General features: G+C 55.2%; 58 protein-coding genes and 1 pseudogene (2 of these 59 only partly in view). 37 read left to right on the top strand and 22 right to left on the bottom strand.

Annotated elements, in window-relative coordinates; genetic code table 11:
• From HALTITAN_RS02175 to HALTITAN_RS02150, 6 genes are all read left to right on the top strand, one after another.
• Nucleotides 1-817: the 3' portion of a 5-oxoprolinase subunit C family protein gene (locus HALTITAN_RS02175; RefSeq protein WP_039857528.1), read on the top strand. Its footprint begins 155 nt before the window's first position; 817 of the gene's 972 nt are visible here — the last part of the coding sequence; its start codon lies off the left edge, out of view; it ends in the stop codon at nt 815-817.
• Between the two features lie 237 nt (nt 818-1,054).
• Entirely contained in the window at nt 1,055-2,404 is a 1,350-nt protein-coding gene (locus HALTITAN_RS02170; protein WP_009286110.1) for a purine-cytosine permease family protein, read from the top strand.
• Between the two features lie 267 nt (nt 2,405-2,671).
• The gene (locus HALTITAN_RS02165; protein ID WP_039857526.1) at nt 2,672-4,717 is read left to right on the top strand and encodes a hydantoinase/oxoprolinase family protein; all 2,046 of its coding nucleotides are present in this window, start codon (nt 2,672-2,674) and stop codon (nt 4,715-4,717) included.
• Nucleotides 4,714-6,687, top strand: coding sequence for a hydantoinase B/oxoprolinase family protein (locus HALTITAN_RS02160; RefSeq protein ID WP_039857524.1), 1,974 nt, complete (start codon nt 4,714-4,716; stop codon nt 6,685-6,687). The genes HALTITAN_RS02165 and HALTITAN_RS02160 overlap by 4 nt, the downstream gene beginning before the upstream one ends.
• Before the next feature lie 113 nt (nt 6,688-6,800).
• On the top strand, nt 6,801-7,790 hold the full coding sequence (locus HALTITAN_RS02155; protein ID WP_050712945.1) for a helix-turn-helix domain-containing protein: 990 nt from the start codon (nt 6,801-6,803) through the stop codon (nt 7,788-7,790).
• Between the two features lie 28 nt (nt 7,791-7,818).
• Nucleotides 7,819-8,106 carry a cupin domain-containing protein gene (locus HALTITAN_RS02150; RefSeq protein ID WP_039857523.1) on the top strand — a complete coding sequence of 96 codons (288 nt, stop codon included), beginning with the start codon at nt 7,819-7,821 and terminating at the stop codon, nt 8,104-8,106.
• A gap of 142 nt (nt 8,107-8,248) precedes the next feature.
• Here the strand turns inward: HALTITAN_RS02150 and HALTITAN_RS25895 are convergent.
• The 4 genes and pseudogenes from HALTITAN_RS25895 to HALTITAN_RS02135 all read right to left on the bottom strand — a co-directional run.
• Nucleotides 8,249-8,464, bottom strand: a pseudogene (locus HALTITAN_RS25895) (transposase); the annotation flags it as partial.
• 509 nt (nt 8,465-8,973) lie between these two features.
• The gene (locus HALTITAN_RS02145) at nt 8,974-11,397 is read right to left on the bottom strand and encodes an AAA family ATPase (RefSeq protein WP_009286108.1); all 2,424 of its coding nucleotides are present in this window, start codon (nt 11,395-11,397) and stop codon (nt 8,974-8,976) included.
• Nucleotides 11,398-11,830: 433 nt separating this feature from the next.
• Nucleotides 11,831-12,082 carry a hypothetical protein gene (locus HALTITAN_RS02140; protein ID WP_039857522.1) on the bottom strand — a complete coding sequence of 84 codons (252 nt, stop codon included), beginning with the start codon at nt 12,080-12,082 and terminating at the stop codon, nt 11,831-11,833.
• A 162-nt stretch (nt 12,083-12,244) separates the two neighbouring features.
• Complete coding sequence (locus HALTITAN_RS02135; protein ID WP_009286107.1) at nt 12,245-13,021, bottom strand: UTRA domain-containing protein; 777 nt, start codon at nt 13,019-13,021, stop codon at nt 12,245-12,247.
• A 269-nt stretch (nt 13,022-13,290) separates the two neighbouring features.
• On the opposite strand from HALTITAN_RS02135, the gene HALTITAN_RS02130 reads away from it, so the two are divergent.
• The 5 genes from HALTITAN_RS02130 to HALTITAN_RS02110 are packed head-to-tail and all read left to right on the top strand — an operon-like array spanning nt 13,291 to nt 18,007.
• Complete coding sequence (locus HALTITAN_RS02130) at nt 13,291-14,370, top strand: ABC transporter substrate-binding protein (protein WP_236614917.1); 1,080 nt, start codon at nt 13,291-13,293, stop codon at nt 14,368-14,370.
• A 56-nt stretch (nt 14,371-14,426) separates the two neighbouring features.
• Entirely contained in the window at nt 14,427-15,251 is an 825-nt protein-coding gene (locus HALTITAN_RS02125) for an alkaline phosphatase family protein (protein WP_039857520.1), read from the top strand.
• Nucleotides 15,248-16,081 (top strand): ABC transporter permease, encoded by an 834-nt coding sequence (locus HALTITAN_RS02120; RefSeq protein WP_009286106.1) that lies wholly within the window; start codon nt 15,248-15,250, stop codon nt 16,079-16,081. Before HALTITAN_RS02125 ends, HALTITAN_RS02120 begins: the two co-directional genes overlap by 4 nt.
• Nucleotides 16,065-16,925 (top strand): ABC transporter permease, encoded by an 861-nt coding sequence (locus HALTITAN_RS02115; protein WP_009286105.1) that lies wholly within the window; start codon nt 16,065-16,067, stop codon nt 16,923-16,925. Before HALTITAN_RS02120 ends, HALTITAN_RS02115 begins: the two co-directional genes overlap by 17 nt.
• Nucleotides 16,922-18,007, top strand: coding sequence for an ABC transporter ATP-binding protein (locus HALTITAN_RS02110; RefSeq protein ID WP_051051804.1), 1,086 nt, complete (start codon nt 16,922-16,924; stop codon nt 18,005-18,007). The genes HALTITAN_RS02115 and HALTITAN_RS02110 overlap by 4 nt, the downstream gene beginning before the upstream one ends.
• 86 nt (nt 18,008-18,093) lie before the next feature.
• Here the strand turns inward: HALTITAN_RS02110 and HALTITAN_RS02105 are convergent, their stop codons facing one another.
• The gene (locus HALTITAN_RS02105; protein WP_009286104.1) at nt 18,094-19,599 is read right to left on the bottom strand and encodes a tripartite tricarboxylate transporter permease; all 1,506 of its coding nucleotides are present in this window, start codon (nt 19,597-19,599) and stop codon (nt 18,094-18,096) included.
• A gap of 14 nt (nt 19,600-19,613) precedes the next feature.
• The gene (locus tag HALTITAN_RS02100) at nt 19,614-20,081 is read right to left on the bottom strand and encodes a tripartite tricarboxylate transporter TctB family protein (RefSeq protein WP_039857519.1); all 468 of its coding nucleotides are present in this window, start codon (nt 20,079-20,081) and stop codon (nt 19,614-19,616) included.
• On the opposite strand from HALTITAN_RS02100, the gene HALTITAN_RS26165 reads away from it, so the two are divergent.
• The gene (locus HALTITAN_RS26165; protein ID WP_255200324.1) at nt 20,080-20,214 is read left to right on the top strand and encodes a hypothetical protein; all 135 of its coding nucleotides are present in this window, start codon (nt 20,080-20,082) and stop codon (nt 20,212-20,214) included. The genes HALTITAN_RS02100 and HALTITAN_RS26165 overlap by 2 nt on opposite strands.
• A gap of 18 nt (nt 20,215-20,232) precedes the next feature.
• Here the strand turns inward: HALTITAN_RS26165 and HALTITAN_RS02095 are convergent, their stop codons facing one another.
• From HALTITAN_RS02095 to HALTITAN_RS02050, 10 genes are all read right to left on the bottom strand, one after another.
• Entirely contained in the window at nt 20,233-21,189 is a 957-nt protein-coding gene (locus HALTITAN_RS02095; protein WP_009286103.1) for a Bug family tripartite tricarboxylate transporter substrate binding protein, read from the bottom strand.
• Nucleotides 21,190-21,524: 335 nt separating this feature from the next.
• Nucleotides 21,525-22,490, bottom strand: coding sequence for a Bug family tripartite tricarboxylate transporter substrate binding protein (locus HALTITAN_RS02090; protein WP_039857518.1), 966 nt, complete (start codon nt 22,488-22,490; stop codon nt 21,525-21,527).
• Nucleotides 22,491-22,556: 66 nt separating this feature from the next.
• Nucleotides 22,557-23,720: an amidohydrolase family protein gene (locus HALTITAN_RS02085; protein WP_141440437.1), complete on the bottom strand. Its 1,164-nt coding sequence runs from the start codon at nt 23,718-23,720 to the stop codon at nt 22,557-22,559.
• On the bottom strand, nt 23,720-24,655 hold the full coding sequence (locus tag HALTITAN_RS02080; RefSeq protein ID WP_039857517.1) for an SMP-30/gluconolactonase/LRE family protein: 936 nt from the start codon (nt 24,653-24,655) through the stop codon (nt 23,720-23,722). Before HALTITAN_RS02080 ends, HALTITAN_RS02085 begins: the two co-directional genes overlap by 1 nt.
• 2 nt (nt 24,656-24,657) lie before the next feature.
• The gene (locus HALTITAN_RS02075; protein WP_039857515.1) at nt 24,658-25,953 is read right to left on the bottom strand and encodes a TRAP transporter large permease; all 1,296 of its coding nucleotides are present in this window, start codon (nt 25,951-25,953) and stop codon (nt 24,658-24,660) included.
• A complete protein-coding gene (locus HALTITAN_RS02070; protein WP_039857514.1) occupies nt 25,953-26,477 on the bottom strand; it encodes a TRAP transporter small permease in 525 nt (174 codons plus the stop codon). Before HALTITAN_RS02070 ends, HALTITAN_RS02075 begins: the two co-directional genes overlap by 1 nt.
• Before the next feature lie 23 nt (nt 26,478-26,500).
• Entirely contained in the window at nt 26,501-27,484 is a 984-nt protein-coding gene (dctP, locus tag HALTITAN_RS02065; protein ID WP_009286099.1) for a TRAP transporter substrate-binding protein DctP, read from the bottom strand.
• 481 nt (nt 27,485-27,965) lie between these two features.
• Complete coding sequence (locus HALTITAN_RS02060) at nt 27,966-29,222, bottom strand: MFS transporter (RefSeq protein ID WP_039857512.1); 1,257 nt, start codon at nt 29,220-29,222, stop codon at nt 27,966-27,968.
• Nucleotides 29,223-29,224: 2 nt separating this feature from the next.
• Complete coding sequence (locus tag HALTITAN_RS02055) at nt 29,225-29,905, bottom strand: RraA family protein (protein WP_027957847.1); 681 nt, start codon at nt 29,903-29,905, stop codon at nt 29,225-29,227.
• Between the two features lie 42 nt (nt 29,906-29,947).
• Nucleotides 29,948-30,925, bottom strand: a complete 978-nt coding sequence (locus tag HALTITAN_RS02050) for a hydroxyacid dehydrogenase (protein WP_236614916.1) — start codon at nt 30,923-30,925, stop codon at nt 29,948-29,950.
• A 161-nt stretch (nt 30,926-31,086) separates the two neighbouring features.
• Between HALTITAN_RS02050 and HALTITAN_RS02045 the strand changes: the two genes are divergently transcribed.
• Nucleotides 31,087-31,971: a LysR family transcriptional regulator gene (locus tag HALTITAN_RS02045; RefSeq protein WP_009286098.1), complete on the top strand. Its 885-nt coding sequence runs from the start codon at nt 31,087-31,089 to the stop codon at nt 31,969-31,971.
• Nucleotides 31,972-32,050: 79 nt separating this feature from the next.
• On the opposite strand, the gene HALTITAN_RS02040 is transcribed toward HALTITAN_RS02045, so the two are convergent.
• Nucleotides 32,051-32,239, bottom strand: a complete 189-nt coding sequence (locus HALTITAN_RS02040; RefSeq protein ID WP_039857510.1) for a hypothetical protein — start codon at nt 32,237-32,239, stop codon at nt 32,051-32,053.
• Nucleotides 32,240-32,444: 205 nt separating this feature from the next.
• On the opposite strand from HALTITAN_RS02040, the gene HALTITAN_RS02035 reads away from it, so the two are divergent.
• Entirely contained in the window at nt 32,445-32,669 is a 225-nt protein-coding gene (locus HALTITAN_RS02035; RefSeq protein WP_161609165.1) for an MFS transporter, read from the top strand.
• Between the two features lie 427 nt (nt 32,670-33,096).
• Nucleotides 33,097-33,489, top strand: coding sequence for a histone-like nucleoid-structuring protein, MvaT/MvaU family (locus tag HALTITAN_RS02030; protein ID WP_027958395.1), 393 nt, complete (start codon nt 33,097-33,099; stop codon nt 33,487-33,489).
• A gap of 141 nt (nt 33,490-33,630) precedes the next feature.
• Here HALTITAN_RS02030 and HALTITAN_RS02025 read toward each other — a convergent pair whose 3' ends face one another.
• The 3 genes from HALTITAN_RS02025 to HALTITAN_RS02015 all read right to left on the bottom strand — a co-directional run bounded on the left by HALTITAN_RS02025 (nt 33,631) and on the right by HALTITAN_RS02015 (nt 37,913).
• On the bottom strand, nt 33,631-34,116 hold the full coding sequence (locus tag HALTITAN_RS02025) for a hypothetical protein (protein ID WP_039857507.1): 486 nt from the start codon (nt 34,114-34,116) through the stop codon (nt 33,631-33,633).
• A 495-nt stretch (nt 34,117-34,611) separates the two neighbouring features.
• Entirely contained in the window at nt 34,612-35,760 is a 1,149-nt protein-coding gene (locus HALTITAN_RS02020; RefSeq protein ID WP_236614915.1) for an ABC transporter substrate-binding protein, read from the bottom strand.
• Between the two features lie 110 nt (nt 35,761-35,870).
• Nucleotides 35,871-37,913: a TonB-dependent receptor family protein gene (locus HALTITAN_RS02015; protein WP_009286096.1), complete on the bottom strand. Its 2,043-nt coding sequence runs from the start codon at nt 37,911-37,913 to the stop codon at nt 35,871-35,873.
• A 105-nt stretch (nt 37,914-38,018) separates the two neighbouring features.
• Here HALTITAN_RS02015 and HALTITAN_RS02010 point away from each other — a divergent pair, with 105 nt between their 5' ends.
• Nucleotides 38,019-38,678 carry a GntR family transcriptional regulator gene (locus tag HALTITAN_RS02010; RefSeq protein WP_039857506.1) on the top strand — a complete coding sequence of 220 codons (660 nt, stop codon included), beginning with the start codon at nt 38,019-38,021 and terminating at the stop codon, nt 38,676-38,678.
• Here the strand turns inward: HALTITAN_RS02010 and HALTITAN_RS02005 are convergent.
• The gene (locus HALTITAN_RS02005; protein ID WP_039857504.1) at nt 38,675-39,529 is read right to left on the bottom strand and encodes a sensor domain-containing diguanylate cyclase; all 855 of its coding nucleotides are present in this window, start codon (nt 39,527-39,529) and stop codon (nt 38,675-38,677) included. The genes HALTITAN_RS02010 and HALTITAN_RS02005 overlap by 4 nt on opposite strands.
• Before the next feature lie 240 nt (nt 39,530-39,769).
• Here HALTITAN_RS02005 and HALTITAN_RS02000 point away from each other — a divergent pair, with 240 nt between their 5' ends.
• The 9 genes from HALTITAN_RS02000 to HALTITAN_RS24415 all read left to right on the top strand — a co-directional run bounded on the left by HALTITAN_RS02000 (nt 39,770) and on the right by HALTITAN_RS24415 (nt 47,852).
• The gene (locus HALTITAN_RS02000) at nt 39,770-40,684 is read left to right on the top strand and encodes a cation diffusion facilitator family transporter (protein WP_009286094.1); all 915 of its coding nucleotides are present in this window, start codon (nt 39,770-39,772) and stop codon (nt 40,682-40,684) included.
• A 101-nt stretch (nt 40,685-40,785) separates the two neighbouring features.
• Entirely contained in the window at nt 40,786-41,463 is a 678-nt protein-coding gene (locus tag HALTITAN_RS01995; protein WP_039857502.1) for a DsbA family protein, read from the top strand.
• Between the two features lie 319 nt (nt 41,464-41,782).
• A complete protein-coding gene (locus tag HALTITAN_RS25705; protein ID WP_162836275.1) occupies nt 41,783-41,950 on the top strand; it encodes a hypothetical protein in 168 nt (55 codons plus the stop codon).
• 170 nt (nt 41,951-42,120) lie between these two features.
• Nucleotides 42,121-43,077 (top strand): SctD/MshK family protein, encoded by a 957-nt coding sequence (locus HALTITAN_RS01990; RefSeq protein ID WP_039857501.1) that lies wholly within the window; start codon nt 42,121-42,123, stop codon nt 43,075-43,077.
• Nucleotides 43,078-43,093: 16 nt separating this feature from the next.
• On the top strand, nt 43,094-43,507 hold the full coding sequence (locus tag HALTITAN_RS01985; protein WP_039857500.1) for a hypothetical protein: 414 nt from the start codon (nt 43,094-43,096) through the stop codon (nt 43,505-43,507).
• Entirely contained in the window at nt 43,504-43,866 is a 363-nt protein-coding gene (sctY, locus tag HALTITAN_RS01980; protein WP_051051801.1) for a type III secretion apparatus assembly chaperone SctY, read from the top strand. Before HALTITAN_RS01985 ends, sctY begins: the two co-directional genes overlap by 4 nt.
• Nucleotides 43,863-46,019: a type III secretion system export apparatus subunit SctV gene (gene sctV / locus HALTITAN_RS01975; RefSeq protein ID WP_039857498.1), complete on the top strand. Its 2,157-nt coding sequence runs from the start codon at nt 43,863-43,865 to the stop codon at nt 46,017-46,019. Before sctY ends, sctV begins: the two co-directional genes overlap by 4 nt.
• A 79-nt stretch (nt 46,020-46,098) precedes the next feature.
• A complete protein-coding gene (locus HALTITAN_RS01970) occupies nt 46,099-47,394 on the top strand; it encodes a type II and III secretion system protein family protein (protein WP_009286092.1) in 1,296 nt (431 codons plus the stop codon).
• A gap of 17 nt (nt 47,395-47,411) precedes the next feature.
• The gene (locus HALTITAN_RS24415; protein ID WP_051051799.1) at nt 47,412-47,852 is read left to right on the top strand and encodes a hypothetical protein; all 441 of its coding nucleotides are present in this window, start codon (nt 47,412-47,414) and stop codon (nt 47,850-47,852) included.
• Between the two features lie 5 nt (nt 47,853-47,857).
• On the opposite strand, the gene HALTITAN_RS01960 is transcribed toward HALTITAN_RS24415, so the two are convergent.
• A complete protein-coding gene (locus HALTITAN_RS01960; RefSeq protein ID WP_083868664.1) occupies nt 47,858-48,673 on the bottom strand; it encodes a tetratricopeptide repeat protein in 816 nt (271 codons plus the stop codon).
• Nucleotides 48,674-48,839: 166 nt separating this feature from the next.
• Between HALTITAN_RS01960 and HALTITAN_RS01955 the strand changes: the two genes are divergently transcribed.
• The 12 genes from HALTITAN_RS01955 to sctT all read left to right on the top strand — a co-directional run.
• Nucleotides 48,840-49,430 carry a hypothetical protein gene (locus HALTITAN_RS01955; protein ID WP_051051797.1) on the top strand — a complete coding sequence of 197 codons (591 nt, stop codon included), beginning with the start codon at nt 48,840-48,842 and terminating at the stop codon, nt 49,428-49,430.
• Between the two features lie 34 nt (nt 49,431-49,464).
• Nucleotides 49,465-49,656 (top strand): hypothetical protein, encoded by a 192-nt coding sequence (locus HALTITAN_RS01950; protein ID WP_035537911.1) that lies wholly within the window; start codon nt 49,465-49,467, stop codon nt 49,654-49,656.
• 74 nt (nt 49,657-49,730) lie between these two features.
• Nucleotides 49,731-50,168 (top strand): hypothetical protein, encoded by a 438-nt coding sequence (locus HALTITAN_RS01945; RefSeq protein ID WP_200890270.1) that lies wholly within the window; start codon nt 49,731-49,733, stop codon nt 50,166-50,168.
• 39 nt (nt 50,169-50,207) lie between these two features.
• On the top strand, nt 50,208-50,996 hold the full coding sequence (gene sctJ / locus HALTITAN_RS01940; protein WP_201764669.1) for a type III secretion system inner membrane ring lipoprotein SctJ: 789 nt from the start codon (nt 50,208-50,210) through the stop codon (nt 50,994-50,996).
• Between the two features lie 9 nt (nt 50,997-51,005).
• On the top strand, nt 51,006-51,665 hold the full coding sequence (locus HALTITAN_RS01935) for a hypothetical protein (RefSeq protein WP_009286090.1): 660 nt from the start codon (nt 51,006-51,008) through the stop codon (nt 51,663-51,665).
• On the top strand, nt 51,662-52,249 hold the full coding sequence (locus HALTITAN_RS01930; protein ID WP_009286089.1) for a FliH/SctL family protein: 588 nt from the start codon (nt 51,662-51,664) through the stop codon (nt 52,247-52,249). Before HALTITAN_RS01935 ends, HALTITAN_RS01930 begins: the two co-directional genes overlap by 4 nt.
• Nucleotides 52,246-53,583 (top strand): FliI/YscN family ATPase, encoded by a 1,338-nt coding sequence (locus HALTITAN_RS01925; protein WP_039857495.1) that lies wholly within the window; start codon nt 52,246-52,248, stop codon nt 53,581-53,583. The genes HALTITAN_RS01930 and HALTITAN_RS01925 overlap by 4 nt, the downstream gene beginning before the upstream one ends.
• Nucleotides 53,580-54,062: a hypothetical protein gene (locus tag HALTITAN_RS01920; RefSeq protein ID WP_039857494.1), complete on the top strand. Its 483-nt coding sequence runs from the start codon at nt 53,580-53,582 to the stop codon at nt 54,060-54,062. Before HALTITAN_RS01925 ends, HALTITAN_RS01920 begins: the two co-directional genes overlap by 4 nt.
• Nucleotides 54,059-55,138 carry a type III secretion system cytoplasmic ring protein SctQ gene (sctQ, locus tag HALTITAN_RS01915; protein ID WP_039857493.1) on the top strand — a complete coding sequence of 360 codons (1,080 nt, stop codon included), beginning with the start codon at nt 54,059-54,061 and terminating at the stop codon, nt 55,136-55,138. Before HALTITAN_RS01920 ends, sctQ begins: the two co-directional genes overlap by 4 nt.
• Nucleotides 55,131-55,790, top strand: a complete 660-nt coding sequence (gene sctR, locus HALTITAN_RS01910) for a type III secretion system export apparatus subunit SctR (RefSeq protein ID WP_039857492.1) — start codon at nt 55,131-55,133, stop codon at nt 55,788-55,790. Before sctQ ends, sctR begins: the two co-directional genes overlap by 8 nt.
• Before the next feature lies 1 nt (nt 55,791).
• On the top strand, nt 55,792-56,061 hold the full coding sequence (locus HALTITAN_RS01905) for an EscS/YscS/HrcS family type III secretion system export apparatus protein (protein ID WP_027958373.1): 270 nt from the start codon (nt 55,792-55,794) through the stop codon (nt 56,059-56,061).
• Nucleotides 56,062-56,079: 18 nt separating this feature from the next.
• On the top strand, nt 56,080-56,271 hold the beginning of the coding sequence (gene sctT / locus HALTITAN_RS01900; protein WP_009286087.1) for a type III secretion system export apparatus subunit SctT. The gene runs 636 nt beyond the window's last position; only the first 192 of its 828 coding nucleotides appear in the window; its start codon is at nt 56,080-56,082; its stop codon lies off the right edge, out of view.

Below are 56,271 nucleotides of genomic sequence, written 5' to 3'. Positions count from 1 at the left end.
CGTGATCGAATGTGCGCTGATGGGCCCAGAATTGCGCTTTAACGAGGCGCGTAAGGTTGTCGCCTGTGGCGCTGAGATGACGCCCCGCGTTAACGGCGAGGCCAGGCCCTTGAATGAGGTCTTCGAGGTACCAGCGGACGCAACGCTGAGCTTTGATTTCGTCAAGGCCGGAGCGCGCCTGTATCTGGCGATTGAAGGTGGCATTGATGTGCCAGAGCGGTTAGGGAGCCGGAGCACTTACACCCTGGGCTCGCTTGGAGGATTGAACGGCCGTAATCTGCAAGCAGGCGATGTATTGCACATTCTGCCTGCCCATGGTTATGCAACGCTAGGGCGTTGTCTTCCCGGTACATTACTTCCTGAGTTTTCCAAGCACTATCAATTACGGGTGATACCAGGCCTATATGCTCATCGCTTGATGCCGGAAAGCCATGCGCTTTTTTATGAGGAGGACTGGTCAGTAGCTTCGGAAGCCGATCGTATTGGCTATCGAATGAAAGGCGGCAGCCCGCTTAACTTTGTCGAGCGGGAGCCTCCTTTTGGAGCGGGTGATGACCCATCTAATATTGTTGATGCATGCTATCCAATTGGTTCTATTCAGGTTCCTAGTGGAAGCGAACCGATCATTTTGCACCGCGATGCGGTATCAGGTGGTGGTTACGCGATGATTGGTACGGTGATCAGCGCCGATATGGATACCGTGGGACAGATTCAACCTCACCAAAAGGTTAGGTTTGTCGAAGTGAGCCTCGAAGAAGCGTTAGCAGCACGTGTTAGCTATCAGCAAGAACTAGAGCGCTTAAGACAAATGCCATGATTCGCTAAAAAAGGGGTTCGGTGCACTTGACGTAAAGTGACAGTGCACCATACGCCAAACATTTACCCGATACACAGTCTATTGTGGATATGTATCTTTTTAGCTTTCAACAGAATAAAAAATAAGAAAATTACTATAAATATAATATTTAAGTTCGTCAGTTCACGTTTCAAAAAATGCGCCAAGCGCAAGCTTTTCGGCTGCCGGGCCTAAAACTAACTATTAAAGGAAAGTGATATGACACACCAAAACCAAAAAGAGGCAAAAGACCTCGATTATTCCGAACAGCCGGTCCCTCCTGAAGGACGTATGCCACGTATTAACTTAATGATGGCATGGTGGGCTGTTTGTAGCGCCATTTTTTACATGGTGGTAGCGGCCGCGATGGCACGTGCTTACGGTACAACCAATGCACTTATTGGTATTGTGCTAACCGTGATTGCTTATGGAATAATTAACGGCGTAATTAGTCGCTATTCAATGAAAACGGGTTTAACCGTTGCGCTTTTTTCGAAGATTTTATTTGGCCACTTTGGTGCAGTGGTTGCCACCCTAATATTTTTTGCAACAGCCCTCTATTATGCTGTTTTTGAAGGATATGTTATGGCATTAGTGCTCTCTGAATGGAGTGGCAATATGTCGATGGCGGTAGCAACAGGCATTGTGGTTATCTTTGGCATAGCACTTATTTTTGGCAGTGTTCAACATTGGCTCGACAAGTTTAATGGTGTGCTACTACCTGTATATGTGATTGGTATGTTAATTGCTGTTGGTATGGCGATTAACGAGTTTGGTTACCCTTCCGGTTGGATCACACGTGTCCCTGAGGGCGGAGCTTCGCCTTGGGGGTGGTTGCATACCTTTGCCTACTATATGGGTGTTTGGGTATTGATGATGTTTACCTTTGATTACGCTCGATTTGGACATGAAAAGGATACATCCTTCCACGCTCGTATTACTTTCGGTATACCATTCTATGCCATGACCTTTCTTTTTAGTGGCATCGTAGGGATATTGCTAGATTCAATGATACCTACTGATGGCCTATCGGAAGCCTCTATAGTGCTAGGTCTGCTTGAATTAATGGGGGTCGGTGGGCTGCTGTTGGTATGGGTAACCCAGAGCCGCATAAATACTGCTAACTTCTATCTGGCTACTGTTAATTTTGAGTCATTCATTCGTAAGGTTACGGGCATAAAAATGTCCAAGGTCGTTGCCGGTTGTTTAATTGGTGTGATCGCATATGTACTCATGATGGCGGATGTATTTTCCTACATTCTTCAAGCGTTAGCTTATCAAGGTGTCTTCGTGGTTGCTTGGGTCGGTGTTGCGTTAGCTCATATTTTATCTAAAACCTATCAAGATCGTTTTAAAGGTCACGTTGAACTTGATAACTCCAATATTCCCGCTTTTAATCCTTGCGGTTTACTGGCGTGGTTCAGTGCAGCAATGACCGGAATTATTATAATGAACATTCCTGGTATTGCTGGATTTTCAGCGCCTGCAACATTTTTATGCGCGTATATTGTTTATGAACTAGGGCTTAGGTTTGCTAAAGATGAGTGGTATGTTGCCGGCCTTAGGTAAATTTAATTAGTTTTTTGGGTGCGAATTTATATCATGACTTTCTTTAAATAATATTAATAGCTGATAGTTGCGTTTTATTATTTGATAAATAATTATTTATGACCACAGCTTAATATTTTTTTGAATTAAGTCATGTTGATTATCATCCGAGGATTGTTATAAGTGCCTGCAAAATATTTATAAAGCTATTATTAAAAAGTTAGCTAAATAGTTGATGCGCTACTTCCGCGAGCTAGGTGCTATCTAAGTAAACAATGAGGAATACATATGCCTGATCTTCGAGTCGCCGTCGACGCTGGCGGAACATTTACAGACGTTTGTATTTACAATTCGTCTACTCAAGAGTTTCGCGTCACAAAAGTTCCTTCTACACCAAATAACCCCATGCAGGCTGTACTTGATGGTGTCAAGCGAGGCGAGATTGAACTTGCGGATGTCGACCTGTTTTTCCATGGAACAACAGTTGCCACAAATGCGCTGATCACGCGACGTTTTCCAAAAGCATCTCTTGTGACCACCAAAGGTTTTCGTGATGTGATAGAGATCCGTGATGGCACAAAAGACAATCTTTGGGACGCATACGCGGATGTTAGTGGCCCTTACATTCGCCGTCGCGACCGTTTTGAGGTCACGGAGCGGGTGGATTATGCAGGTCAAGTAGTAACTCCGCTTAACGAAGAGGAAGCTCGTGAACTCGCCCGTAAGCTAAAGCGACGGGGTACTACCACCATCGCTGTATGCTTCATTAACTCGTATGCCAATATGCAGAATGAGCAGCGCATGCGTGAAATTCTTGAAGAAGAAATTCCAGAGGCTAATGTTTCAACTTCTTCAGAAATTCTTCCAGAAATTTTTGAACATGATCGATTCAATACGGCAGTCGCTAATACGGTGCTCGGGCCATTAGTTTATGAATATGTCAAACAGCTAGATGACGAGTTGAGCGCTGGTGGCTATACCAACGACCTTTTACTTCTGCATTCAGGGGGCGGCTCAATGACCCCTGCGATGGCGAAACACTATCCTGTTCGTCTTGCGGCGTCGGGTATTGCCGCGGGCGCAATTGCAGCTAAACACATCGCAGAACAGTGTGGCTATCAAAATGCCGTGGGGCTGGATATGGGTGGCACCTCTACCGATATTTCTCTTATCCATGACGGTGAGCTACGGGTCACGAAACAGTGGGGCGTGGAGTACGGACATCCAATTGTCTTTCCAAGCATAGAGGTACTGACTATTGGAGCTGGTGGCGGTTCGCTTGCCCATATTGATATTGCAGGAGCGTTACGTAATGGTCCGCAATCAGCTGGCGCTGATCCTGGGCCGGCGTGCTATGAACGAGGAGGCGTCGAGCCAACCAATACTGATGCAAACCTGGCTCTCAATAGGCTTGGTAGAAGCCTAGCAGGCGGCGCGCTTGAGCTGAGCAGAGAAAAGGCAGAACATGCGATTAATGAAAAAATTGGACATTCGTTGGCATTGAATACTGCTGAGGCGGCGGAAGCTATTCTCAAAGTGGCCAACGCCAATATGGCGGATGCTGTGCGGTTGGTATCTATCCGGCGTGGCCTCGATCCACGCGATTTTGCATTAATTGCTTTCGGGGGCGCAGGGGCTTTACATGGCGCGGAAGTTGCTAAAGAGCTAGGTATACCTGCAGTTATCGTACCCCCTAATCCCGGCGTTACATCTGCATTGGGGTGTCTGCTTGTCGATATTCAGCATGATTTATCGATGATGTACACCGCCGAGGCTGGCAGTGCGGATATTGAAGACCTCAACCAACGATTTCGCTCTCTTGAAGATGAGGCGGCAGATCGACTTCGCCATGAAGGTGTTGCCGATAAAGATGTAGTGCTTCAGCGTGGCATCTCGATGCGCTACCAAGGCCAGTGGCGCTCATTGCAGGTGCCGATGGGCAGTGGGGTGAACTCTCTGCAAGATGCAATAGGTACTTTCCACCAAGAGCATGAACGCCAGTTTTCCTTCAGTCAGCATGATCAGCCTGTTGAAATCTATCAGCTACACCTACGTGCAGTAGGTAAAACACCTAAACCATCGTTTACTCCCTTTGATTTGGTGTCTGACGCGAAGGTAGAACCCCATGCTCGACGTGAAGTCTTCTTTGACGGTGATTGGTACGATACTCCGATTTTCGAAAGAGCTGCTTTGCCGCCCGGTTTTGAGCTAACGGGGCCTGCGATTATTGACCAACTAGATTCCACTACTGTTGTACCACCAAAGACAGTTGCATCCATTGATGAATGGAAAAATATCAAGATTCGGATCGTGCAGACAGGAGAGCAAGCATGAAAAGGGCACACGATATGAAGGATGGCGTTCTCGATCCCGTAACTTTCGAAGTGTTGAAAAATGCGTTTGCCACCAGTGTTGACTTGATGAGTGAGCAAATATTGCGCACGTGTTATTCATTCGTAATTTATTCGCGTGACTTCTCTTCTGCGCTGTGTGATGCAAAAGGCAATACAGTTATGCAGGGTAGCGGTGATATTGCAGTACATGTCGGCACGCTGCACTTTCAATGTAAAGCTGTACTGGAAGAGTTCGAAGGGGATATTCAAGCAGGCGATGTGTTTGCCATTAACGACCCTTACAGAGGCGGGACACACTTAAATGATGTAAGTTTTATTCGCCCTATCTTCGTCGATGATGAAATTATCGGCTTCGCTCAGAATAAAGGCCATTGGGCGGATATAGGCGGTAACGTTCCTGGGTCGTTTGATGTTAATGCTAGCACTCATTTTAGCGAAGGTCTGCGTATTACGCCGATACGGGTCTGGCGGTCGGGCACCTTCCTACATGATGTAGCTCAACTTTTGGTCTCCAATACCCGTGCGCCTAGTCAAGCTATGGGGGACCTGCATGCGCAAGCCGAAGCTACTGCTGTCTGTGAACGTGAAATATTACGTTTAGTCGATAAATACTCGAAAGAGACTGTTGTTGCCGCTATGCAAGAAACTCAAGATTACGTTGAGCGTATTGTATTAAAGAGTTTGGCCGGTATGCCAACAGGTGAGTGGCAAACAGTTGATTATCTTGATGCCGACCCTGCGCTGGGAGAAGGGATGGTGCCTATTAAGATCAAGTTGAAGCTTGATGGCAACGGTATTCACTATGATTTAACCGGCTCGGCACCTGCTGTATCTACTTTTTTAAACTCTGGATATGGAACGACCCACTCAGCTATTTACGCTGGCACCAAAACTTTCTTCCCCGATGTGCCGCTTAACTCAGGTTTCTATCGAGCCGTAACGGCGAATATTGGTGAGGAGGGGACCGTTGTAAACGCAGGCTGGCCGCATGCAGTAACAGGATTCTGCTCGGGCCCTTACGAAAAAATCATGAATGGAATTTTTGAACTTTGGAGCGGCATAATGCCAGAACGTGCTATGGCATGTGCGTTTAATCTGGAGTACCTGCTCATCGGAGGCAACGATGTGCGTACCGAAAAGACTTCTTATTTCATGTGGTACGACTGGATGGCAGGTGGCTGGGGTGGGCGTCAAACAAAAGATGGCTCGTCAGCAACCTCTCCTGTCTTTGGCACGGGTTTAGCCGTTCAGCCTGTAGAAGGTCAAGAACGTTTAAATCCCGTGTTGACGATGTGTCATGAAATAAGCACTGATTCCGGCGGCCCGGGCCGCTTCCGGGGCGGCTGTGGCGTTGAGAAAGGGGGAGTCCTCACAGATGTTGACAAGACAGTGATGAGCTATTGCTGCGACCGCGGACGTTCAGTGACCTGGGGAATCGAAGGTGGTCTACCATCTGTGCCGCATGGCGTTTGGATTAACAAAGGAACAACTGAAGAGAAATACTTAGGCGCTACGTTCTCAAATGTTTCTGTGCATGCAGGAGATACTTTTACCCGTCCTTCAGCTGGCGGCGGCGGTTTTGGTGATCCACTTGAGCGTCCCGCTGAAGAAGTGCTGGAAGATGTGATAGATGGGTATGTCTCTGTGAAGAGAGCAGAGAGTGACTATGGTGTTGTCATCAATATAAATGATCCCGACGTGGATGATTATGACATTGATGTTGAGCATACCAAAAATGCTCGAGAGTGGATTCGCGCCCATCGTAAAGAGTGGCTTGAAGTGGCACCGCAAGAAGTAGCTGAGCAATACCGTGATGGCACGCTGGATGTACTAGATATTATTCGTCGCTACGCAGTGATACTTGATTGGGGAACAGGCGAGTTGTTAGAGAAATCGACTCAGCAATTCCGTGAATCCGTACGTCGACGGTCTTCGCATTATTGGACATGATCTCGATAACACTCTTATAACGATGATAACCCTCTGAAATTTCTGTTTCAGAGGGACTCTGCCATTTGGCATTACGCCATCCCAAACGTTGCGAATATCGTGGGGCAGATAACATGAATAAAGCTAATTTAATGTTAACGTCTAATTCACAGGGTCGCTGGACACAGCTCATTTCTCAAACGTATTTTCCGTTAACTCTCAATTACGGGAATCAGGAGGCTAAGTTTCAAGGATCCCTAAAAGTGTGGAAAGCGGAGGGAAGCGACTTTTCCTTATCGCGCCTTTGCTCCTATCAGGCTGAGTATTCAAGGTGTCAATCGCAGATTGCCCATGATGATCACGCGTCGTTCCTGGTTACCATTCCACTACGAACAAATGTATTTTTCTCTCAGCATGGCCGTAGCTTGGATTGCCCACCAGGGCACTTCATTGTCGAGCAGGGAGATGCCCCCTATCGTTTTGGTTATGAATCTCCGAATGATATGTGGGTTTTTAAAATCCCAAGTCAATCAATGAAGTACCGCATCCGACGGCCTGAACGATATTCCCAACACTGCTTTTCTGCTAAAAAAGGGATTGGCTGTGCCTTTGTTGAGTTCCTAATGATTTGCTCACAGCGTGTCAATGAGTGCAGCATTGATGATCAGAATTGTTTGTTTGAGCAGGCGCTAAATATGTTATCTCTTGTTCTAGAGCAGGATGAGAGAGTGCTGAGTAGCGACCAATCACATTTGAAAACCGCTCATTTGATGCGTATCGAGCGGTACATATCTGCCAATCTTGGTAATCCTGAATTAACCCCAGCTCGCATTGCAGGCTTTTGCGGAATTTCATTGCGCTATCTTCATAAGCTATTTTCCGGGTCTGGATATACTGTACGCGAGTGGGTGCGGGTACAGCGACTTGAGGCAGCTCATCGTGATCTGGAGGCATCGCCCAGTGGTATTAATATTGGTGAAATTGCCTACCGCTGGGGATTCACCGATCAAGCCCAGTTCTGTCGAGCGTTTCGGCAGCACTTTGGATACTCTGCGAGCGAACTACGCAGTAACTCTGCTAATACTAAATCCCCTGGAGAAAAAGCAATTGGCGTTTGGCATTAAAGCCAAACCAACATGAAAAGGTATTACCATGAAAAGAATGCAAGCCAGTAGCCATTTACAAATCGAAAACAGCCAAGTGATTGTGACACGCTGGGATTTTCCTCCCGGTTCTGAAACAGGCTGGCATCGCCATGAGCATAACTATGTCATTGTGCCGATCATAGGTGGCAAAATGCTGCTAGAAACCGAAGAGGGAAATCGTGAAGTTATACTAGAAGCAGGGGTTTGCTATAACCGCGAAGAAGGTACTGAACATAACGTGATCAATAATGGAAAATCGCCTTTTTCTTTTGTGGAAGTTGAGATTAAAAAATAGAGACGTATTGAAAGCTGATTTTTTTAAAGTCTTGGCGGATGCAGGCTCTGAGTGCAGCATACTCATTGGATGGTTGATGGGCTTTCATGGTATTTGCCCATCAGATTGCTCATCACTTTTATCGGACATTTAAAACCTGAATTTAACTAATAAGTGCAGCACCTGCGGTTTCTAGTACTCCTGAGTATTCACCTAAGAACCCCTGTGCTGGGGTTCGGTATCCCAGTCGCTTTCTTGGTCTATCGTTTAGCTTAGTGATGACACTCCGTAGCTCGGTATTGATCACTTTTCGGAAGTCAGTACCTTTAGGAAAATACTGTCTAATCATGCCATTGGTGTTTTCATTGGTGCCACGCTGGGATTAGCGATACCCATTCAGCCATTGTGGCAGTTTATTACGCTGATAGGCGGGGGGATTAGGTGCTTATGCCAAGGTGGTCATCATGGTGAGTTAAGCAGTAAAGGTAAGGCGCTACCGCCAAAGGTCAAAACCGTCCGAAAATCGGACATCTTAAAATCACGCTATGTGTCCGCTTTGATGGTGACGATGGGCAGCGGTCGGTGTCAATCGGGATAAAGCGGAAAGAGTTATAATCCTTTATTTTGTAATAACTTATTGTTTTTAATAAAATAAATTGATATTTTTCGATAGGTGATTTTGGTGGGTAAACTCATCTATGATGCTTGGGATTAGCCTCCGAAGCCGAGGGTCGCAGGTTCAAATCCTGCCGGGCGCGCCAAATTGTAAAAAAGGGGGCCTGCGAAATCGCAGGCCCCCTTTTTTGGTCGTCAGTTAGGACCTTTTACCTGCTATTAATTTATAGATGCAGCTTAATATGATTCTGCATCTAAGACTAAGGGCCTTCTTCAGGATGTTCGTTCTGGTTCTCCAATACTTTTAAGAAGGGCGTTATATTGGTCTTGATCAGCGGCATAGATTTTATCCAAAACATAATTGGCCACCTTGGATATTTCAGGAATTTCCACTGGTTTGAAACCTCTATCGGGTACGGCCTCAAGGTGAGAGAACTCATTATTAAGGCGGTTTACTAGCGCAATCGCTGTATCTTCCTCTTCTCCAAAGAACTTCTTGATTCTTTCAAAGGCATCATTTCTGTTGTCGTGATAGGGGTACTTAAAAAATAAAAATGCTTCAAGAAATTTCCTTAAATTATTGCCAAATCCAAAGAATGGCTCATAGTTAATATGTGCATTTTCTGGATCCTTACATTTGTAGATTTGATGGAAGAGATAATGAAACTCAGTGATGTAATCTTTGAGGTAGGATGGCATAAGCAAGATGTTGCTTGATGCACCATTACGCTCAATCATAAAATGTTCGTTATCATCAACACTTTTTTGTTTCCCTTCTCCTGCAGTGATCTTTTTCTTAGGGATAGAGAGACGCTTCAAGTATTTGAGGAAGTCAAGGTTGTGTGTCGAGATAAAAAGCTGTTTGTAGCGGTAGGCGTTTGAGCCGTCGGGATTCTTAATTGGTTTGGCAATTAAGCTTTCAATCAGACTAAATATAAAGAAAATGTGATTTCCATCCAAGCTGGAAATAGGGTCATCTATATAAATAATAAGTTCTTTTCCCATACTGTCGGGATCTTCAAGTTTGGCAATAAAATAGCAGAAAGCAATTAGGCTACACTCACCTTCGCTGAGGTTGTATGCGGACTTTCCATCTCTGATAATTTCAAACTTGACTGTTGTTTGGTCTAAATTGTCTTTAGCTTCAAGTTTGATTCCATCATGGCCAAAGAAATGACTGAGCAAGGAGTTGACTCTATCGGCTCCTTTACTTTCATCCTTCTGTTTCGCTCGCAAGGCAGAAACTGCTGATTCTGACTCACGAATTTCCTTCTCAGCTTCGTCGTACGTAGTTCTCGCTCCATCCATGTCAGTCTTTAAATTGTTAATCTTAACAATTTCGTCATCATGATTGATTGCTTGGGAAAAAGTATAGACGTTAGCCAGACGAAGTGCATTTCTGGCTGCAGTCTTGTCTTTTTCAAGTGTTTTCGTCTTGCTGTTGCTTGTGGAAATCAACGCATTTATAGCATCCACATGCTTCTGAATTGTTTTGTCATCATGAATAGAATCTTTCAAGGAAATGACCTGAAAGAGGTTGCTTTTGCGATCTTCCAAGGCTTTTTTCAGTGCTTCCAGATCTTTTTTATAGACTCCCAATGCATGAGAAAGAGCTGCACTACTTGTGTCAAAAGCAGATCGCTCTTCTGTATAAAACTGGTCTCTTTTAAAGCTGTTGAAGTCAGCAATTGCATTTATCTCATTGTTGACGGTCAAGATCGCAGCATCTAAAGCGGCTTCAAGGTCTCCAGACTCTTTACTAAAATGAGAGTCCAGTACTTGCCAAATATTGTCTGGTAAGGCCTGGCGACAAAATGCGCAAGTATCACGTTTTTTACGGTGGTGACCGATTCCCTGCTTGACCCAGAGTTGTAGAACACTATCATTAAGCAGTTCTTGAATCGGTTTTGTGGGCGTAATTTCTTTTGATAGAAGTGGCTCTGCAGCACTACGCAATGAATCAAAATTTAGTTGTATTTCCAATGTGCCAGTTATATCTGGTAGGGCTTCTTGCTTTAATAGAGCAAGCTTTGCAGCTTGTTCGTCAATAGTCAGAGTTACGAAGTCAGGCTTCTTAGTGGCAGCAATGTCACTTTTAATGCTTCCAATGTTGTATACGGGAGAGCCATACTCCCGATTCTTCTTGATCTCGTTATTTGCGTGGGAGCGCAATTTTTCTTCCAAAGAGTTAGAGGCAGTGCTATGGCTGGTCTCTGTACGATCACGTTCCTTCTTCTTCGTTTCTAGCTCATACCGAAGACCGCATTTACCTTCCACACTACCAAGCCTGGTTTCTATGGCTGAAATTGCATCATCAATCTCTTTGTTTTGCTCACCGACGATGGCGAATGTCTTGATTTCCCCATCAACCTGGTTGACCAGGAAACCCAGGTTGTCTGTTACGAAGTCACGGTTATAGACCCGGACGTCATAGTTGTGAGCCGGTATTGTTGCATGCGTAACATTGCCCTTCTCCCCGTAGATAGTGAAGGAGGGGTTATGGTAGCTGAGTGGGGTCTTGCGTATCTCTAGGGCACGAAAAACTCGGGAAAGGGTCGTCTTCCCAGAGTAATTACGTCCATAGATGATGTTGAGGCGTTTGAAATTCTGAACGTTTTTGCCTCTATCACGAACGGTCTTCTTCCACTCCAAACCGCTGAAACTTCCAAAGCTTGCTATGTCTATTTGGTTTATCACCGGCCTATAATCCCCAATTTTTCTTTTTAGCTAGTTGAAATAGAACGCTTTGAGTCATTAACTGCCTTTATGCTCTATCTCGATTTGTATGCTCTGCCTTTTACCTGCTCAACCCTCTACTAAATTTACCCTAGCATAGGCTGCTTAAGCGGGCTGAGCTTCGTAAGCTTTCTTTTCAACGCTTCACCTATTCGTGAATGGAGCTAACGCGCGAAAAGGTCTCGCCGAATGTAGTAGCCATTATTGAAGAGCACACAGCATTGTTCCCAGTGCTTTGTAGGAGTGAATTGTAGCTGTCTTTGATAGATTCGCAGGAATGCGCGCTCACAACTGAGCATTAATTAGGAAGCAGACGGTTGCAGATACAACCTACCTAGCTTCACCACTTGAAACAGGGGCCTGCAATTGCTCGCAGGCCCCTGTCTTGTATCTCCTAATCTTCCGGCTTCAACTCTTCCTGCCTAGGTGGGCTGCCTACCCGTACTTCGCTGAGTTCTTCTTGGGAGAGGCCTCGGTAAAGCGCGAACATCATGATAAACACCAAAATAAACATCGGCAGGCCGACCACGGTGATTACTTCCTGCAATACGGCCAGCCCGGCATCGCCCGCCAGCACGATAAACAGGCGGCCAGCACGCCTTCGGAGACGCCCCAGAAGACCCGCTGGTGTGCGCTGTCGGTACACAGCATATCGACGACCAGGGGGGCTGCGTTTCTCCTCCGGATGCTTCAGTTGTAGCCCTCTAACATGGCGTGATTGCCGTTTTCAGAAAGCAGCTCTCGCTCAAGGGTGCTTGATGCACGAAACGGTTAACGTTCCTCTATAACGCGTCGGGGCGGCGCTACGCTACGCACTACTCTGCGGCGCCGCCGACACAGTGAGTTCAATCGCATCATGTCGCCAAAGCTCATCGTCATAATCGATGGCTCGGCCATTCTGGTCGTAGTTGATGCGAGTGACGCGCTGAGCAGGCCCTCCTGAGGCCGCGCGCAGTGCCTCAGCCGCACGACAATGCAGCACCGTGGAGCAGAGCTCGAAGCTGACACGGCTGATGCGTATGCCGTAGTGGCTGCGATAGAGCTCGGTGAGTGAGCAGGTCACGAGGTCGTGCGCGAGGATCCCGGGGAAGCAGTCCGCGCGCAGGTAGTGTTCGACATATAGCACGGGGCGCCCATCGATACGGCGTGCCCGGATGATGTGGAAAACCGGTGCTCCTTCCAGGATGCCCAGGCGGGCCGCGACCTTGGGTTGGGCAGGGCACTGGGTGGCTTTGAGTACCTCGGTTTCCGGGCAGCGCTGCTGGGACGCTACCATTTCCTTGAACGGCAGAGAGGCGAGTAAGTCGTAGCGAAGACGAGGAGGAGAGACGAACCAGCCGCGGCGGCTCTCCCGATAGATGCGACCTTCGGCCTCCAGTTGCATCAACGCCTCACGTAGTGTGATGCGTGTGGTTGAGAAGCGCTCCATCATCTGTCGTTCGGAGGGTAGGCGCCCAGTGGCAGAGGGGGCCTCCTCGGCCAGCATGCCCAGTAGCGCCTGCTGAAGGCGGCTGGTCGGTGGCGTCAGGCGGGGTAAAGCGTTATCCGCGCTAAATGGCGTGGCGTGTGGCAGCGTAGTGGTCAAAGGAAGCTCGCTTCTGGTCTAGTTCAGACTGCTTAAGCTCGCACGCAGTCGTCTGCAGGTTATTTTAGCGAAGATATCATGTCAGGGCGATGACATGTCTGATCTATAACCGCCAATTTTAGCAGCAATTTCCGCTATTGTAAGGACATGTGAATGTCATTCAAGCGACATGCCTTTGTCATTTCCACCCCCTAGTATGCCTTTTGTTAGCCGTTACTGAACTAGACCAGATGGCGGCATCACCCTGACTAACCGAATGAGGCCATACTGTGAATCCGACACGCTCGTCGCTGCTGCAACTGACGCTAACCGCTGCGCTCGGAACGGCGCTTCTCGCCAGCCAAGCCCAAGCGGATACCGACCTGTCCGAACTGATCGCCGCTGCCCAGGAGGAGGGGCGAGTCGACAGCGTCGGCATGCCGGACTCCTGGGCCAACTGGAAAGACACCTGGGCCGATTTGCACGAACAGTATGGTTTGGAGCATATGGATACCGACATGAGCTCCGCCGAGGAGATAGCCAAGTTCAAGGCCGAGGGTGAAAATGCCACCGTTGACATCGGTGACGTGGGCATCAGCTTTGGCCCCATCGCCGTGTCAGAAGGCGTGACTCAGCCCTACAAGCCGACGACCTGGGAAGAGATTCCCGATTGGGCCAAGGATGAGGACGGCCACTGGGTATTGGGCTATACCGGCACTATCGCCTTTATGATCAACAAGCAGCTAGTGACGGAGGCGGAGCGGCCGCGCACCTTTGCTGACTTGGTCGAGGGCGACTACAGCGTAGCGCTGGGCGCCGTAGGGCAAGCGGCGCAGGCTAACAGCTCTGTGCTCGCCGCCGCCTATGCCAACGGTGGTGATGAAAATAACCTGCTGCCAGGGCTGGAGCTGTTTGCCGAACTGGCCCGCCAGGGGCGGTTGTCACTGGCGGATCCCAGCATCGCCAACCTCGAGAAAGGGGAAGTCGAGGTTGCGCTGATGTGGGACTTCAACGCTCTGAACTACCGTGATCAGATCAACCGTGATGCCTTCGATGTGGTCATTCCTGGCGATGCCTCGGTGACTTCTGGCTACGCCACCATCATCAACAAGCACGCTCCGCATCCAAACGCGGCCAAGCTGGCTCGCGAGTTCATCCTCTCTGACGAGGGGCAGTTCAACTTGGCGGAGGGGTATGCCCGCCCGATTCGCGCCGAGCACCTGACCCTGCCCGAAAAGATCGCCGCCAAACTGCTGCCCAATGAGCAGTACGCCAATGCCCGCGCGGTAGAGGATTTCGACGCCTGGGAAATGAGCGCTCGGCAGCTGCCGAGCCAGTGGCAGTCCCAGGTGCTGATCCATCAACAGTAACCACCTCCTCTTCCCGACTGACGGCCGCCTCCCCAGGAGGCGGCAAGGAGCCTGTGATGTCTCACCGCGTCATTCTCGTGGTGCTCGATGGCCTTAACCATGCCGTGGGGCGGCACGCTATGGGCCACCTACACGCTCTCTGTGAAGCGGGCCGTGGCAGCTTCCACGCGCTTAATTGCGAGCTGCCAGCCATGTCCCGCCCCCTCTATGAGTGTTTGCTGACCGGCGACCGTCCTGTGGACTCTGGGGTGGTACATAACCAGGTGGTGCGCCGATCAACGGGCACCAGCCTATTCGATCTGGCGGTTCGCCAAGGGCGGCGTACCGCCGCGGCGGCCTATCACTGGGTCAGCGAGCTCTATCTTGAGGCTCCCTTCGTGCCTGCCCGCCACCGTTTCCACCAGAATGCGGAGAGCGCGATCCAGGTGGGCCTCTTCTACTGGCAGGATCACTACCCTGACGATCACCTGTTCAGCGACGCCGAAGCGCTGCGCCGGCTCAACGCCCCTGACTTTCTGCTGGTGCACAGCATGAATGTCGATGATGCCGGCCATCGCCATGGCGGCGAGTCGCCCCAGTACCGCAACGCCGCACGTCGGGCCGATAGCGCCCTGGCAGACTATTTGCCGCAGTGGCTGGCTGAGGGCTACCAGGTGATGGTGACCGCCGACCATGGTATGAACGCCGATGGTTCTCACTCGGGCCTGCTGGAGGAAGAGCGCCGGGTGCCACTGTGGCTATTTGGCGAGGCATTTGCTCATGCGCCGGTGGCATCGCTGCAGCAGCCAAGGCTGTGCGGTACCTTGGCCACCTTGCTGGGCCTGGAGCATGACAAACCCTATCACGCCGAGCTGCTGGTCGAGGGGAGGGCGGCGTCGTGAAGCGTCTACTGCCCGCCTGGCTATGGCTGGTACCCTTTGCGCTGGTATTCGTGGCCTTCCAACTGGCGCCGCTCGGCTGGATCGCCATCAGTGCCTTCCACGTCGAGGGCGCCTGGGGGCTCGGCCACTTCAGGGAAATCGCGGGTTCGACCTTCTTTCGTCAGGCCATTGGGCGCAGCCTGGAGATTTCACTGATTTCGAGCCTTCTGGGGCTGATCATCGCCACCCTGGCATGCCACAGCCTGACCCGCACCAGCGGTCCGCTGCGGCGCTGGATGATCGCCTTCACCAATATGACCAGCAACTTTGCCGGTGTACCGCTGGCCTTCGCGTTCATCATCCTGATGGGCGCCAACGGGGTGTTGACCATAGCCCTTCAGCGTGTGGGGCTGATCGACAGCTTCTCGCTCTATTCGCGCAACGGCCTGATCGTGATCTACACCTGGTTCCAGATTCCTTTGGGCATACTGCTGCTGTTTCCTGCCTTCGAAGGATTGCGGGCAGAGTGGCGGGACGCTGCCAGCCTGCTGGGCGCCGGGCGCATCGCCTACTGGCGCCATATCGGTCTGCCGATCCTCCGGCCGGCACTGGCGGGGACGCTGACGATTCTGATCGCCAACGCCATGGGCGCCTATGCCACCGTCTATGCGCTGGTCAATACCAGCTACAACCTCATGACTATCCGTATCGCCAATCTGGTCTCGGGGGATCTCTTCCTGCAGCCCAATCTGGCCAGTGCCCTGGCGCTGGTTCTGGTCGGGTTACTGGCAATGGTCACCCTGATTCAGCAGTGGATAGTGCGCAGGAGCCATTATGTCGTTGAACGCTGATCTCACCTTATCCCGGCCAGAGGAATCTCCACTGCCAATACGTCGCCTTGTCTGGCCGTCGCCCTATGCACTGGTGGTGTGGAGTGTGTTCACGCTACTGGCGCTGCCGCTGCTCGCCACCCTGGGTTATGCGTTGGCGTCCAGTTGGGGGGCCACCCTCCTGCCTGATGGGGTGACCCTGAAGTGGTTTGGGGAGCTATGGAGTACACCGCGCTTTCAGTGGGCCTTCACCCGCTCAATGCTGGTCACGGTAGGAGCGCTGGCGCTGAGTTTAGTGCTGGTGGTGCCGGTAGCGTTCCTGGCGCATACCCGCTACCCACGGCTGGATGCCTGGATGAGTGGCCTTATCCTGGTGCCCTTTGCAGTGCCTCCTGTGGTCTCCTCGGTAGGGCTGCTGCAACTCTACGCTGGCGGCCCGCTGCCACTGGTGGGCACCCCCTGGATACTGATGTTTACTTACGTGACGATCGCGCTGCCCTTCGTCTACCGGGCCATTGCCAACAGCCTGCGCACCATCGATGTAAGGTCACTGATGGAAGCCGCGCAACTGCTGGGGGCAACGCCCTTCAAGGCCTTCTTCCTGGTCATTCTTCCCAACATCCGCGTGGGGGTGCAGGTCGCCGTGTTCCTGTCCTTCTCCTTCCTGATTGGCGAGTTCGTCTTCGCCAACATGCTGGTAGGGACGCGCTTCGAGACCCTTCAGGTGTATCTCAACAATATGCGAGGCTCCAGCGGCCACTTCACCAGCGCATTGGTGATCACGCTCTTCCTGTTCACCCTGCTGCTAACCTGGTTGGGGAACCGTCAGGCCGGTCACGCCATTACCAAGGGGGCGAACCCATGACGACCCTAAGCGGTGCTCCAGTAGTCAATGACAGCCCCCTGGCCGCTGGCTATCTCCATCTCGAGGGGTTGGCCAAGCGTTTTGGCACTACCCAGGTGTTTTCTCACATCGATGCGGTGATCGCCAAGGGTGAGTTCGTCACGCTGCTGGGGCCCTCCGGTTGCGGAAAATCGACCCTGTTGCGATCTATTGCCGGGTTGAATCGGCTGGATGAGGGGCGAATCGTGGTGGATGGCGAAGAGATCACCGCACTTCCACCGCAGCAGCGTGGTGTTGGCATGGTCTTCCAGCATTATGCTCTGTTTCCCAACATGCGGGTGACCGACAACGTCGCCTTCGGCCTGCGTATGCAGAAGGTGCCGCATGAGGAACGCCGCCGCCGGGTGGATGAAGTACTGCGTCTGGTAGAGCTCAATGTGCATGCTGACAAGTTTCCCCACCAGCTCTCCGGCGGGCAGTGTCAACGCGTGGCTTTAGCAAGAGCGTTGGTGGTTGAGCCGCGTATCCTATTGATGGATGAGCCGCTCTCAGCGCTCGATGCCCGTATCCGCGGCCATCTACGTCAGCAGCTGCGCGATATCCAGCAGACATTAGGTTTGACGACCCTGTTTGTGACCCACGATCAGGAAGAGGCATTGGTGATGTCTGATCGTATCTTCCTGATGCATGACGGGCACATCCTGCAGCAGGGAAGCGCCGAAGAGCTCTATACGCGGCCCAGGGACTACCACGCGGCGGGCTTTATGGGGCACTACAACTTACTTTTCGGCGATCAGGCCCGTCCACTGTTAGGAGAGGGTTTCGACTCAGCACGCGTGGCGCTGCGGCCAGAGGCCCTTTACCTCCAGCCACTGGCAGACGGAGCGATGGGCGTGGAGCGACCGGCTCGCCCTGGCCCAGAGTGCCCCGGGGTCATACGCCGCTGCCAACTGCTCGGCAACATCGTGCGTTATTCGGTGGAGTGCGCCGGGGTGGCGCTCTGTGTCGATACGCTCAACCGCGGTAGCCGGCATCTGCTGACGGAAGGCAGCCAAGTAGGGGTAGTGGTGGATCTCGATGAGGTTCAGGCGTTCGTAGAGTGAGTAGGTGCCGTTCATCGATGTCCTTTATCCGTGGCGCTCTAAAGCATAGCTGCAGCAGGCGCACATCCTAAATTATTAACGAGGTACTATGCCGTCGACTCACTCTTCTTGCGGCGGGACAGTCGGGAAAAGAGTGGCGTAAGAATGACAAGAAGAATCATGGCAATAAGCACCTTCGACGTTGTATTCGCTGCCAAGGCTGTCCAATCGCCGCCACCAATACGCAGAGCCAGACGCAAGTTCTGCTCGGCGAAGCCACCGAGAATTAGGCCCAGCACGACTGGGGGCAATGGGAACTTCAGTTTGTCCATAAAGTAGCCGATAAAACCGAAGCCCAGCATCAAGTAAACGTCGAACATCCGGCCATTGATTGAGTAGACCCCCACTAGAACCAGGGTGATGATGAAAGCGCCAAGCAGTGGACGCGGCAGACGCAGAACCTGTGCAAAGCTGTTGGTGGCCAGGGCGCCGCCAAGTACGATCAGCAAGATGGCGGCGAACAGGAACTGCCACATGAAGCCGAACACAATGCCGGGGTTGTCACGGAAGAGCATCGGGCCAGGTTGCAGACCGTGGATCATCAGGCCACCGAGCATCACTGCAGCCACCGCGGTACCGGGGATGCCGAGCGTCAAGGCGGGAATCAGTGCTGAGGCGGTATCGGCGTTGTTGGCGGTCTCGGAGGCCGCTACGCCCTCGGGTTCGCCCTTGCCCCAGTCTTCGGGATTACTGGATGCGCGACGTGCTTCGTTGTAGCTGAGAAAAGCCGCCATTGATCCGCCAGCGCCTGGCAGGATGCCGACGAACACGCCGATCACCGAAGAGCGCAGCCAAGTCTTCCAGAATCTCAGCATGCTCGGAAAGGCTTTCCAGAGGCTCGTCGTATTGAGCTTTTTGGCCGTGGAGGTGTCGACATCCACGACTTCCTCCAGGAGGGCGATTGCCGGCGGTATGGCGTAGAGCCCGACGAGCAGCACCACGATGTTGATGCCGTCGAGTAACTCCAGGTGGCCGAAGGTGTAGCGGTCATATCCGGAGATAGAGTCTAGCCCGACCAGCGAGACAAAAACGCCGAAACAGGCGCTCAACAAGCCCTTGAGGACGTCTCCGCCGAGCAGGAAGACGATGGCCGAGAGGCCGAAGACGGCGACCCAGAAAACCTCGGAGGGGCCAAACAGCAGTGTTACCTTGGCCAGCGGCGGGGCCAATAGCATGAGCACGATAGCCGAGACGATGCCACCGATGGCGGATGACACCACTGAGACCTGAAGCGCATAGCCGCCCCTGCCTTGCTGGGCCATTGGGTAGCCGTCGAAGCTGGTGGCTACGGCGGCGGGGGTGCCGGGAATGCGCAGCAGCACCGCGGGAATAGCGCCACCGTACATGGCGCCGTTATAGATACCGGCCATCATGCCAAGTGCTACCAGTGGATCCATGCCGAAGGTGAAGGGAATCAGTACCGAGATTGCCATGGTGGCGCTGAGCCCGGGCAAGGCACCAATACAGATGCCTGTTATAACGCCGAGCACGACAGCGGCGAAATTGCCGAGAGACAGCACCGCTGGGAGTGCATCAATCAAACTTCCATACATGTGTCAGCCCTCTTTCAGCGTATAAAGAATTCAGTGGGGAGATCCTGACCCATCAGCAAGGCGAAAATTATTGCCAAGCCTCCGGTGAATATCAGGTCCGCCAACAGCAACCGTTTGATATCCCGATAGCCGAAGCTCCACGCCACCAAAGGCACCATAACCGCGGTGGTTGTGTAAAAGCCGATCAAGCTCACGCTGACCACGTAGAGCCCAATGGCCACGACAATGCCGAGAAAGCGCGGCAAATTCTCGAATATTTGGTGCCGTGGGGCTTTAAAGCGCTCGCTTCGCGTGGCGGCAAAAACCCGTAAGATCATTAATACAGAGAGCCCGATTAGCGTGCTCAGCATTGTTATAGGCAGCAGGGAGCTCATGGTCGGCATGTCGGGTGTGCGTAGCAGAAGAAACCCTGCGACAACAATGATGGCGATACCGGTGATGAGGTCGGGATGAGGCCCTTGCCCTGAAGTGGTCTGTTTCATGTTCTATTCTCTGGCTGGCTTGCTCGTAGAGCGTCTACCACCAAGCGAGTCGAGCGACATGGTGGAGGTGACGTTTTATCCTGTTACGGGGCGTGACGAAGGGGGGCTTGCCATGGTCGGCCGGGTTGATTGAACACCCCGGCCAATCAATTTATTTCCAGGGTGAGGATTCCCAAACACGCTCGGCCAGTTCAAGCTGCTCTGCGTTAAGTGCTTGAAAATCATCTCCTGTCGTCAGACTGATAGGATTCCCAGATTTGAGCATAGCCTCTTGGAATTTTGGATCCTCGTACGTCTTCTCGAAGGCACTAATCAGGCTGGCCTCGACCTCTTCCGGCAGGCCGGAGGGGGCAATAAACCCACGCAGCGAACCGTTGACAAGATCGTAGCCTTGCTCGGTAAAGGTCGGCACACCTTCCAGTAGTTCAGAACGTTCGTTGGTGGCAATGCCCAGCACATTTAGCTCGTCACGGAAGTTGACCACCTCCGATAAGTTGATGATCCCCATTGCGACATGACCGCCCATGAGAGCACTACGCGCCGGCGCGGAGCCTGAGAAGGGAACGATGGTATATTCAGCGTCGGTCTCCTCGGAGAGCCGAATAAGGAAGAAGTGATCATCGCCGCCGAGGCTTGACATGCTGACGGTGATAGCACCATCACGTTCCTGGGCTGCAGCGACCAGTTTTTCCATGCTGTCGATGTCGCTGCTCTTAGGTGTGACGATCACGTTGGGATCGTCTACCACGTTGGCCAGGTAGGTGAAGCTATCGGCGTCGTAGTCGGCGTCGCGGTCAAGGGTGCGGGCCATCATGCCGGGCAGGTTGTAGGTGCCGATAGTGTAACCATCGGGATCGGCCTGGGCCGTGGCGGTGACGCCGATCTGGCCGCTGGCACCGGGCATATTCTTCACTACGACGGTAGCGTCGTCGCCAAGATACTGCTCAAGGAAAGGCGCAACGGTGCGGGCCATGACGTCGGTTCCACCACCTGCAGCATAGCCGACGATCAGGTCTATCTTTTTCTCTGGATAATCGGCGAGGGCCTGAGTCGAGGTAATGCTAGCGAGGCAGAGAGTGGCGGCGATGGTTGAAAACTTTGTGATCATGTTGTTGTACTCCCGTTTACATTCACGGATGGTCTAAAAGGCAAAGCCTGTCTAGTGCAGTGAACAGTACAGAATTACTTGATAAAAGCGAATAATGTTTAACTGTGTGGTAAGTTTTTCTGTATCTATGGAGAGGAAAGGCGATAAAGCCCATGTCATCGGGGTTGGCCGCTAATACCATGACGAACGGCCAGTAAAGGCTTACGACTATGGTCGGGGGGAGTGGGAGTAATTCAGTGTGACTATGTATTGAGTGAGGCTGGTGCGCCGGGGGAATGAAATAGAGATAAACCGGCGCGGGACAGCAGTGCCTCGCGTCGGTCTGTTAAATAAGATTACTTCCAGGGCGTCTCTTCCCAGGTGCGCCGCGCCAACTCATCCTGGGCCTCGGCCAGGGCTCGATAGTCTTCCCCATAGATGACGCTCAGCGGGTTGCCCTGCTGTGCCATGTCGGAGCTAAAGTTGATGTCCTCGGCCACATCCTCAAGGGCGCCCAGCAGAGCAGAGCGGATGTCAACCGGTAGGTTGGCCGGTGCCGCCAAGCCGCGGAACGAGCCCATTTCGATATCGAAGCCGAGCTCCTTCGCCGTCGGCACGTTGGTGGCTTGTTCCAGGCGCTCGTCAGCTAGCACGGCCAGTACGCGTAGCTCATCTTCAAAGCCCACCGTCTGGCTATATGCCATGGTGCCCATGGCCACGTGCCCGCCCATCAGTGCGCTGCGCGCCTGGGCTGCGCCATTAAACGGTACGTAGTTTAGTTCAATGTCGGCCGCCTCGGCGAACTGGATAGCGGAGAAATGGTCGTTGCCGCCTAGCGAGGATAGGCCCACCGGCATCTTGCCTTGGACGTCCCTGGCGTACGCGATCAGGTCTTCCACCGAGGCAATGTCAGAGTCTTTCGGCACCACTAGGGTATTAGGGTCGGAGACGAAGTTGGCCAGCCAGGTGAAGCTGTCCACGTCGTAGTCAGCCTCGCGGTCATAGGTCAGCGCCAGGGCAGCTGGCAGATTCATGGTGCCAATCGTGTAGCCGTCTGGACTGGCCGAGGCTAGCGCCGAAAATCCGATCTGGCCGCCCGCGCCAGGCATGTTCTTAACCACCACCGTGGCGCCGTCGCCCAACTGCTCCTCCAGATACTTAGCGACTGTGCGGGCCATGACGTCCGTGCCGCCCCCGGCGGAGTAGCCGACCACCAAGTTGATCGGTTTGTCGGGATAGTCGGCTTGAGCGAGGCTGGTGCCGACCAGGAGGGAAGTCGACGCGACAGCGGCGAGGGACAAGCTTAAAAAACGTTGTTTCATGTTGGCGTACTCCGATCTTGTTGTTGAACTTGCGGGCATGGCTCATTAACGGCGCGGTTAGTTAGGTCATGAACCGGCGGGTAGCCGGTAGACCCGTGTAGCCGTGTCGTGAAACACGGCGTTGCGTTCCTCCTGGCTCCAGGAGGCGGTGAGTCGATGATAGGCATTCCACAGCACGCCGTAGGAGATACTGCCCTTATCGACAGGAAAGTTGCTCTCCAACATGCAGCGCGATGGTGTAAAGCGCTCAATGCAGGCGTCCACGTCGGGGGCGATGGCATCGGCAAGGTGCTGTGAGTTCGGTGGCGTCTTTCCTGTGTTGAAGCTGAAGCCCATGATTGGCATGCCAAAGCCGCCGATCTTGAGCATCACATTGGGGAGTTCGGCCAGTCGCGCCAAACCGTCGCGCCAGGCCTGGCGATGGATCGAGTTATGGTCACTATGAGGACTGGGATAGGATCCGACGCCCAGAGGCCCTCCAGCATGGTCGAGAACGATGGTCAGCTCGGGCAGGCGGCGGGCCAAGGTTGCTACCTCGTCGAGCTGGGTTTGGTAGGCCCATATATCCAACGACAGGCCGAGGCGGGACAGCTGCCGTGCTGCCTCGACGAAGGGCTTGCTGACCATCAGCCCCTCCGGTGCTGGCACGGGGTTGGAACGAACGGTGGGGTCGGGATGCGCCGCGACGGGCATGCGCACACCGCGAAAGCGCCCGCCGCCAGCCTCCATCAGCGCCTCGAGCACCGGCGCGACGCTGGCCCCCATCAGTAGGTCGGCATAGCCAACGATGGCCGTTGCCACGTCGGTGGGCCCGTAGTGGCCGCTACGCGACTGAGCGGAGAGGCCGCGAACGAACTCGATCTCACCGACGGATCGATAGGCCTCGGGGCCGCTCGCGCGATACATCGTCCGGCACTGGATGTAGATCGAGGCAGTCACCCAATGGCCACTGTCGCCGATGTCGTCGGTGAACTCCTCAAGCAGATAGCGAAAGCCTCGGCGATCCCAAAGGTGGTGATGGGCATCGACGATCTTCTGATCCGGAGCCAGCGAGGGCTCCCGAACCTGGGTGAGCCAGTCCGGCCGCGGCGGCGGGTTCGGTGAGTCTACGACGGGGCGTCGGCGCCAGGGTCGCTCGTTGGCGGCATCGTCACTGTCTTGGTGATTCCGCTGGGTCGTGGAACAGGAGGCAAGGAAGCTGTCGTAGGGCTGCGGCTTCGTCGTCAGCATCACATACCCCAGCCGGAAGCCATGGGAAAGCCGCCGACGGGCAGCTCAGCGCGCAGAATAGTGCCGGTGTCAGACTCGGTGATGAAGAGTGTACGGCCTTCCGGCCCGCCGAAGGCGCAGTTGGTGGTACCGAGCCCACGAGGGGATCTCACCACGGCGATTGGCACACCGAGCGCATCGTGTACCCAAACCAGTCCCATGCCGGTCTGACAGACCACCACGCCACCATCCTTGGTAAGCGCCAGACCGTCCGGGCCCGCACGGCCGCCGGAAAACTGCAGGAATAGCCCCGCTTTTACCACGCGTCCGCTGTCCGAGATCGGCAGACGCCAGACAGCATTGGCACGGGTTACCGCCACATAGAGTGCATGGCCAGCCTTATCGAGCACCAGCCCGTTGGGGCTCGGCACTTTGTCGATAAGGCAGTCCAGCCGACCGCTGTCCGGGTGCCAGCGGTAGACACGGCCAGAGGGGTCCTGCAAGCCGGTTTGGCCCTGATCGGTGAAGTACAGCGAGCCGTCGGGGCCGAAGTGCAGGTCGTTGCAGCCCTTGAAGCCCTCGGTGTCAGCATCGCCCAGCGCGGTGGTCACTTCGCCGGTGTTCGGATTCAACTGCATGATGCCGTTACGAAAATCGGCAATGTAGATGTGCCCGCCCGTATTGATCTTCAGGCCGTTGGGTTGGCCTTCGTACTCGGTGATCTGCTCGACGGCGCCGTTAGGTGAGGCGCGAAAGACACGACCGAAGGGAATATCAACGAACCACAGGTTGCCCTCAAGATCGAAGGATGGGCCCTCAATGAAGCTGTCGACCACCGCCCCGCGCCGGTTGCGATCCGCCCAGTAAGAGCGTTGGCCGGATCTTCTCAGTGACGTCGGCAGTGTGGTGAAAACCTCGGCCTCAATCAGTATCGGGTCGGGATGGGGGAATGCCATGTTCAACCTCCAAAGGTCGTGGTTGGGAGCCACAGGGCGATATCGGGGAACCAGATCAGCAGAACCAGGAAGGCCAGGATGATCAGGAAGAAGGGCAGCACACCCATGACGACGTCTTCGACTTTAACGGTGGGGTCCGAACTGGCGACCACGAACAGGATAATGCCCAGTGGCGGCGTCAGTTGGCCGAGCTCGACCAGGATGACCACGAACACGCCAAACCACACTGGGTCGATATTCATCGCCATCAGCACGGGAAAGATGACCGGCACAATGATCGCGATCATGCCTAGACCTTCCATAAAGCAGCCGAGGATGGCGAAGGTGACCAGCAAGATCATTAGAAAAGCGAACGGCGACATGTCTGCCTCGGACACCCAGCTAACCAGATCCTCGCCGACGCCGGATAGCGCGGTGGCGTAGGCGAAAATCATCGAAATGAAGACGATAAACAGAACATTGCCGCTCATCACCAGGGTACGTGAGATGGCTTTGCGCAATATGCTCAAGCTGAGCCTGCGGTAGGCGGCAGCGATCACTACTGCCCCAACTACGCCAACAGCACCGGCCTCGGTAGGCGTAGCGATGCCCGAATAGATACTGCCCAGTACGAAGCTGATCAATATCATGAATGGCACGACATCCAGCGCCGCCTTCAGGTAATCGGAAAGCCGCAACTGGGTGGTGTCGCGTGGCACCAGCGAGGGGTTGAGTAGCGAGCGCGCGGCAATAAACAGGCTATAGCATCCAGCCAGCAGGATACCGGGCACCAGCCCGGCCGCGAACAGTTTGGCGATGGAGGTTTCGGTGAAGGTGGCGTAGATGATCATGGTGATCGAGGGCGGAATCAGTATGCCCAGGGTGCCACCGGCGGCCAGCGAGCCTGCGATGATACGCTTTTGATAGCCCCGTGCGGATAGGGCTGGCAGAGCCACGGTCGACATGGCCGCGGCTGTGGGGGCGCTGCCGCCAGCGACGGCGGCGAAGATGCCGCTGCCTATGATGTTGGTATGTAGCAGTCCGCCCGGCAGGCGGCGCATGAAGGGTGCGATGCCGTTATAGAGACGGCCACTCAGGCCGCTGCCGAGTAGGATTTCCGCCATCAAGATGAACAGCGGAATGGCGGCTAGGGTGAAGCTGTTGGATGCCCCCCAGCTAACCATTCCAAGGGCATTCCAGCCAGCAAATCCCTTCATCAGCCACAGATACCCAAGGGCCGCGGCTCCTACGGCGAAATGCACCCAAAGACCGCCGAGGATCAGTAGCAGCAAGACGGAAAAGGCAATGATTGCATCCATCAGCGCTGTCCTCCGATGCCTAGTTGCAGCAAGGCACGTTCTAACAGGAATAGGGTCATCACGGACAGGCCCACAGGCAGCAGCATCTGCGGGATCCAAAGCGGTGTCATCAGGGCGGTGGGCGCCACGTTGCCGCGTGCGAACGAACTCATGACGAGCAGGAAGGAGTGCCAGGCGAGCACACCGCAGATGCCCATGGCTAGCGCGACGTACACCAGACCAAGCACCTGTCTGACCCGAGGCGGCAAGGTTTCGTATATAAAACCGACCTGAAACAATGCATTGTTCCTGATTGCTAGGCTAGCGCCGAACAGAGTGGTGGCGATAACCAAGTAGCCGGAGAGCTCCTCCACTACATGTAGGGAACTGTTGAAAAGCAACCGTGATCCGATCTCGGCGACGACCAATACCGTTAGCGTTATTAGCCCAGCGCTAGCGAGAATGCGCACAATAGCGGAGAGTACGTCAAAGATGGGGCCGGCGGAGGCCGGCCCTTTTCTTGTTTCATGTTGGGAGGCAGACATGTTGAGATCCTCTGAAAGATCAATTACTTGCCGAGCGCTGTGAGCACATCCTGCAGTGCCTGTTCATGCTCAGGACCGGCTTCGCTGGCCCATTCCTGCCAGAAGGGGGCGAGGGCTTCCTGGGCCTTGACGATCTCTGCGTCACTAGCTTCAACAATGGTCATGCCAGCGTCCCCCTGAGATTCCTTTTGGGCCTGCTCGTCTAGAAGGAAGGCCTCGGTGATGTTAGAAGCCTCCTCTTTGATGATGGTGGCGAAGGTCTCGCGGTCGGCTTCGTTCAGCGACTCGTAGGCGTTGGTATTGGCGATAATGGCGCTATAGGCGTAGTTCACCGGTAATCGGTAGTTGTAGTCGAGGAACTCGTGCCAGTTTTTTGCACCGCCCGCACTGGCTGTTAGCACACCATCAATTACGCCGCGCTCCAGGGCAGTTGGAACCTCGGAGCCGGATAGGGTGATCGGTGAGCCCCCGAAGGCCTCGACGAAGGCACCCTGCTCGGGCGAGGTTACGCGGATCTTATGACTTTCGAGATCGTCGAGGGAGTCGATCTCGAACGAGGTGAAAATGACTTGTTGAGGGTAGCGATAAGCGCCCAGAAAGGTAACATCCTGCTCGGCGAAGCCTTGCGTGAGATAGGGAGACATGGCCGCGTAGGCTTTATCCCACTCCTCATCGTTCTGGATCAGCATTGGCAGATTGAGGATACGCGCGATGGGCACATTGCCGGAAAAAAAGAGATCAGCCGAGAAATCGATAAAGCCATTACCGACCGCCTGGGTAATATCGCTGGAGGCAATCTGCAGTGTCTTTCCCAAATGCAGCGTGATCGACAGGTCTTCGGTTTCAGCTTCAGTACGGTCTATGATGCGCTGCATTCCCTTTACTGCCGCGGTAGTGGAAACCGACGAATAGGTGTAGCCGGTCCAATCAGCGGCTTGAGCAGCACCTGTCGTGGCTATACCCATGATGAGTAGGCTAGTTACCAAAGAGGGCTTGAAGGCTTTCATATCGATACCTCATTAATCGTTGTTATGTCTCTACCGTTCGAGGAACTGGCGGTACAGCGCATGTTGTTAGATGTTGATCTATGATCGAAAAGACGCGAACCACGGGCATCTAAGCCATTGGTAAGCGTGTTTCTAGCAGAAGTGGAACATGAAAAGACTTTCTGTATAAAGCGCGTTTTTCTTGAAGAAGTATGAAGAATTTCTTTATTAAAAATTCGTGTTTTTACAGACTTGTATATGCCGCTTTAGTGGTAGTTTATTGGCATGGCGTAGCAAAAAGATGCAAACGTACCTGAGGCGATATCAACCTATACGACTGCATCGGGGGGAGACAATCTTGGAACGGGGAGCGCGCCGAATCGAACTCCGCTAATCTGTATCAAAAGAGGAAAATGATGAGGTTTTACAGATTATCTAGTAACCCATAATAGTAACGTATCTATAAACGTTATTGATTTGAAGTCTTCTGCATATTCAAGGGCTATGAGTCACTCAGCTTTTTTCGATCCTTGTTTAGAGCCACTAACAGCACAAGCAACATTGCTACTATTGGTAGGCTGCTCAAGCCGAAGATGACGCGGTTGGATGTATTCTCGGCGATTAGTCCGGCTGCCATAGCCCCCATCGCTGGTAGGCCTCGAAAGATCATTGTATAGAGTGACAACACTTTTCCTCTCACCGACTCTGACACCTGTGTCTGCAGAACAACTTGTGTACACACACCATTGGCAAGGATGGCTCCTGACAAACAGGCGAGGGTTAATAATCCTGCCCATAACACATGGCTAATCAGAAATAATCCGCATGCCAATATTGCCGATAGTCCGAAGCCTATGGCCAGTGAGAGAGGAGAGCCTTTTGTTAGTAAGAAGGAGGTCATCAACCCACCGCCTATCGCACCGAGCCCTTGAGCTGATGTCATCAAAGAGAAGGCCTTTGCTCTTGCTGCTTCTCCAATAACGACCTGACCGGCAAAAGCCGGTAATAATTCGAAAATAGGCCTATAACATAGCGCTAGAAGGGCGAAGAACAGCAGCAAGAGCTTGTGATGTCCAGTCAGTGCATGTATTACCGCTGACCATGTTGAGTGGCTGAGTTTGCCTTCCGTCGACCCTTCCAGTCCCTCAGACCCTAGCCTTTGGTTAGTATTTTCTGATTGGGAAAGCCGCGCTAGTATCAGTGCAAAGAGCAAATAGCTAATTGTGTTAAATAAGAAGACCGACCAAAGTGCTTCCAGCGTTAGCGCCATGCCGGCGGCGGCTGGACCTAACATCCGCGCAAGGTTAAACACCATGGAGTTGATCGTTATCGCTCCAGGCACATCTTCTTTAGGGACGATGCTACCGACAACGACCATACGCGTTGGATGATCGAATCCGTTCAGGATGCCAGTTAATCCAGCCACGATTAGCAACATTGTCGGGCTGACAAGCTCGGCCATTATGGCAATCAGCATAATGCAAGGCGGCGCTATTGAGAGAAGCTGCAGCCACAGGGCTAGGCGAATTTTGTCTTGTCTATCGACCAATGTGCCTGCAAAGGGAGCCACGACCATTGATGGCAGCAGGTCCGCCATTGCCATTAGCCCTAGCATGAAGCTCGACTGTGTCATCTCCCAGGCGAGCCATAGCAGCACCACACGTTGCGCCCAGGTGCCAACAGCCGAAGCCGCGTTACCCGCCAAGTACGCGCGAAGCCGAGCGTTTGCCAGCGGGGCGGCGGCTTTGGGCAGGTGCAAACTCAGCCTCGCAGGAGGCTGCAGCCCGTCGTTTCCAAAGCCTTATCAACCCAGGTGCGGTCGTTCTCGCCAGTATGTATGGCGACCATTTGCTTCTCTTCGGAGGCCTGTTTCGCTTGGGCGGCTTTTAGCACTGTCTCGGCATCAGCGTAGGGAACGGCCAGCACGCCATCGGCGTCACCCAGAATTAGGTCGCCCGGCTCAATAACCATCCCGCCAAGGTTGATCGGAGTATTGATCTCACCTGGCCCGTTTTTGTATGGGCCGCGATGCGTGACGCCCACGGCGAAGGTCGGCAGGTTGGTATCGCGAAAGCCGTCCAGGTCGCGCAGCGCACCGTTGAGCACGAAACCCGCAACGCCTTTCTTGACCGCGTAAGCCAGCATTAACTCACCCATCAGGGCATTGGTGGTGTCCCCTCCGGCATCGCAGACGATGACGTCACCGGGCTGGGCCATGTCGATGGCCTTGTGCAGCATCAGGTTATCACCGGGGCGCGTACGAACAGTAAGGGCGACCCCGGCTAAATTGCCAGCGCGATGCATCGGGCGAAGGTCTGGGCCACCGGCGAAGACGCGGGACATGCTATCGCTGACCACCGCTACGGGCAGTACTGCGAACGCCTTAACGAGGTCGTCGTCGACACGGCGCTGGCGCTGAAGAACTCTATTTCCGACTGTCATGGCATTACTCCGTCATGTGACTCAACATTAAAGATGGTGCGTTCAGGCTAGGGTGTTGACCAAGCGGGCTTTCGGTAGGGTTTCTCCAGCGAGGAAGTCCACGATACCGCTTACCGCCAGTTCGCCGACGCGCTTGCCAGCTTCTTTGGTGACGCCTGCGATATGGGGCGTGAGAATGACTCGCTCAGACGCGGCCAGAGCGTTCACGTCCAATGGCGGCTCCTGTTCGAAAGTGTCTAGTCCTGCGCCTGCGATATGCCCACTCTCTAGGGCGGCAAGCAGGGCCGCCTCGTCGATCAGACCACCCCGAGAAGTATTGATGACGTAGCTGTCGGTCGGCATCAGGGCGAGCATCGCGGCGTTAAGCATGTGCGTATTGCTTTCGGTAAGGGGGCAGTGCAGGCTGACGATGTCCGATTGGCGGAGCAGGTCCTCGATGCGTTCGGCGCGGCGTGCGCCCATAGCTTCGATGGCGTCCACCGAGGCATAGGGGTCGTAGACGAGCACGTCGAGACCCATGCCTTTCACCAGCTTCGCTACGGCGGCAGCGATGGCGCCGCCACCCACTAGACCTAAACGCATGCCGGATAATTCCCGACCGAGGAATCCCGCCTTTTCCCAGCGTCCTGCCCGCATGCCTGCATCCAGTGGCAGCAAACGTTTGATCGTCGAGAACATTAGAGCAACCGTGTGTTCCGCAACAGAGACTGCATTGCCACCTGCCGCCCGGATGACTTGGATACCATGTTGGGTTGCTGCATCGATGTCGATATTGTCGACGCCTGCGCCATGCTTGGAGATAACGCGCAGCGATTTCCCTGCTGCGACAGCACCGGCACCAAATTGCCCCATTCGAGACACGACCCCAACCGGGTCGTACTGTTTGAGGAAGTCAGCGAGTACCTCCTCAGATGGATAGGGGGGTGTGTGAACAAGGGTATAGCCAGCGTCTTCGGCCATTTGCTTTGCAGTGGGGGCAAGGTCGGGGCCTGTTATTAGAATCAAAGGTTGTAGTGCCAAATCAGATCCTCCCTGTTGTAACGAGGGCAGCCGGACACTGATCGGCGTAGCATCACAGGCGACTGCTTTCGAATTGATTTTTAGAATACAGGAAGATTTTTTATACAAAAGCGAATAAAATTTGCCTTTATGTTAAGAATTTCTTCATTTAAGGAGGGTTTATGGACACTCGCCAACTACGAACATTCGTAGCGATTGCTGAGCATGGCACATTCGCGCGGGCGGCCTTGATCGTAAATTTGACCCCTTCCGCTGTTAGCCAACAGGTCCATTCGCTTGAGCAGGAACTGGATACCAAGCTGTTCAATCGTGACTCCCGCCCTCCTAGCCTCAACCTCCAGGGGCTGAAAATGCTTGAAACGGCTAAACAGATTCTGGCCTTGGTGGATGAAACGCATGGCGTTCTGTCCGGGAAGCAGATAACGGGTACGCTCAATATTGGCTCGGTGCGCACCAGTACTATCGGCCTACTGCCACGTGCCATCTTGGCACTGCGACAGGAGTTCCCCGAGCTGAACGTAAACCTACGAGTGGGCATGTCTTCGACGCTGATCAGCGACGTCAACGCCGACCGGCTGGATGTGGCGGTGGTCGCCGAGCACTCCGGCGTGTCGCGCGATCTCTTGTGGTCGCCGTTCATACGCGAGCCGTTAGTGGTGATAGCGCCGCCCGGCACACCGCCGATGCCGGTTCAGCAGTTGCTGGAAACGTTGCCCTTCGTGCGTTTCGGCAGTAATGTGCCGTTGGGCGCAATGATCAACAACGAGCTCGCCCGGCTAGGCATAGCGGTGCAGGACATCGCTGAGATCGACACCGTGCCAGCCATCGTGGAGTGCGTGGCCGCGGGCCTTGGTGCCAGCATCGTGCCAAATATCGCGGTGCGCGAGAACGGTCACGACATGCTGACATTGCCGTTCGGTGAGCCCCAAGTCTTCAGACAAATTGGCATGATTCATCGCGCCAGTTCGGCCAAGGCCGAGCTACTGACAGCGTTACACAATAAGCTGGCGGAAGTTGCGGGAGAGTTTGGCGTTTATCGAGAATAGCCGTCATTACGGAAGTCGTAGATACAATATCGCACTTGCCCGAGCCGTCCCCGCTACGCTGATGAAACGTCAACAGGCCCTAGTAATGCGCGATCACCTGGGCCGCATTCGCCTTTAGGGTTACTGGCCACTTACCTGGCGCAAGCACTTTGATATTAACGCTTATGCCCATCAACCAGCTCCAGCTCTCTTTGTTGATATCCAGCCCTTTGGGGAGCATGTCTGTGCGATAACCAAAGCTGTCCACATTGTGGCTAACAGGGAGCATGGATTGGCGGTCTGCTGCTTGCCTATGGAGCCGCGGGACTGATCAGTAATTTCGGCATTGCTCCAATCATGTCACTCGGTTACCGACCCACACTTTTCGCGACAATGGTGCTGCTGATCGGCAGTCTCGCCGCGCTGAGTTTCGCAGGTACGAACCATGCGCTTGCTATCGCTCTGCTTCTGGTCTGGGGGCGGCCTACACGGCCTTGCCGGTGCTGATGCAGACGTGGGTGTTTAAGGCTGCCGCACACCTTAACGGTCCCGAAGCGCCATCTTCGCTCTACGTTTCCGCCTATAACGGCGCGATTGCAGCAGGCGCATTGGTCGGAGGAGTTATCGTTGACCATTTTGATCCCTGGTCGGTCATGTCTATTTCGGCGCTCATCGGTGTTCCCGCGCTGCTGATCGCTTTGAAGCATGCTCCGAAATGAGCCCTGTCCCGAGAGCAGGACGCTTAAACGGGTATGGCTCGAATATAGGGATTCAACGGTTTTACCGATACTTTGAGTAGGAGAGTGATACACCCCACAACTTTGTGGAATGCATTGGCAACTTCCTAGTAGTATTCCCAGCATTTGGCACTGGGGAGTTGCAACTAGCGTGGATAGAGTCTTAGTGGGACACTCTCACTACCGGATAACGATTAGGAGGCTGGTTACCTTTGGCTCCAGCGTCCCCACTTTTAAGAGGGGCCTGCGATTTCTCGCAGGCCCTTTTTGGGGTGGGGTCAACTGGCGCGCCCCATACCCAGTGATCAAAATTGAGCTTTCCTTTTCTCAATGGCTATATTAAAGCTATAATGCGTAAGATATATGTTTAAGGGTTATCTTAAATTTTAAAAATATAGGAATTTAGACTATGGCGTCGGTACTGAGTAACTATCTCAAAAAAGAACAGATGTTAAAGCAGCTGCAGGAAGAGCTGCAAGCGCTGGAAAACAACAGTGAGCTAAAAGCAGAGCTTGAATTCAAAGAAAGACTACAAGCACTTATGACTGAGCACGGAAAATTAGCGCGCGACGTATGTGAAATGCTTGACCCATCTTACCGCTCTAAACCAGCAAAGGCTGGCAAGGTAAGCACCAGCAGCACAGATGGGCGTAAAAAACGTCCCTTGAAGGTATACAAGAACCCACACACTGGTGAGGTAGTAGAAACCCGTGGCGGGAATCACAAAGTCATCCAGGAGTGGAAGGCTGAATTTGGTAATGAAGAAGTGGTCAGTTGGGTTGTGAAAGAAATCGCGCAATAAGACTAATTTTTATTAGTGGTGACAACGCCAGCTTGGCAAAGTTATCCTTTAAAACGCTCACTGAGCCTGCTCAGTGAGCGAAAAATTATTTAAGCGATGTGCTGGGAAAGGAAAGTAACGAGTAAGTCCATCAGCCATCCGTTAATTTCGCGACAGGTCTTCCCTGAGGCTAGGTACTTCTACTCTACTAAGGCCACCCAATCTCCACGCCTCGACTGAATTGCTACCCTCTGGCACGCTGAATGACCCCCAAATCACTCGAAACGTGGTTGTGTACACAGCCCCGTCTCCCATAACAATTTTCGCATCAATGTGAAATCGGCGTTTTTGCTCTTGCATTAATGCATCATCAAGAGCTGATGTCGTTTCAATCTCCGCTATACCGTTATCTCTGCATGCTGCATGGAAGGCAGCGAATTTCTCCTCATAATATAAATCGGGTTCAATTTTCCGTTGGTGCATTGAAAGATGCCTCTCTTTATCACCATCGCAGATCGCTTGAACAGCTGCTGCAACCATACCGGTTGCGGTCTCGCTATACACTTCATCCGCCAAAGCAGGAGACGATAGCAGTAGAGAAAGAGCCGCCGCGGTCGAAAGAGAGATTAAATAGCTGTTTTTTAACATTCCCATTTCCCTTTATTTTTTTGCCCCGCTCAACTAGAAGCCAAGCATAAGTGTAGGGCATGGCCACATAGGCTATAGAGGTTTTTCTCTACTGGCCGATAGAGAGCTTCTACAGCAATTTATACGTATGCAGGCCTGTGGACACCAAACTGCATTAGCAATCAGCCACGACACCTCAGTTCCGTGCCGTGATTCGAGTGGCGTCTTCTAATATTAGTGGGAGTGAGCAGGCTCGCAAATTTAACTTTACTAATGCAGTGATTAGCCGCTGTCGGTACCGCGATGATGTTTCCGGTAGGCCCCACACTTGAAGTAATTTTCTGGCTATCCTCTTGCAGTAGTATTAAGCCGTGACAGCTGTTCGTGAGTTCTGGCGTTTTAGCTTGGTTGGTTTATTGGCCGTTGCATTAGGATTTTAAATCCTCGTTTTTGGGGCCTATCGGCACGCTGCCTAAACAGCAGGCCATTATTTAGTTCCGACAGGTCACCAAAGCATCATGGCGCGGGATCCAAGTCGGCCCAGAAGGTGCCTTCTAGCGGGTAGGGCAGTAAGGTTTCGTGTACGGATTGCCAGGCTGCCGCAGGGTCTAGGTCTGCCATGGCATCAGGGTGCAGCCACTTCGCGACTTGCTGAACGGCGATAAACTGAAAGGGTGTGTTGTAAAACAAGTGCCAAAGCGCATACACGCGGCCTGATTCCACCGCTTTGAGGGTTGACCACCCTGGTCGAGCCGCAATCAGCTCCCGCATGGCGGCGCGGGTTTCGTGCTCTGAAACGTCATAGCCCAGGGGAATTGAACTGCTGCTTAGTACCTGCCAGTCACCCCCGGTTTGAATGATGACATCGGGATCTCGAGACAGTATCCACTCTATGTGCAGTTGTCCAAATAGGCCCGGCAGTCGTTCAGCGGCAATGTTGTGCCCACCGGCCAGCCGCACAACGCGCCCCAGGTTGTCATCACCGACGCTTCGACAGCACTCAGGATGCAGCCCCGCCGCCGTTTCGATCAAAACATCAGGCCGCTGTAGTGGCTCAGGCAAGCGTTTGGCGACTTCTTCAAGCGCTTTCTGACGCATGTTAATCAGCGTCTCGGCCCGCGCTTCGGCATCAAAGATTCTTCCCATCAGCCTCAGGCTGGGCACCATATGCAGGTCTGCTTGGGTCAGGAAATCCACGAATATCACCGCTACTCCGGATGCTTCCAGCGTCCCTAGCGTCGAGCCTTCACGCAATGCTGGCCAGGCGCTCAGATCAAAAACAATGACGTCTGGATTAAGCGCAATGGCTTGTTCGAGATCGAATTCACCGGTGGCCGCTTTGCCGAAACGCGCTAACTGTTCGGCGTGAGGGAAACGTTGCTGAAGGCGTTGCCAGACATCTTCATCGAAGCGAATGAGTTCATCACGCCAACCCACAAGGTCTTGGAAAGGGTCGTCAGGCTGGAGAGCGGCAAGGGTGTACAGCAGCCGTCCTTCGCCCAGGATTACCCGTTGTGGGTCACCGGGCAACAGAACCTTGCGGCCAGCTAGGTCGGTCACCTCAAACGAATTCGCCAGTGCTGGCATCGTCAGGCTAACCGTCAACACCATCAGGCATGAATGCCATAGTCGTCGCCTTAGGCGACGGTTAAACAAAGCGGGCATACCCACGCTCCTTAATCAAACATGGCCTGTACAGGACGATTTTTATAAAACATGGCTTTTACAAAACATGGCGCGAACTGGCGGGCTGATGTCAGCAGCCCGCCATTGGCTCAAAAGGTGACATCCAACCCTAAGCTGTAGGCACGCCCTGGTAACGGCACACGCCCCACTGGGCTGGTATCTACCCCGCGGAAATAGGCATCCTCGTTGGTAAGGTTATGCACGCCCAGAGTTAAGCTTGCCGCGCTGGCGAACGGCAAGCGGTAGCCTAAGCTGGTATCGACTAACCAGTAATCAGGCAGTGGGCCGGTGCTGCCGTTCTCGGTCTCTTGGGTGGTGTTGGCTGCATCGGCGAAGCTTTTATCCACGTAGCGGGCGCCGATATTGCCGAACCAACGACCCTGTTCCCAGCGCGCTAATAGGTTGAGCAGGTGATTCGGTGCGTTGGGCACCTCGTTGCCGGCAAGCTCCCCACTGCGCTGCTCAGTATCGAGCCAGGTCCAGGTGCCTTCGAGGCTGAAGGGCAGGGTATTCGGCGCCCAGGCCAAGCGCGTTTCAAGCCCCTGGTATCTGGTTTCTCCGAGGTTTTTGAGGCTGTTATCCGGCTGTTTGACGACCTGATCTTCGTAGTTGATTAAAAAACCTGTGGCCTCTGCTTGCCAAGGGCCTGACTGATAACGCGCTCCGAGCTCATGGTTCCAGGCTGTCTCGTTAGATACATCGCCGGGATTGGTGATCTGCGCGAGCTGCACCGGGGTTAACGACCGTTGGGCGGAGGTGAACAAATACCACGCTTCGTTGGCCGCATATCCGACGGTAAGGCCGGGCAGCCAAGCCGCGGCGTCATTCTCATCGCGACCGCCATTTAAGGTATCGGCGTAGTCCATCTCTGCATGCTCGTAGCGGATACCTGGGGTTACTTCCCAGCCACCGCCTAGCTGCCAAGTGTCGCTTAGGTAAGCGGCCATTGCGCGGGTTTCGAAGTCCCAGCGACGAACCGGGGCGGCAGTTTCACTACCGACAGCGCGGCGGTTCACATCAAAGTCGACATCTTCCTCCAGATAGCGAGCACCCACCATCAGGGTGTGGTTCCCCAGTTGCCAGGCGACGCGGGGCTCGCTGGCCCATACCGAGAAGCTGCGCGGGGAGTCGGCGACATGGGTGGCTGGCTCGCCTGGATCAGACCAGTGGCTAGCACCGCTCAGGTTTTGGCCGAACCAGAAGGTTCGATCACTCTGGTGGCCAAATTGGCGCCAACTTATCTCGATATTGTTGCTCGGTTGCCAATGCCAGGTTGCGTGGGCACGCCATGTGTCCGCCTCGAAACGGTCGTAGGGACGCTGAGAATCGCTGCGGTCTCGGGCGTAGGCGTTTGGGGTTAGTGCGCCGGGTAGATCCGTGTCTACGCTGTAGTACTGCAGTTGTCCATCGATCCATTGGGTGTCATTTAGCTGATAATCGGCATCTAAAATGAAATTATCGACCTGTGTTTGGCTACGCTCGCGCCCACCCTTTCCACGCATCAGGTTGGCCTGAAACTGAAGCCCCAGGTTGTCACTTACTTGCCCGCCTGCACGCAGGTAGTGATCACTGAGCACATGGCCGGTGGCGTCATCCACCGTTAGGCGTTCGCGCCACTGGGCTTCCTCCTCTACAGGGATGCCGCGTGTTACGAAATTGAGCACCCCGCCCACGTTGTTTGGGCCGTAGTGAACAGCCGCGCCGCCCCGTACGATGTCAATCTGTTCTAGCGTGGGCAGCGTTACCGGGAATAGTGAAACACCGATATTGCTGTAGGGGCCCAAGGCAGCCGGAATACCGTCCACCAAGATTTGTACCCGCTCGCTACGGCGTGGTGATAAACCGCGAATGCCGATATTTGGCAGCACGCCCGTGCCGGTCTCATCCTGTGTGTGTATGCCTGGAACCCGAGCTAGTGCATCTTCAAGCTGACGGATATCGCCGCCGTGTAGCGCTTCTCCCTCCAATATCTGGCGTGCGCCCGGCGTGGTCTGTGGGTCGGTACGAGTGGCGCTTAACCAGTCGCTAGAGACCACTAAGGTTTCCAGCTCACTGTTGGCTTCAGGTTGCTGGGCCCAAGCCAGCGGAGAGGCGGCGGCGATGGCCAAAGGCAGCACGCGAAGGTAATGCATCTGATGTCCCTTTGTTAATGATTATCATAAGCGAGTGGGGTATCATAAATAATTGGCGCCAATCTGCAAGAAGTTATTATGATGAAGGCAAAGGAGAGCTTAAGAATGAGTCAGGCTGCGGAACGTCAAGAGGCCGTACGTCAAGATAAAGACCAAAGCTGGCTACAGGAGCAGCTAAGAATCGGTATGGGGGGCGGGCGTTTTCCTGCTGATAGCTGGTTACGCCAAGATGCCCTTGCAGAGCTATATGGCGTCAGCCGCTTTGTTGTGAGAGGCGCCTTGGAGCGTTTGTCGGAATCGGGAGCCATTGAGCATGTGCCTCATCGGGGCTACCGGGTTAGACGCTGGAGCCACCAAGAGCGCCTGGAACTCACCGAAGCTCGCTTGGTGGTGGAGCTTGCTATGGCGCCATTGATGATGGCGCGTCGAACAGAGCCGCTGATGGCGCCTGTTAGGCAAGCTTGTGTCCAGTTTGAACATGCTGCCGGTGAAGGAGATGGTGAAGCCATGTTTCTCAGCAATCATGCCTTTCACCGAGCGCTAGCAGTGCTTGCTGGTAACCGGCAGTTGGCCGATCAAATGAATTGGCTGCGTGAGCAGGGCATGCGTGGGGCAGGGCCGGGGTGGCCAAAGGCTGGCGGGGTGGAGCGGAGTATACGAGAGCACTATGCGATGGTCGAAGCGCTAGACGCTGGCGATATTGTGGGGTTGCAGGGTGTCGTACAGCGCCACTTAACAGCTTGGCAAGAGCGCGTCACACGCTAACGGCTGCGCCTTTTGATTTGATACATATGGCTGTCAGCACGGCTCAGCAGGGTATCGGCGTCTTCCCCGTCGGCGGGGTAGCAGGCCACGCCGATGCTGCAGGATGGCATTCTGACCTCGCCGAATTCAGCGCCTAGTGGCTCGTTCATGACCGTGAGAATCTGTTCCACCTTTTCTGTCACAGCGTGCGCTGACTTGATGTCCGTTAACAGTACCGTGAATTCATCACCGCCCATGCGGGCCACCGTGTCCGTCTCGCGTACACAGCCTTCCAACCGCCTTGCTACCGTGCAGAGCACCCGGTCACCCGCCGCATGTCCATGAATATCGTTGATGCCTTTGAAGTCGTTAATATCCAGAAATAGCAATGCCAGGTTGTTCTGATAGCGATGGGCCGTGCTCAGGCCCAAGGTAAGGCGGTCATAGAAGAGCGCTCGATTGGTCAACTTTGTCAGTGGATCATGGTGGGCGAGGTAGCGTAACTCTTCCTCGGCCTGCATAAGCGCTGTGACGTTGCGCGCCACACCGACCCGCACTTCCTCTGCTTCGTACCAGCGGGCAGACCACAGGATATGCACGATACCGCCGTCTTTGCGGATATAGCGGTTGCGGTAATCAATATGGGGCTTACCGCTCATCACACGAACAATGGAGTCCCGCGTTGCGGCTAAATCGTCAGGGTGCATGTAGTTCGTGATTAGAGTGCCGATCAACTCTTGAGGAAGGTAACCGAGCAGCGACTCACAGGCATCACTCACGAAGACGATCTGGTTGTCTTTATCGACCACGAAGACGGTGTCCAGCATCAGGTGAATCAGTTTGGGGTAAAGGGCTTGCAGGTCAACGGTCATAGACAAGGGATAATCCGGTTAGCGTTCCTCGACTATAGAGCAATCGCGAAGTGGACGATAAAGAATTCTGGAAATTTTGGGGGAAAGGTCACTCCCGTAATGACAAGCGCGTATCGGCCATCGCCAGGGTAGGCTTTGCCCTCCCGGGGCGAGTGCCAACGGACGACATTCAGGGGTTGAAGCTTTAGTTACTAGAGGTTTTATAGTACCGGGAATGAAAAAACTTAACGAGGTTTATATATGGGACATCATCATGATCATCCCCACATTGATCCTGCCTCTGGCGACCGACGTGTCAGTATTTCCATTTGGGCAAATGGCTTATTAACCATCGCCCAGATCGTCGGCGGTATTATGGCGGGAAGCCTCTCGCTGATCGCTGATGCGCTGCATAATTTTTCTGATATGGCAGCGCTTGTTATTGCCTTTGCTGCGCGCAAGATCGCAAGACGGCCCGCCGATGCGCAAATGACCTTCGGCTATGGCCGAATCGAGATAGTGGCAGCACTGATTAACTACACTACGCTCATTCTCGTTGGCCTCTATCTGATTTACGAAGGCGCCATGCGCATGATTGAACCGCCAGAGATCCAGGGTTGGTTGGTCGTTATCATCGGTGGCGTCGCTCTTGTTGTCGATGCCCTCACCGCCATGCTTACTTGGTCAATGCAAAAAGGTAGCGTCAATATTCGCGCCCTTTTTCTGCATAACCTGTCTGATGCGTTCGCCTCCATCGCTGTGATTATCGGCGGTTCATTAATTCTGCTCTACGACATGCGCTGGGTAGACCCTGCGATTACGATAGGTATTGCGCTGTATATCCTTTACCTCGCCTTTTCGGAGATTGGGGGGCCTATCCGCACACTGATGCTGGGCTCTCCCCCAGATATTAACGGTCAACTCGTCATTGAAGCCGTGCGTGGTGTCGAAAGTGTCCACGATATTCATCATGTGCACCTATGGCAGATGCAGGAAAACATGGCCGCCCTTGACTGCCACGTGGTCATTACGGAAGCAGGCTGGCAGCAGCTTGAGGCAATTAAGACAGAGATCAAAGAGCAGTTAAAAACGCGCTTCAACATTGTCCATTCCAGCTTAGAGTTTGAGCATATTGATCACGCACATCAGGATGCCAACCTCTATGGGCATGAGTAATACACGCTCACGCTGGTCTACATAGGCAGTCATTTAGCTTGGTTTGTGCAATCAAATCTTGGCCTAATTTGCCAAACAATCACTGAAATCGAGAGAGAAAAATGTTCAAAAAAGCGACTTTTATGCTTGCGGGTACGTTGATGCTGACAGCTGCCATCGTGGTGGTATTGAAACCTGCACTATTGGACATGCAAGCTGAGGCGGCGAGTGAGGATGCTGGACAGGCCGAGAGCTCCTTGGTGCGTTCACACTCACCGATCCTGGGGCCGCAAGAGGCACCTATAACCATTGTGGAATTTTTCGACCCGGCCTGCGAAGCCTGCCGTGCTTTCTATCCTCTCACCAAAAGTATTCTGGAAACCTATCCTGAGCAAGTGCAGCTAATCGTGCGCTACACACCTTTCCACGGTGAGGTTTCTGATATGGCCATACGCGTGCTGGAAGTCGCTCGACACCAGGACGTATTCGAACCGGTACTCGAAGCTCTGCTCTCTCGTCAGGATCAATGGGCATCTCATGGCCGTTTCGATGAATCAGCTATCTTGGAGATTGCCAGCCAAGCCGGTCTTGACCGAGCTGCCGCTGAGGAGCAACTCAACTCAGCTGAGGTGCAAGCGGTGATTGACCAAGACATGGCAGGCGTCAAAACGAATCAGATTCGCCAGACGCCAACCTTTTTTGTCAACGGTGAGCTGCTAGAACCCTTTGGTATGCAGGAGCTGATTGATGTCGTAAAGAGTGAAATCGAGGAGATATCTGAAGAAGCAAAAGCCCAATGAATCAGCGCTGGTTGCTGATAGGGCTTATGAGTTTAAGCCCCGCGCTGGTCGAGGGCGGTTGGCGAGAGCACCTATTTTTGGGGTAAACGCGGCCAAATTGACTGCCCAATCGGCGTTGTATTCGCCACAAGACAATAAGGCAAATCATTCAACTTTCATTTTACTGACATCGCCTCGTCACTTAATACCCGCAATCTGCTTAATGTTGGATCGTCTTCCTCCTTACGAAACAACGTCGAAAGAACGATCGAACGGCTTCAGCTTTGGCGTCATAGGCGCATCATTCGAACGACATCTCTCTGGATTAAGGAGCAGTAAAATGGCCGATACTCCCTCAGTAGACAATGCGGGTGGCGGTGCTGATTCCGCAATCGCCGACATGAAAGCAGTGTTCGATCAGGCGATCGAGAAGTCCGCAGAAATCACCAAAGTCACGACAGAGAAGAAAACCGAGCTCGACGCTACCAAGCAGCGTCCGCAAAACTGATGCTCGGAAGTCGCGGGCGGCGTCAGCCGCTCGCGGCCTTGTTGTCGTTTCCTGTCCACGCATTCCTGGACGGTAGAGATTTCAAAACCTCGCCCGGATGAATGCCCCTGTATCGAGACATTCGACGGAAGAGCTCCTCCAAGCTTCGTACGACACGGCGAGTTAAGTATATGACTTTATTCACCTCAGCTTCAGCGTCGGTACGCGAAGCCGTTACGACGCTCAAGGTTATCGCAGGCTTGCATCGTGGTGCCTCCATTACGCTCACTGAGCCGGTCTGCTGTATCGGTAGCGACGATTCTACTGATGTCATGCTCGGCGATCCGGGCACTGCACCACACCATATTGTGTTGAGATTCTATGGTCGTTATATCGCTATCGAGGCGCTTGGTGGCGACATCACCATTAATGGTCGTAGTGTCAGCCAGGGCACTGGTTTGCGCTGTGAATTGCCAGCGAAGCTCCATTTCAACGACGTGGCACTCGAGCTTTCACGCCCCCCAGCGCCTGCCATATTCCCTGGGCTGCCGACAGTTCCTGTGCGTTGGCGTAAGTGGCTAAATCGCAGTGCCACGCTTGCCGCACTAGTCGTAACGCTGGGAGTACTGGCTTTCTATGAGTTCATCGATGTCAACCAAGCCGACGCCAACATTGGCTATCATCCAGTCACGGCAACGCTCGATGAGCAGCCCCTGGTGAACACTGGCCAGAACACATCCCAATTGATGGCCGATGCTCGTCCGAGTCTGGTTCAAGCATTGCGCCAGCAACTGGCGGATGCCGGGCTCGCATCGCTTGAGGTCACCGACAGTGGTGACTATATCAGCGTCTCCGGTCACTACGACCCCGACCAGGTGGGCGCTTGGAATGCCACACAGCGTTGGTTCGACCAACATTACGGCAGCCATAATGTATTGCTGAATGAAGTCAAACAGCGCGAGGCCCCGGTTCGACCCGACCTGCAGTTGCAGGCCGTATGGTTAGGCAAGAACCCGTACGTGATCGACGCTCGTGGACAGCGCCTCTATCCAGGCGCGTCGCTGTCGTCTGGCTGGGTTATTTCCGCTATCGAAACGGATCGAGTGCTGTTGAGCCGTGGCGATGACCAGTTCGCCCTGACACTATAATCCGGCGTATATCGCTATGAAGATCACTGATCGTCTTGTTCCAAGGGATCGTTATCACGTCGCTGGCATTGATCCCGTCAAGCCTAACGTCGTTGAGAAACCGCCGCAGCAGGACGATACGTTCACACACGCTGCCAGCGAAGCCCGGCAACGTGGCTCAAACCGCCCGGCGTGGACTGAGCGCCTCGAAGCACTCGCACGCCCGGAGGCCATTGATCCTGCCAGCTACGCTAACCTTCGCAGCATCGAGCTGCTCCAACACGTAGCTGACAACGTTCTACCTTCGCTGGACGCCGATGATGAGATCATGGCGTTGGCGAAGGAGGTGATCGGTGAAGAGATTGATTGGCGCCAGGCATGGGAAGGGCGGATGAGTGAAGCAAGCGCGCTGCCGCTGGACAACATCGCCGATCAGGAGAGCGTGCCATGAGCGATACCGCTGATCGCGATGCCGTCGACCTACTGCATTTGATGGGACACCTCTATCTCAAAAGTGGTCAGGTACAGCGCGGGTTGATATTGCTGCTTATCGCGACACGCATGGCACCGAATCACACCGGCGTGCTGCAGGCGCTGTGCCAGGGGTTCCTTGCCAGCGGCAACGGTCAGCGTGCGCTCAATGTGCTCGACCGGCTCGAGGCCGCCGGTGAACAGGATGACGCCATGCAACTCTTGCGTAGCCGCGCCCACTGGATTAACGGCGAACGTGATACCGCTCGTCGCCTATGGCGAGAGTATCTCGAGCGGCGGCGTCACCCGGAATCCCGGCAGGGAGAGCCCGTTACATGAATAAGCTCCTCGGCCGTCTCAATACCCTGGCTCGTCAGGCGTCCCAGCGCAGTGACGTGATCATCGCCGTTTTCATGGTGCTTGCAGTAGTGATGATGATCATCCCGCTGCCGACGGCAATGGTCGACACCCTGATTGGTATCAATATCGGTTTCAGCCTTCTGATTCTAGTGGTGGCGTTCTATATCTCGCATCCGGTGGAATTCTCCTCGCTGCCGCCGATCATTCTGCTTGCCACACTGTTCCGGTTGGCGCTGTCGATCTCTACTACCCGACTGATTCTACTAGAGGGTGACGCTGGCCAGATCGTTTCCGCCTTTGGCAATTTCGTTATCGCCGGCGAAGTGGTCATCGGCATGGTGGTCTTCCTGATCATTACGGTGGCCCAGTTTCTGGTGATTACCAAGGGCTCGGAGCGCGTAGCGGAAGTGGCGGCGCGTTTTACTCTTGATGCCATGCCCGGCAAGCAGATGAGCATCGACAACGACATGAGAAACGGCGACATCGAACCCGCTGAAGCCCGTCGCAGACGCTCGCTGCTGGAGAGCGAGAGCCAGCTCTACGGTGCCATGGATGGGGCGATGAAGTTTGTTAAGGGCGATGCCATTGCTGGTTTGGTGATTCTGTTCGTCAATCTTATCGGTGGGCTGTCGATCGGCATGCTCAAGCACGACATGTCCTTCGGCACGGCGGTGGAAACCTATTCGCTGTTGACCGTCGGCGACGGCCTGATCGCACTGATCCCTGCATTACTGATTTCGGTTGGCGCGGGTACCGTGGTGACCCGCGTTAGCTCCGATAACGCCAGCGATTTGGGCAGTGAGATTGTCGGCCAGCTTGGCAGCAACGCTAAGGCACTGGGTTTGACGTCGGCGGTGCTGTTCTGCGCGGCCTTCGTGCCGGGCTTCCCATCGACCGTCTTTCTGACGTTGTCAGCACTGCTGGGCTTAGCTGCCTTTTTCCTGCATCGCCGTCGCCAGACGGCCGATGCCGATACTGTGCAATCGACGGAGGCCGAGGTTATCACAGCGCCCCTCGCCGCTGAGACCGACGCCGTGAACGAGGCAGCACCGCCCGATACCGCCGATGACGACCCACGCCAGTACCGCGTTATGCTCTGCCTGGCTGCGGGGCTTGTGGATAAGTTATCACTCGACAGGCTGCGTGAAAGTGTTCAGGCCACCCGCGAAGGCGTTGAACGCGATCTGGGAATCGCCATTCCACAGGTCGGACTACGCCTGGAACCCGCCTTCACCGACCAGCGCTTCGCCATTGAGCTGGATGAAGTGCCGGTGCTCAACGGTGAACTACCCGACTCTTCAATACTGCTCGACGACGATGCCGATGTGTTGGAGCTGCTTGAGTTGACGCCCTTCACCCTGCCTGCGCTCGTTGGTCGCGGTAGTTGGCAATGGCTTGCCGATGAGGCGACTTCAGCGCTGACGGAAGCCGGGATTCGCTATCGCACGCTGGATCAAGTGCTGGAGCGCTGTCTTGAGCGCACTCTAACGCGTTACGCCGGGGAGTTCGTGGGGATTCAAGAGGCGCGTGCCCTGCTTTACAAGATGGAAACACACTATGCCGAGCTGGTGACCGAGGCCGTTCGCGTGGTATCGCTGCAGAAAATTGCCGATATTTTACGTCGCCTGGTCAGTGAGGGCGTTCCGGTACGCGCCATGCGCACTATTCTCGAAGCCATAGTGGCCTGGGGGCCGCAAGAGTCGAGCAGCGCTCGGCTGAGCGACCGGATACGCATTGCCATGGCGCGGCAGATCAGTCACCGCCATGCCCGCAGCGACCGGGTTCTGCCTGCCTGGATCGCGACCCGGCCATTGGAAGAGGCTCTGCGTACCGCCCAGCGAAATAGTGAGAACCAGCCCGTCCGTAGCGGCATGCCGGCACCGCTTTCGCGGGCCTTGAACGGCTGGTTCCAGCAGCAGCTTGAGGTGCTCGATAGCGACCTTCAGCCAGTGGTAGTAGCGGCAAGCGACGTGCGTGCCGCGCTGCAGCAGTGGCTAAAGCAGCACGATATCGATCTTCCGGTCATGGCCTGGCAGGAGATCGCACCGGAATTCAGCCTGCAAGCAATTGCTCAGATACGCCTGCCCAAACCGGTTCCACGCCGGGAAACGGAAACAACCGCCAAGTTGTAACACGCTTGCGAAACAATGGCGCCGTGCGTCGATGATTCAGCACCCATGCAAATCGCTACAACAGGGATGAAGAACAACCGTGATCAGCATAAAACCCGCCGATAGAAACCCTCCCCAGGCTGTCCGGAATTCGACGCTTTGGGTATGGGCGTTACTGCTGTGGTTCGCGGTAATTACTGCCAGCGCTGATGTTTCCGTGGACGCTTCCGGAGGTGCGATGACGCTGGAGACCGGGCAGGGGCGTATCCTGCGCTTCGACCATGACGTTGCGTCGGTGTTCGTCGCTAACCCTGAAGTTGCCGATGTGCAGGTGGTTTCTTCCGGCGTCATCTATCTCTTCGGCAAACAGGCCGGTGACACCAACCTTATCGCGCTGGGGGCCGACGAGCAGAGCCAAGCCTCGTTGCGGCTGCAGATTCGCGACGATAGTGCGTTGGCTTCTCAGGCGCTACGGGATATCGACGGTGACAGCCAGATCCACTTGCGTATGGCGGGCAACCAACTGGTGGCCGAGGGCAGCAGCCCCACGGTCGAGAGCGCCATGGCCACGCAATCGACCCTTGATGCCCAGGCGCCGGCCGGCGGTAGCATCAATCGCTCGACTTACGACGGCGCCACTCAGATCAACATTCGGGTGCGCTTCGCCGAAGTCGCCCGGGATGAACTGCTCAGCTATGGAGTCAGTTGGAATACGCTGATCAACAACGGCTCGTTCTCTTTCGGTGTGCTCACCAGCAATATCGCCCCCAATCCTATCGGTGGGGGTACCGATAGCATCGACGGTTTACTCCAGGCGCTACAGCAGAACAATCTGCTGCAGATCCTCGCCGAACCCAACATCACCACCGTCTCAGGGCAGACGGCGAGCTTCCTTGCTGGCGGCGAGATTCCTATACCGGTACCGGTTAACAGCGAACTGGTGGGTATCGAGTACAAACAGTTCGGTGTCTCGCTGCTGAGCACGCCAACGCTACTGCCTAACGGCCGCATCTCGATGGAAGTCCGCCCCGAAGTCAGCAGCATTGCCAGCGATAGTGTCCGTATTGGTGGCTATGACGTTCCGTCGCTTCAAGTTCGGCGCGCCGATACCGTAGTCGAGGTGGGTAGCGGGCAGACCTTTGCTATCGCCGGCCTGTTTCAACGCCAGGCGAGCAACCAGATCGAACGAATCCCGCTCCTCGGTGATATGCCGATTCTGGGCAATCTATTTCGATCACGACGTTTTCAGCGTAACGAGACCGAGCTGGTCATCCTGATCACCCCCTATCTGGTGGCGCCATCCTCCGCGCCGGTACCCAGAATGCCGCTGGATCGGGCACAGGTCAGCCGTAATCCCCAACTCGAAGATGACCCATTCGGATTCTATCTGCAATGAGTAGAGGCAACGTTTGCATGTCGCAGCTATTTACCTATTGGACGCGTACGGCTTCACGCCTTGGGCTCTGTTTGGTGGCGTTGCTGCTGGCCGGCTGCCAGTCCTCGATGGGGCCGATGGGCTGGGATACCGGGTACCGTCAAGTGACGACTGCCGCGGCGACTAACGCCCCCCATGAAGCAACGATCATGCCGCGTCTCTGCCAGGCTGGGCCTGACGATGCAGAGCGAGTCGGGCTGCCACCCGGCTGCGCCAACGACTTCAATCTGCAGCAGATGATCGTTGAGCCACAAGATTTGGTAAGGGGAAGAGCAATGGGGCCCGCCATGGGGGCGCCGGTAGCAGATGCCGCGAATGAGTATCTAAACGGCCGCGAACGTGCCAACCAGCGTCGTTCGCTATTGGAGCAGGAAGCGCGCAATGCCATGGGCACCAACGCCACTACCAGTGATCTGTGACGGTATTAGTTAGAGGCTGATGCCAACCCGAGTGCCCGGGCGCGAGCGGCGGCATCGGGCAGCGTTGCTATGTGCTCGGCACTGGCTATCAGGGAAAGGCGGTTGGCCGCTGATAGGTCGGGGATATCGACTTGCTGTGCCTCATCGCTACGCCCGGCCAGTACCAGCACAAGAATCAGGTTGCGGAAATGGCGTTCCTCTGCCAGCGGGGAGCCCGTAATGCGCTGCATGTTCGCGATGGCCTGGGTATTTTCGCCGGCTAACGCTTCGGCTAGCGCCAGGTTGGCCTGAGCGTCGAGATCACGCGGCTCGAGCGCTACGGCGTTAGCAAACGCACTGGTCGCTCGGGCGGGCTGACCGGCCAGCGCTTGGGCGGCGCCAAGACGGCTCCAGGCTGCCACGCTGTCCAATTCGGGCGCCGCCAGGGAAAGGTTGCGCAGGGCGCTTTCCGGTTGACCTAGGCGCAGTTGGGCCGTCCCGAGGCCGAGTAATGCTGGCGCGAAGTGGATGTCTTCGGCAAGCGCGGCACGAAACGCCTCAGCGGCTGCCTGGGGCTCGCCACTGGCAAGCAGTGCATTGCCCAGGCGAACCTGAATATCTGCGGAGGGGCCGTTCTGCTCCAGGGCGCGCTCGTACATCGCGGCGGCGGTCGCATGGTCGCCTTGCTGATCGACATCTTTGGCCAAGTTTAGCAGGCGACCTTCATCGATCTCGACAGGCGTCGCAGCGCAGGCTGACAGTAGCAGGCTCAGTATCAGGCTTGGCCCGGCGACGAACGCAGGTCGGCTCATGCGGGGCAAAAACGTACAAAATTCCTTCATCCGTGACTCAGTCCAGAGGGTTAGGAAATGAAAATCAGTGTACCGGAGAAACCAGGCTTGGGGCAGCAGGGATATGGATGAAGCGTGATGCGTGTTTACCCCAGAAGGGCAAAAACTCAAAAAGACAGATTGCCGGTCACTCAACTGTCATCGGGGGGTGGGTAGGATGATGGCAGATAGGTGGAAGCACCCCTGGCTGGGCCATCTTGTGATGCTGGTGCTTGGTTGTTGTTTGCCAGACAGCCCCACGCTGGCCGCCGAGGCGCCTTGGGCGGATCGTGAATATCGCTACATTGTTATTGAGCAAAGCGTGCGTGATGTGTTGCAGGAGTTTGGTCGCAACCTGTCCCTGCCCGTTGAGGTCAGCGACGCGGTGGATGGCGAGGTGCGTGGTGATATCCGCGCCAGCACCGCTGGCGAGTTCCTCGAACAGGTCTGCGAATCCAATGGCCTGGGATGGTTTTACGATGGCTACGTACTGCATGTCGCCGCCCGACAGGAGCTGAGCCGCCGGAGGTTTGAACTCACGGATGTCGATGTACCACGCCTGCGCGCGGAGATTACCCAGGCACAGGTCGGCAAGCCGTTGAGCGCAATGATTAATGCAGAGCACGACAGTCTTGAAGTGATGGGGCCACCCGCCTGGATAGCGGACATAGCCCAACGGGTCGAAGCGTTGCGCCAGCCGAGTGCGCCGTCGATCCCCGCTGAAGTTAAGGTCTTTCGAGGCAGTGTGGCCCAGCCGCCTGGCTCGTGAGTGAGCAAGCGATGAAACCCACAGGAGGCAGTCCATGGCTATCGATCCCGTAAGCAGTAGTAACCCGGCAACAGAGTCGCTCCCCGATTCCCAGGCTTTCGACGACGCCGTCGATAACGCGAAGCTGCAGGAAACAATGGTAGAGGGAATGGTCAAGGTCGGCGGGCAGATGATTCTGATGCCGATGATGAACAATATTCTCAAGGAAGCACAGTCCGACGAGTAATGACGAGGGCGCGACCCCAACCGCGGTGTTCGCGCCTTTCTCATTCTATGCGACGGGCTATTCCGACGAGGTGAATGATGACTCCCGTGACACCACCGGGCAGCGGTGCGCTAACTCCGACACCCATGCCAGAGGTTAGCGCCGATACGTTGGCATCACAGAATATTTTCGAACATATGACACAGCAAGCCGGTTCATCTTTATCGGGGGCCAGCCCCAGTGAGCTGGGGTCAAGTCTGCTCAACAACCTTGATGGCTTTATTGACCGAGTCAATAACTTCGCTCAGCAGGCTAAGACTCCCGATGTGCAAACACCTGATCGTTTAGCTCAGGTGATGCCCCAGAGCGTGCCCGACGCTGGCGACACGCCACCCGCCTTGGGGGATGACAAGCTGGCGCAAGTCGTCGAATCGCTGGGGCGTGTTTTTGATCACTCCATCGAAACCACCATGATCGTTCGCGGCGCCACTCAGGTTTCGGGGTCGGCGAATACCTTGCTAAAAGGCCAATGACACTTGCACTTTAATAAACAATTCGACGGCAAGCAGCAAGTGTCACAACGCAGGTGGCGTAACGCCCTGCGGGGCATGGTGTTTCTGGTAATGGCGCTGCTGCTTCAGGCCTGCGACACCGATCTCTACACTAACCTCGACGAGCGCGAGGCGAATATCATCGTGGCAACGCTGGCCCGCAACGGCATACCTGCCGCACGTCAGGCACAGGACGAAGGCCAAATGACCGTCACGGTCAGTGAGGAGCGCTTCGCCGAGGCGGTAGAGATACTCGATCGTGCTGGGCTGCCGGAACAGAAATTCGCCAACATGGGGGATATCTTTCAGGGCAATGGGCTGGTGTCGTCTCCCGTGCAGGAACGCGCTCAGATGATCTTTGCGTTGAGTCAGGAGCTCTCGCACACCGTGTCTCAGATCGACGGCGTACTCTCGGCGCGGGTTCATGTTGTGCTGCCGGACAATGATTTGCTACAGCAGAACAGTACGCCGTCTTCGGCTTCGGTCTTCGTTCGCTACATTCCATCGCTTGAGATCGCCCCCCTGATTCCACAGATCAAGACGCTGGTAGCCAATGGTATTGCTGGCCTCTCCTACGACAAGGTCTCGGTGGTGCCTGTTGTCTCGGCTATTCCCGAGGAAATGGACACGCTGCCGCAGCCGATGATGGGCTCATTTCTGGGTGTCGCGATGCCAGCGTCCAGCGTTTCCCGTATCGGCTGGATCATCGGTCTGCTGAGCGTTGCGGTGATCGGGCTTGCCGCTACGGTGTGCTGGTTGGTCTGGCGTCAGCGTCGCCAGCGTCCCTATTCATTGACGACAGCGCCATGAGACAGCTCCATGAATAGTGCCTCTCAACGCGCTAGCGAATCGACCGCACCAGGCTCTGATATCGAACCACCGGTACGGGTTGCTCTCGACCACTGGGTTGACTGCCTGGACGGCATTGCCGCCGACGCGATGCTGCGCCGTTGGTGCACTCAGCCGCGCTTTCGCCAGCGCCTGCTTGCCCGCCTGCAGCGCCGTCACCAACTTGCCTCTATCGCGGAGCAGCAGCTAACGGATGCCGCCGACCAGGCGCTATGTCAGTTGGACAGCGATGATTTTACCGCCTGTGCCCGTGCCGCTGGGGTGATCATTCACGCCAATGCCTTTGTACGCGAAATTCATGCACCGCGAGTTGCGGCACTCAAACAGCGTTTCGGCGCCGAGCTCTATTCCCTGGCGCTTACCTACCGTGATCGCGGCAGCGCCGAGTTCTGCGCTGAGGACGATCTCAATGCGCTGGAGGCCGCCGTCGAACATGATGGCCGACGCTGCCTGGAGCGTTGGTGGCAAGCGCAAACGATGGAGCTGCGTGCCTGGCTACGGCTGGGGTGGGCTGGCCAGTTTGAGGAGCCTGAAACGATCGCAGCAGATACCGCTGCTGTTGATATTGCCCGCTTGGCCGCTACACACGGCCTCTTCCAAGTCGACGATGAAGAGCGAGCAGGGATATGAATTCACTGCCACCCCGCCCTGGGAAGATCATCTTGCGCGCAGAGGAGGCCAACGCTTGGGTCGATGGCTACGCTTTTCTCGAGCGGGCGCGTCAGCGAGCCGATGATCAAGAGGCCCTCATTCTTCGTGCCCGCGAAGAGGGCCATGCCGAAGGCTTTGAAGCCGGTCGCCGCGATGGTGAAGCCCGCGCCGCTGAGCTACTGGCCAGCACCCAGCGTGACGTCAAACGTTATCTCGACGGGCTCGGCCCCGAGCTGGCCGAACTGTCGCTGACTCTGGTACGGCGTATTCTCGGCGAGTTCGACGATGTAGAACTCATCACTCGCTGCGTACGCCATGCCCTGAGCGAGTGGCGCCATGAACACCTTCTCCGTATTCGTGTTGCACCGCCGCTAGAGGCGCGAATCGCCGAGTCTCTCGCCGCATATCCGCCTGCGACGGCCGACTATCAGGTCGAGGCCGACGCGCAACTGGCGCTAACCCAGTGTTTGCTGGTGAGCCCCATCGCGGTTATGGACATCGGTCTGGAATCGCAGCTCGAGGCACTGCGACGGGCCTTTCGGGATGATTGGGAGGGTGCATGAGCGCGAATGCGTTCGGGGATCTGCTGCCGCGGCTTGGCGAACGTTTTGCCCTAGCCCAAACTCGCCCCGTCAATGGTCGGGTACGCCGCATTCGCGGTTTGTTGGTTTACGCTAGCCTCGAAGGCGCTGGCATTGGCGAGCTTTGCTACCTGCGTGATCCCGTCAGCGGTCGCCGTGTCGCCGCGGAGGTGATCGGCTTCGAAGAGGAGAATGTCGTGCTCTCGCCGATTGGCGAGCTCCAGGGGTTGTCGACCCGCAGTGAAGTAATTGCCACTGGCAGTGCCCAGGGTGTGGCCGTGGGTGATGCCCTGCTCGGTCGCGTCATCAGCCCGCTCGGCGACTGGCTTGATGGTCGCGCTGCACCAGCGCCCGGCTCGCTGCGCCATTACCCCGTCCATGCCGAGCCCCCCGCGCCGCTGTCCCGCCAGTTGATTGAGCAACCGCTGGCACTCGGGGTGCGTGCTATCGATGGCCTCAATACCGTTGCCCGCGGCCAGCGCGTCGGACTGTTTGGCGAAGCCGGCGTCGGTAAGTCATCACTACTTTCGGCCATCGTCCGTGGCAGTAGTGCAGAGATCGTGGTACTGGGGCTGGTGGGCGAGCGCGGCCGGGAAGTCCGCGAGTTGCTTGATGTGCAGTTGGGTGCCGACGCGCGCCAACGCACGGTATGCGTCGTGTCCACTTCTGATCGACCAGCGATCGAGCGCGCCCGCGCCGCCATGGTGGCGACCAGCGTGGCGGAATATTTCCGTGATCAGGGGCGCGATGTGCTGTTGTTGGTCGACAGTCTTACCCGCTTCGCCCGCGCCCAGCGCGAGATCGGACTGGCTGCCGGTGAACCGCCGACGCGTCGTGGTTACCCGCCTTCACTGTTTGCGGCGCTGCCCCGTTTACTCGAGCGCGCCGGGCCCGGTGGCGCGTCGGGAGGCACCATTACGGCAATCTATACGGTATTGACCGAGGGCGATGGCATGCTTGATCCGGTGGCCGAGGAGGCCCGGGCCATTCTTGACGGTCACATCGTTCTGAGCGCCGATCTCGCCCGCCGTGACCACTTTCCAGCCATTGATATCCTCGCCAGCCGCAGCCGCTTGATGGAAAACGTTGCCAACGCCGAGCATCGCCGTGATGCCGGCAAAATGCGTGAGTTGATGGCGCTTTATCGCGATGTCGAGCTGCTACTGCAAGTGGGCGAGTACCGGGAAGGTAGCGACGCCGCCACGGATGAGGCGATTCATAAGCGTGCTGAGATCGAGGCGTTCCTACGCCAATCCCGCGACGACCACAGCGCGTTTGAAGACACCTTGAAACAGTTAAGGGAGGTCGTCCAATGACGTCGCAACGTCAGCTTGACCGGCTGATGCAGCTTCGGTGCCAGCGTACGCGTCTCGCCGAGGAAGCCCTGGCGGCAGAGCAGCGCAACTGTCGGGAGTTCGAGGCCCACTGCCAGACGCTCGGGCAGGCCCTGGAGCAGCACCAACACCAAGCAGTTCAGCGTGAGCAGGCTCTGTTCGAACAGGGTGAACAACGACCGCTGAACGCCGAGGATCTGGCCGGTTGGCAGCAAACACTTGCCGACGATGCCGCCCACCAGGAGGCATTGCTTGAGCAGCAGGCAAGCAGCATCCAGACCCTGCGGGCCGCTGAGCGAGAGCGCGAATCCCGCGCTACTGAATGGGCGCACCGGTTACGCGCCCAACGTGCGCTGGAACAACTCCAGACGTATCAGGGGCAGGCGCAGGCAATCGAGGCCGAGCGCCTAGCCGAACTGGAAATGGAAGAGAGCCGGATCGGCCGGGCAGGTGAAGTATGACTGCCTTCAGCTCAACCGTTCGCGCGGAAGTGACGCCAGTGCCGCTAACCCTGACGCACTATGATGCCGAAACGCTAACCCTGCATAACGCACTGCATCGGTCTCGTCAGCCGCTGACTTTCGGCTGGCATGGGCGTTCTGCCAGCTTGTACCTGATGCCGGAAGCGACGGATGTCACCGCTGAGATGACCGTTGCGGTATGCCTCGGCAACGAGCAGCTGACCTTGAGCGCCAGTTGGCGCACATTCGACCATCTCAGTGAGCACCCTGATCGCAGACGTTCTATGGAGGATGTCGATGCGGAGTTGGCCGCGATGTGGCTGGAGGCGGTGTGGTTGGCGTGGCTTGAACCGCTGGAGGCGACCCTGGGTGTCGACATCCGTGTACAGCCCGCCCATCCACAAGGACGACCGGCAAACCCGATCCACATCACCCTGGCCTTCGAGCTCGACGGCGAAGTTCACCCGCTGCGTGTGGGGCTCACGACGTCGACTGCTAAACAGTTGCTCCCCCTATTTGATCGCTATTTCCCCACGCAGCTTGTGATGGCGAGCGGCGTAATGGTGATGCTTAACCTAACGGCCGGTGCCCAAACATTGACCCTGGGGGAGTGGCGCAGCCTTCGCCCGGGCGATGTGGTTATGCTCGAGTCATTCGCCACTAGCGACGATCCCAATGGCGCAACGTTGAACGTTGGCGACCGGTTTAGCGTCGGCGTCAGCTTAAGCGCCGATAGCGTGTGCCTTAAAGGCCCGCTGACCTCTCTTACCTCTTCCCAAGCGTCGAACCCACCATTCGAGAACCTCATGAGCGAACCCCCCGTGGATAACCCAAACCTGGATGATCTGCCCGTCCGCCTGACCTGCGAAATGGGCAAACTGGAGATGTCGCTCGGCGAGCTGCGCGCGTTGGGCGAAGGCAGCGTGTTGCCTATGCAGCGCCGACCTGAGCAGGCGGTCGACCTAATCGTCAACGGCCGCTGCATGGGGCATGGCCGCCTAGTGATGATCGGCGACGGTGTCGGGGTACAGATCGAGAGGCTCGCGCTCGATGAAGGGCACGCCGGAGATGAGTGAATTTCAGCCCAATTTGATCGCCATCATCATCGTCGTTGCGACCATCGGCCTGGTGCCATTGGCGGTGGTGACCATGACGGGCTTTCTTAAAATCGCCGTGGTGCTGTTTTTGATCCGTAACGCGCTCGGCGTGCAGCAGACGCCGCCTAACCTGGTGCTCTACGGCATTGCCTTGATTCTAACGGTCTACATCACCACGCCACTGGTTGGCGATATGGTTCATCAGTTAGAGCAGCGACCCGCAGGGATGGGCAGCGTCGAGGAGATCAAGCAAACCGGCGAGGCGCTGCGTGGGCCCTTGCAGGATTACCTTTCTCGCTATGCCAGTGAACGCGAGCGGGCTTTTTTCATTGATGCGACCCGTACGCTATGGTCGGAGGAAGCCCGAAGCGACCTTCAGGACGACGACTTAGTGGTGCTTATTCCTGCCTTCGTGAGCTCGGAGTTGACCCGTGCTTTCGAGATCGGTTTTTTGCTCTATATCCCGTTTCTGGTGATCGACTTGATCGTCTCCAATGTGCTGATGGCAATGGGCATGATGATGGTCTCACCCACGTTAATATCAACTCCACTCAAGATATTTCTGTTCGTTGCCGTGGACGGCTGGTCACGGCTAATGCACGGCTTGATTCTTAGCTATGGTGGAGGCTGAGATGAACGACGATATCTTTCTCTCACTGATGCAGAACGCGCTGTGGACGGCACTGCTGGTATCGGCGCCGGCGCTACTGGTGGCGATTATGGTCGGGTTCGGGGTCGGTCTACTGCAGGCGTTGACACAGATTCAGGATCAGACACTGCCGCAAGCCGTCAAGCTGGTTGCCGTACTGCTGGTGCTGATCATCGCCGGGCCGCTACTGGCCGGGCCCGTCGTCAACATCACCGATCAGGTGTTGAACAACTTTCCAGCCTGGTCTCGTTGAGCCGGGCCGGCGTCGCTTATGCACTACGACGACTTCGCCCGCTTCCTGACCGATTTCGCCTATCCAATGATCGCGGCGGCAGCGGTCGGCGTGGCACGGGCGCTAGGCATGGTGCTGGTCACGCCAGCGTTTAATCGCCTGGGGCTGACCGGCATGATCCGCTCGGCAGTGGCGGTGACGATCTCGATTCCGCTGATGGTGCCGTTATTC

Source organism: Vreelandella titanicae BH1, assembly GCF_000336575.1.
Taxonomy (GTDB): Bacteria; Pseudomonadota; Gammaproteobacteria; order Pseudomonadales; family Halomonadaceae; genus Vreelandella; species Vreelandella titanicae.
Note: the sequence above shows the minus strand (reverse complement) of the source record. Positions and strands in the feature narration are given on the sequence as shown.

Excerpts from the sequence above, each read along its gene's own strand:
- HALTITAN_RS01945 (WP_200890270.1), top strand. The coding sequence starts at position 49,731 with ATGATGACTCCCGTGACACCACCGGGCAGCGGTGCGCTAACTCCGACA.
- HALTITAN_RS02030 (WP_027958395.1), top strand. The coding sequence starts at position 33,097 with ATGGCGTCGGTACTGAGTAACTATCTCAAAAAAGAACAGATGTTAAAG.
- HALTITAN_RS02095 (WP_009286103.1), bottom strand. The coding sequence starts at position 21,189 with ATGATCACAAAGTTTTCAACCATCGCCGCCACTCTCTGCCTCGCTAGC.
- HALTITAN_RS26165 (WP_255200324.1), top strand. The coding sequence starts at position 20,080 with ATGTTCTATTCTCTGGCTGGCTTGCTCGTAGAGCGTCTACCACCAAGC.
- HALTITAN_RS01920 (WP_039857494.1), top strand. The coding sequence starts at position 53,580 with ATGACGTCGCAACGTCAGCTTGACCGGCTGATGCAGCTTCGGTGCCAG.
- HALTITAN_RS02155 (WP_050712945.1), top strand. The coding sequence starts at position 6,801 with ATGAATAAAGCTAATTTAATGTTAACGTCTAATTCACAGGGTCGCTGG.
- HALTITAN_RS02045 (WP_009286098.1), top strand. The coding sequence starts at position 31,087 with ATGGACACTCGCCAACTACGAACATTCGTAGCGATTGCTGAGCATGGC.
- HALTITAN_RS01925 (WP_039857495.1), top strand. The coding sequence starts at position 52,246 with ATGAGCGCGAATGCGTTCGGGGATCTGCTGCCGCGGCTTGGCGAACGT.
- HALTITAN_RS02115 (WP_009286105.1), top strand. The coding sequence starts at position 16,065 with ATGTCGTTGAACGCTGATCTCACCTTATCCCGGCCAGAGGAATCTCCA.
- HALTITAN_RS25705 (WP_162836275.1), top strand. The coding sequence starts at position 41,783 with ATGGCCGATACTCCCTCAGTAGACAATGCGGGTGGCGGTGCTGATTCC.
- HALTITAN_RS02055 (WP_027957847.1), bottom strand. The coding sequence starts at position 29,905 with ATGACAGTCGGAAATAGAGTTCTTCAGCGCCAGCGCCGTGTCGACGAC.
- HALTITAN_RS02165 (WP_039857526.1), top strand. The coding sequence starts at position 2,672 with ATGCCTGATCTTCGAGTCGCCGTCGACGCTGGCGGAACATTTACAGAC.
- HALTITAN_RS01935 (WP_009286090.1), top strand. The coding sequence starts at position 51,006 with ATGAATAGTGCCTCTCAACGCGCTAGCGAATCGACCGCACCAGGCTCT.
- HALTITAN_RS01930 (WP_009286089.1), top strand. The coding sequence starts at position 51,662 with ATGAATTCACTGCCACCCCGCCCTGGGAAGATCATCTTGCGCGCAGAG.
- HALTITAN_RS01905 (WP_027958373.1), top strand. The coding sequence starts at position 55,792 with ATGAACGACGATATCTTTCTCTCACTGATGCAGAACGCGCTGTGGACG.
- HALTITAN_RS01985 (WP_039857500.1), top strand. The coding sequence starts at position 43,094 with ATGAAGATCACTGATCGTCTTGTTCCAAGGGATCGTTATCACGTCGCT.
- HALTITAN_RS02080 (WP_039857517.1), bottom strand. The coding sequence starts at position 24,655 with ATGGCATTCCCCCATCCCGACCCGATACTGATTGAGGCCGAGGTTTTC.
- HALTITAN_RS02125 (WP_039857520.1), top strand. The coding sequence starts at position 14,427 with ATGTCTCACCGCGTCATTCTCGTGGTGCTCGATGGCCTTAACCATGCC.
- sctY (WP_051051801.1), top strand. The coding sequence starts at position 43,504 with ATGAGCGATACCGCTGATCGCGATGCCGTCGACCTACTGCATTTGATG.
- HALTITAN_RS02010 (WP_039857506.1), top strand. The coding sequence starts at position 38,019 with ATGAGTCAGGCTGCGGAACGTCAAGAGGCCGTACGTCAAGATAAAGAC.
- HALTITAN_RS02085 (WP_141440437.1), bottom strand. The coding sequence starts at position 23,720 with ATGCTGACGACGAAGCCGCAGCCCTACGACAGCTTCCTTGCCTCCTGT.
- HALTITAN_RS02090 (WP_039857518.1), bottom strand. The coding sequence starts at position 22,490 with ATGAAACAACGTTTTTTAAGCTTGTCCCTCGCCGCTGTCGCGTCGACT.
- sctV (WP_039857498.1), top strand. The coding sequence starts at position 43,863 with ATGAATAAGCTCCTCGGCCGTCTCAATACCCTGGCTCGTCAGGCGTCC.
- HALTITAN_RS01960 (WP_083868664.1), bottom strand. The coding sequence starts at position 48,673 with ATGAAGGAATTTTGTACGTTTTTGCCCCGCATGAGCCGACCTGCGTTC.
- HALTITAN_RS02025 (WP_039857507.1), bottom strand. The coding sequence starts at position 34,116 with ATGTTAAAAAACAGCTATTTAATCTCTCTTTCGACCGCGGCGGCTCTT.
- HALTITAN_RS02160 (WP_039857524.1), top strand. The coding sequence starts at position 4,714 with ATGAAAAGGGCACACGATATGAAGGATGGCGTTCTCGATCCCGTAACT.
- HALTITAN_RS02150 (WP_039857523.1), top strand. The coding sequence starts at position 7,819 with ATGAAAAGAATGCAAGCCAGTAGCCATTTACAAATCGAAAACAGCCAA.
- HALTITAN_RS02170 (WP_009286110.1), top strand. The coding sequence starts at position 1,055 with ATGACACACCAAAACCAAAAAGAGGCAAAAGACCTCGATTATTCCGAA.
- HALTITAN_RS02100 (WP_039857519.1), bottom strand. The coding sequence starts at position 20,081 with ATGAAACAGACCACTTCAGGGCAAGGGCCTCATCCCGACCTCATCACC.
- HALTITAN_RS02075 (WP_039857515.1), bottom strand. The coding sequence starts at position 25,953 with ATGGATGCAATCATTGCCTTTTCCGTCTTGCTGCTACTGATCCTCGGC.
- HALTITAN_RS02110 (WP_051051804.1), top strand. The coding sequence starts at position 16,922 with ATGACGACCCTAAGCGGTGCTCCAGTAGTCAATGACAGCCCCCTGGCC.
- HALTITAN_RS01955 (WP_051051797.1), top strand. The coding sequence starts at position 48,840 with ATGATGGCAGATAGGTGGAAGCACCCCTGGCTGGGCCATCTTGTGATG.
- HALTITAN_RS01990 (WP_039857501.1), top strand. The coding sequence starts at position 42,121 with ATGACTTTATTCACCTCAGCTTCAGCGTCGGTACGCGAAGCCGTTACG.
- sctR (WP_039857492.1), top strand. The coding sequence starts at position 55,131 with ATGAGTGAATTTCAGCCCAATTTGATCGCCATCATCATCGTCGTTGCG.
- HALTITAN_RS02015 (WP_009286096.1), bottom strand. The coding sequence starts at position 37,913 with ATGCATTACCTTCGCGTGCTGCCTTTGGCCATCGCCGCCGCCTCTCCG.
- HALTITAN_RS02105 (WP_009286104.1), bottom strand. The coding sequence starts at position 19,599 with ATGTATGGAAGTTTGATTGATGCACTCCCAGCGGTGCTGTCTCTCGGC.
- HALTITAN_RS02020 (WP_236614915.1), bottom strand. The coding sequence starts at position 35,760 with ATGCCCGCTTTGTTTAACCGTCGCCTAAGGCGACGACTATGGCATTCA.
- HALTITAN_RS02040 (WP_039857510.1), bottom strand. The coding sequence starts at position 32,239 with ATGCTCCCTGTTAGCCACAATGTGGACAGCTTTGGTTATCGCACAGAC.
- HALTITAN_RS24415 (WP_051051799.1), top strand. The coding sequence starts at position 47,412 with ATGTCGCAGCTATTTACCTATTGGACGCGTACGGCTTCACGCCTTGGG.
- dctP (WP_009286099.1), bottom strand. The coding sequence starts at position 27,484 with ATGAAAGCCTTCAAGCCCTCTTTGGTAACTAGCCTACTCATCATGGGT.
- HALTITAN_RS02070 (WP_039857514.1), bottom strand. The coding sequence starts at position 26,477 with ATGTCTGCCTCCCAACATGAAACAAGAAAAGGGCCGGCCTCCGCCGGC.
- HALTITAN_RS02000 (WP_009286094.1), top strand. The coding sequence starts at position 39,770 with ATGGGACATCATCATGATCATCCCCACATTGATCCTGCCTCTGGCGAC.
- HALTITAN_RS01950 (WP_035537911.1), top strand. The coding sequence starts at position 49,465 with ATGGCTATCGATCCCGTAAGCAGTAGTAACCCGGCAACAGAGTCGCTC.
- HALTITAN_RS02005 (WP_039857504.1), bottom strand. The coding sequence starts at position 39,529 with ATGACCGTTGACCTGCAAGCCCTTTACCCCAAACTGATTCACCTGATG.
- HALTITAN_RS01995 (WP_039857502.1), top strand. The coding sequence starts at position 40,786 with ATGTTCAAAAAAGCGACTTTTATGCTTGCGGGTACGTTGATGCTGACA.
- sctQ (WP_039857493.1), top strand. The coding sequence starts at position 54,059 with ATGACTGCCTTCAGCTCAACCGTTCGCGCGGAAGTGACGCCAGTGCCG.